Annotated in this window: 57 protein-coding genes and 1 tRNA gene (2 of these 58 cut by a window edge); 24 read left to right on the top strand and 34 right to left on the bottom strand. The window is 71.1% G+C overall.

Annotated features, from left to right (window positions below):
- Together ACFSC0_RS04430 and ACFSC0_RS04425 are read right to left on the bottom strand one after the other, a co-directional pair.
- A protein-coding gene (locus ACFSC0_RS04430) for a redoxin family protein (protein ID WP_377282305.1) crosses the window boundary here: on the bottom strand, positions 1-1,046 show its start. The gene continues 1,048 nt to the left of window position 1, outside the view; 1,046 of the gene's 2,094 nt are visible here — the first part of the coding sequence; it begins with the start codon at positions 1,044-1,046; its stop codon lies off the left edge, out of view.
- A gap of 225 nt (positions 1,047-1,271) precedes the next feature.
- Positions 1,272-2,105 (bottom strand): class I SAM-dependent methyltransferase, encoded by an 834-nt coding sequence (locus ACFSC0_RS04425; RefSeq protein WP_377282304.1) that lies wholly within the window; start codon positions 2,103-2,105, stop codon positions 1,272-1,274.
- A 78-nt stretch (positions 2,106-2,183) separates the two neighbouring features.
- Between ACFSC0_RS04425 and ACFSC0_RS04420 the strand changes: the two genes are divergently transcribed.
- On the top strand, positions 2,184-2,612 hold the full coding sequence (locus tag ACFSC0_RS04420) for a helix-turn-helix domain-containing protein (protein WP_377282303.1): 429 nt from the start codon (positions 2,184-2,186) through the stop codon (positions 2,610-2,612).
- Here the strand turns inward: ACFSC0_RS04420 and ACFSC0_RS04415 are convergent.
- Positions 2,609-3,550 (bottom strand): LysR family transcriptional regulator, encoded by a 942-nt coding sequence (locus tag ACFSC0_RS04415; RefSeq protein WP_377282302.1) that lies wholly within the window; start codon positions 3,548-3,550, stop codon positions 2,609-2,611. The genes ACFSC0_RS04420 and ACFSC0_RS04415 overlap by 4 nt on opposite strands.
- Positions 3,551-3,661: 111 nt before the next feature.
- Here ACFSC0_RS04415 and ACFSC0_RS04410 point away from each other — a divergent pair, with 111 nt between their 5' ends.
- The 3 genes from ACFSC0_RS04410 (at position 3,662) to ACFSC0_RS04400 (ending at position 6,325) form a co-directional block, all read left to right on the top strand.
- Positions 3,662-4,129, top strand: a complete 468-nt coding sequence (locus ACFSC0_RS04410; RefSeq protein ID WP_377282301.1) for a cupin domain-containing protein — start codon at positions 3,662-3,664, stop codon at positions 4,127-4,129.
- 121 nt (positions 4,130-4,250) lie between these two features.
- Complete coding sequence (locus tag ACFSC0_RS04405; protein ID WP_377282300.1) at positions 4,251-5,015, top strand: SDR family NAD(P)-dependent oxidoreductase; 765 nt, start codon at positions 4,251-4,253, stop codon at positions 5,013-5,015.
- A 92-nt stretch (positions 5,016-5,107) separates the two neighbouring features.
- Positions 5,108-6,325, top strand: coding sequence for an acyl-CoA dehydrogenase family protein (locus tag ACFSC0_RS04400; RefSeq protein WP_377282299.1), 1,218 nt, complete (start codon positions 5,108-5,110; stop codon positions 6,323-6,325).
- Here ACFSC0_RS04400 and ACFSC0_RS04395 read toward each other — a convergent pair.
- The gene (locus ACFSC0_RS04395) at positions 6,322-6,930 is read right to left on the bottom strand and encodes a sulfotransferase family protein (RefSeq protein ID WP_377282298.1); all 609 of its coding nucleotides are present in this window, start codon (positions 6,928-6,930) and stop codon (positions 6,322-6,324) included. The two genes, ACFSC0_RS04400 and ACFSC0_RS04395, sit on opposite strands and share 4 nt — an antisense overlap.
- A 139-nt stretch (positions 6,931-7,069) precedes the next feature.
- Here ACFSC0_RS04395 and ACFSC0_RS04390 point away from each other — a divergent pair, with 139 nt between their 5' ends.
- From ACFSC0_RS04390 to ACFSC0_RS04365, 6 genes are all read left to right on the top strand, one after another.
- Positions 7,070-7,696 carry a DUF4129 domain-containing protein gene (locus ACFSC0_RS04390; protein ID WP_377282297.1) on the top strand — a complete coding sequence of 209 codons (627 nt, stop codon included), beginning with the start codon at positions 7,070-7,072 and terminating at the stop codon, positions 7,694-7,696.
- Complete coding sequence (locus ACFSC0_RS04385; protein WP_377282296.1) at positions 7,693-8,952, top strand: hypothetical protein; 1,260 nt, start codon at positions 7,693-7,695, stop codon at positions 8,950-8,952. The genes ACFSC0_RS04390 and ACFSC0_RS04385 overlap by 4 nt, the downstream gene beginning before the upstream one ends.
- Complete coding sequence (locus ACFSC0_RS04380; protein ID WP_377282295.1) at positions 8,939-9,895, top strand: AAA family ATPase; 957 nt, start codon at positions 8,939-8,941, stop codon at positions 9,893-9,895. The genes ACFSC0_RS04385 and ACFSC0_RS04380 overlap by 14 nt, the downstream gene beginning before the upstream one ends.
- A gap of 259 nt (positions 9,896-10,154) precedes the next feature.
- Entirely contained in the window at positions 10,155-11,465 is a 1,311-nt protein-coding gene (locus ACFSC0_RS04375; RefSeq protein ID WP_377282294.1) for a DUF58 domain-containing protein, read from the top strand.
- Positions 11,466-11,475: 10 nt separating this feature from the next.
- Positions 11,476-12,459 carry a stage II sporulation protein M gene (locus tag ACFSC0_RS04370; RefSeq protein WP_377282293.1) on the top strand — a complete coding sequence of 328 codons (984 nt, stop codon included), beginning with the start codon at positions 11,476-11,478 and terminating at the stop codon, positions 12,457-12,459.
- Positions 12,456-13,346: an RDD family protein gene (locus ACFSC0_RS04365; protein ID WP_377282292.1), complete on the top strand. Its 891-nt coding sequence runs from the start codon at positions 12,456-12,458 to the stop codon at positions 13,344-13,346. The genes ACFSC0_RS04370 and ACFSC0_RS04365 overlap by 4 nt, the downstream gene beginning before the upstream one ends.
- Positions 13,347-13,572: 226 nt before the next feature.
- Here ACFSC0_RS04365 and ACFSC0_RS04360 read toward each other — a convergent pair whose 3' ends face one another.
- Together ACFSC0_RS04360 and ACFSC0_RS04355 are read right to left on the bottom strand one after the other, a co-directional pair.
- Positions 13,573-14,349: a hypothetical protein gene (locus ACFSC0_RS04360; protein WP_377282291.1), complete on the bottom strand. Its 777-nt coding sequence runs from the start codon at positions 14,347-14,349 to the stop codon at positions 13,573-13,575.
- A 31-nt stretch (positions 14,350-14,380) separates the two neighbouring features.
- Entirely contained in the window at positions 14,381-15,157 is a 777-nt protein-coding gene (locus ACFSC0_RS04355; protein WP_377282290.1) for a DUF7847 domain-containing protein, read from the bottom strand.
- A gap of 122 nt (positions 15,158-15,279) precedes the next feature.
- Here ACFSC0_RS04355 and ACFSC0_RS04350 point away from each other — a divergent pair, with 122 nt between their 5' ends.
- Complete coding sequence (locus ACFSC0_RS04350) at positions 15,280-15,735, top strand: PA2169 family four-helix-bundle protein (RefSeq protein ID WP_377282289.1); 456 nt, start codon at positions 15,280-15,282, stop codon at positions 15,733-15,735.
- A 205-nt stretch (positions 15,736-15,940) separates the two neighbouring features.
- Entirely contained in the window at positions 15,941-17,341 is a 1,401-nt protein-coding gene (locus tag ACFSC0_RS04345) for a malonate--CoA ligase (protein WP_377282288.1), read from the top strand.
- Here ACFSC0_RS04345 and ACFSC0_RS04340 read toward each other — a convergent pair.
- Together ACFSC0_RS04340 and ACFSC0_RS04335 are read right to left on the bottom strand one after the other, a co-directional pair.
- Positions 17,320-19,524 carry an ATP-binding protein gene (locus tag ACFSC0_RS04340; RefSeq protein WP_377355081.1) on the bottom strand — a complete coding sequence of 735 codons (2,205 nt, stop codon included), beginning with the start codon at positions 19,522-19,524 and terminating at the stop codon, positions 17,320-17,322. The two genes, ACFSC0_RS04345 and ACFSC0_RS04340, sit on opposite strands and share 22 nt — an antisense overlap.
- A gap of 176 nt (positions 19,525-19,700) precedes the next feature.
- Positions 19,701-20,519 (bottom strand): SDR family NAD(P)-dependent oxidoreductase, encoded by an 819-nt coding sequence (locus ACFSC0_RS04335; RefSeq protein WP_377282286.1) that lies wholly within the window; start codon positions 20,517-20,519, stop codon positions 19,701-19,703.
- 184 nt (positions 20,520-20,703) lie between these two features.
- Between ACFSC0_RS04335 and ACFSC0_RS04330 the strand changes: the two genes are divergently transcribed.
- Genes ACFSC0_RS04330 through ACFSC0_RS04320 form a run of 3 tightly spaced genes read left to right on the top strand, consistent with a single transcriptional unit; the run spans position 20,704 to position 25,322 of the window.
- The gene (locus ACFSC0_RS04330; protein WP_377282285.1) at positions 20,704-22,284 is read left to right on the top strand and encodes a S8 family peptidase; all 1,581 of its coding nucleotides are present in this window, start codon (positions 20,704-20,706) and stop codon (positions 22,282-22,284) included.
- 13 nt (positions 22,285-22,297) lie between these two features.
- Entirely contained in the window at positions 22,298-23,629 is a 1,332-nt protein-coding gene (locus ACFSC0_RS04325) for a hypothetical protein (RefSeq protein WP_377282284.1), read from the top strand.
- 7 nt (positions 23,630-23,636) lie between these two features.
- Entirely contained in the window at positions 23,637-25,322 is a 1,686-nt protein-coding gene (locus tag ACFSC0_RS04320) for an amylo-alpha-1,6-glucosidase (RefSeq protein ID WP_377355079.1), read from the top strand.
- 3 nt (positions 25,323-25,325) lie between these two features.
- Here the strand turns inward: ACFSC0_RS04320 and ACFSC0_RS04315 are convergent, their stop codons facing one another.
- The gene (locus ACFSC0_RS04315) at positions 25,326-25,802 is read right to left on the bottom strand and encodes an AAA family ATPase (protein ID WP_377280342.1); all 477 of its coding nucleotides are present in this window, start codon (positions 25,800-25,802) and stop codon (positions 25,326-25,328) included.
- A 119-nt stretch (positions 25,803-25,921) separates the two neighbouring features.
- On the opposite strand from ACFSC0_RS04315, the gene ACFSC0_RS04310 reads away from it, so the two are divergent.
- The 3 genes from ACFSC0_RS04310 (at position 25,922) to ACFSC0_RS04300 (ending at position 28,623) form a co-directional block, all read left to right on the top strand.
- Entirely contained in the window at positions 25,922-26,878 is a 957-nt protein-coding gene (locus tag ACFSC0_RS04310) for an NAD(P)H-dependent flavin oxidoreductase (RefSeq protein WP_377280343.1), read from the top strand.
- Positions 26,879-27,443: 565 nt separating this feature from the next.
- Complete coding sequence (locus tag ACFSC0_RS04305; RefSeq protein WP_377280344.1) at positions 27,444-27,776, top strand: helix-turn-helix transcriptional regulator; 333 nt, start codon at positions 27,444-27,446, stop codon at positions 27,774-27,776.
- Positions 27,715-28,623: a reverse transcriptase family protein gene (locus ACFSC0_RS04300; RefSeq protein ID WP_377280345.1), complete on the top strand. Its 909-nt coding sequence runs from the start codon at positions 27,715-27,717 to the stop codon at positions 28,621-28,623. Before ACFSC0_RS04305 ends, ACFSC0_RS04300 begins: the two co-directional genes overlap by 62 nt.
- A gap of 99 nt (positions 28,624-28,722) precedes the next feature.
- On the opposite strand, the gene ACFSC0_RS04295 is transcribed toward ACFSC0_RS04300, so the two are convergent.
- The 3 genes from ACFSC0_RS04295 to ACFSC0_RS04285 form a co-directional block, all read right to left on the bottom strand.
- A tRNA-Ser gene (locus tag ACFSC0_RS04295) sits at positions 28,723-28,812 on the bottom strand.
- Positions 28,813-28,870: 58 nt separating this feature from the next.
- On the bottom strand, positions 28,871-29,797 hold the full coding sequence (locus ACFSC0_RS04290) for a hypothetical protein (protein WP_377280346.1): 927 nt from the start codon (positions 29,795-29,797) through the stop codon (positions 28,871-28,873).
- A gap of 232 nt (positions 29,798-30,029) precedes the next feature.
- Positions 30,030-30,950, bottom strand: coding sequence for a tetratricopeptide repeat protein (locus tag ACFSC0_RS04285; protein WP_377280347.1), 921 nt, complete (start codon positions 30,948-30,950; stop codon positions 30,030-30,032).
- A gap of 146 nt (positions 30,951-31,096) precedes the next feature.
- On the opposite strand from ACFSC0_RS04285, the gene msrA reads away from it, so the two are divergent.
- Together msrA and ACFSC0_RS04275 are read left to right on the top strand one after the other, a co-directional pair.
- Complete coding sequence (msrA, locus tag ACFSC0_RS04280) at positions 31,097-31,750, top strand: peptide-methionine (S)-S-oxide reductase MsrA (RefSeq protein ID WP_377280348.1); 654 nt, start codon at positions 31,097-31,099, stop codon at positions 31,748-31,750.
- Entirely contained in the window at positions 31,747-32,091 is a 345-nt protein-coding gene (locus tag ACFSC0_RS04275; RefSeq protein ID WP_377280349.1) for an MmcQ/YjbR family DNA-binding protein, read from the top strand. Before msrA ends, ACFSC0_RS04275 begins: the two co-directional genes overlap by 4 nt.
- A gap of 39 nt (positions 32,092-32,130) precedes the next feature.
- On the opposite strand, the gene ACFSC0_RS04270 is transcribed toward ACFSC0_RS04275, so the two are convergent.
- From ACFSC0_RS04270 to lepA, 8 genes are all read right to left on the bottom strand, one after another.
- Positions 32,131-32,784, bottom strand: a complete 654-nt coding sequence (locus ACFSC0_RS04270; protein WP_377355172.1) for a DUF599 domain-containing protein — start codon at positions 32,782-32,784, stop codon at positions 32,131-32,133.
- Positions 32,785-32,815: 31 nt separating this feature from the next.
- Complete coding sequence (locus ACFSC0_RS04265; protein WP_377280350.1) at positions 32,816-34,150, bottom strand: MFS transporter; 1,335 nt, start codon at positions 34,148-34,150, stop codon at positions 32,816-32,818.
- An 82-nt stretch (positions 34,151-34,232) separates the two neighbouring features.
- Positions 34,233-34,391 carry a DUF3309 family protein gene (locus ACFSC0_RS04260; protein WP_377280351.1) on the bottom strand — a complete coding sequence of 53 codons (159 nt, stop codon included), beginning with the start codon at positions 34,389-34,391 and terminating at the stop codon, positions 34,233-34,235.
- A gap of 81 nt (positions 34,392-34,472) precedes the next feature.
- Positions 34,473-34,868 (bottom strand): DUF983 domain-containing protein, encoded by a 396-nt coding sequence (locus ACFSC0_RS04255; RefSeq protein ID WP_377280352.1) that lies wholly within the window; start codon positions 34,866-34,868, stop codon positions 34,473-34,475.
- 62 nt (positions 34,869-34,930) lie between these two features.
- Entirely contained in the window at positions 34,931-35,152 is a 222-nt protein-coding gene (locus tag ACFSC0_RS04250; RefSeq protein ID WP_377280353.1) for a hypothetical protein, read from the bottom strand.
- A 190-nt stretch (positions 35,153-35,342) separates the two neighbouring features.
- The gene (locus tag ACFSC0_RS04245; protein ID WP_377280354.1) at positions 35,343-35,474 is read right to left on the bottom strand and encodes an entericidin A/B family lipoprotein; all 132 of its coding nucleotides are present in this window, start codon (positions 35,472-35,474) and stop codon (positions 35,343-35,345) included.
- A gap of 53 nt (positions 35,475-35,527) precedes the next feature.
- Positions 35,528-36,001: a DUF5615 family PIN-like protein gene (locus tag ACFSC0_RS04240; protein ID WP_377280355.1), complete on the bottom strand. Its 474-nt coding sequence runs from the start codon at positions 35,999-36,001 to the stop codon at positions 35,528-35,530.
- Positions 36,002-36,143: 142 nt separating this feature from the next.
- Entirely contained in the window at positions 36,144-37,949 is a 1,806-nt protein-coding gene (lepA, locus tag ACFSC0_RS04235; RefSeq protein ID WP_377280356.1) for a translation elongation factor 4, read from the bottom strand.
- Between the two features lie 145 nt (positions 37,950-38,094).
- Between lepA and ACFSC0_RS04230 the strand changes: the two genes are divergently transcribed.
- A complete protein-coding gene (locus ACFSC0_RS04230; RefSeq protein WP_377280357.1) occupies positions 38,095-38,721 on the top strand; it encodes a DUF1134 domain-containing protein in 627 nt (208 codons plus the stop codon).
- 99 nt (positions 38,722-38,820) lie between these two features.
- On the opposite strand, the gene ACFSC0_RS04225 is transcribed toward ACFSC0_RS04230, so the two are convergent.
- The 8 genes from ACFSC0_RS04225 to ACFSC0_RS04190 all read right to left on the bottom strand — a co-directional run bounded on the left by ACFSC0_RS04225 (position 38,821) and on the right by ACFSC0_RS04190 (position 45,689).
- Positions 38,821-39,093, bottom strand: a complete 273-nt coding sequence (locus ACFSC0_RS04225; RefSeq protein WP_377280358.1) for a hypothetical protein — start codon at positions 39,091-39,093, stop codon at positions 38,821-38,823.
- Between the two features lie 37 nt (positions 39,094-39,130).
- The gene (locus ACFSC0_RS04220; RefSeq protein WP_377280359.1) at positions 39,131-39,640 is read right to left on the bottom strand and encodes a VOC family protein; all 510 of its coding nucleotides are present in this window, start codon (positions 39,638-39,640) and stop codon (positions 39,131-39,133) included.
- A gap of 141 nt (positions 39,641-39,781) precedes the next feature.
- Positions 39,782-42,154, bottom strand: coding sequence for a phenylalanine--tRNA ligase subunit beta (gene pheT, locus ACFSC0_RS04215; RefSeq protein ID WP_377280360.1), 2,373 nt, complete (start codon positions 42,152-42,154; stop codon positions 39,782-39,784).
- A complete protein-coding gene (locus ACFSC0_RS04210) occupies positions 42,151-42,558 on the bottom strand; it encodes an ASCH domain-containing protein (RefSeq protein WP_377280361.1) in 408 nt (135 codons plus the stop codon). Before ACFSC0_RS04210 ends, pheT begins: the two co-directional genes overlap by 4 nt.
- Positions 42,558-43,667 (bottom strand): phenylalanine--tRNA ligase subunit alpha, encoded by a 1,110-nt coding sequence (pheS, locus tag ACFSC0_RS04205; protein WP_377280362.1) that lies wholly within the window; start codon positions 43,665-43,667, stop codon positions 42,558-42,560. Before pheS ends, ACFSC0_RS04210 begins: the two co-directional genes overlap by 1 nt.
- 103 nt (positions 43,668-43,770) lie before the next feature.
- Positions 43,771-44,127: a 50S ribosomal protein L20 gene (gene rplT / locus ACFSC0_RS04200; protein WP_377280363.1), complete on the bottom strand. Its 357-nt coding sequence runs from the start codon at positions 44,125-44,127 to the stop codon at positions 43,771-43,773.
- Positions 44,128-44,146: 19 nt separating this feature from the next.
- The gene (gene rpmI / locus ACFSC0_RS04195) at positions 44,147-44,347 is read right to left on the bottom strand and encodes a 50S ribosomal protein L35 (RefSeq protein WP_377280364.1); all 201 of its coding nucleotides are present in this window, start codon (positions 44,345-44,347) and stop codon (positions 44,147-44,149) included.
- A gap of 127 nt (positions 44,348-44,474) precedes the next feature.
- Positions 44,475-45,689, bottom strand: a complete 1,215-nt coding sequence (locus tag ACFSC0_RS04190) for an MFS transporter (RefSeq protein WP_377280365.1) — start codon at positions 45,687-45,689, stop codon at positions 44,475-44,477.
- A gap of 130 nt (positions 45,690-45,819) precedes the next feature.
- Between ACFSC0_RS04190 and ACFSC0_RS04185 the strand changes: the two genes are divergently transcribed.
- Positions 45,820-46,920: a phytanoyl-CoA dioxygenase family protein gene (locus ACFSC0_RS04185; RefSeq protein ID WP_377280366.1), complete on the top strand. Its 1,101-nt coding sequence runs from the start codon at positions 45,820-45,822 to the stop codon at positions 46,918-46,920.
- Position 46,921: 1 nt separating this feature from the next.
- On the opposite strand, the gene ACFSC0_RS04180 is transcribed toward ACFSC0_RS04185, so the two are convergent.
- The 4 genes from ACFSC0_RS04180 to ACFSC0_RS04165 all read right to left on the bottom strand — a co-directional run bounded on the left by ACFSC0_RS04180 (position 46,922) and on the right by ACFSC0_RS04165 (position 50,340).
- Positions 46,922-47,404, bottom strand: coding sequence for an NUDIX domain-containing protein (locus ACFSC0_RS04180; protein WP_377280367.1), 483 nt, complete (start codon positions 47,402-47,404; stop codon positions 46,922-46,924).
- Positions 47,405-47,564: 160 nt separating this feature from the next.
- Positions 47,565-48,086 (bottom strand): translation initiation factor IF-3, encoded by a 522-nt coding sequence (gene infC, locus ACFSC0_RS04175; RefSeq protein ID WP_377280368.1) that lies wholly within the window; start codon positions 48,084-48,086, stop codon positions 47,565-47,567.
- Between the two features lie 107 nt (positions 48,087-48,193).
- Complete coding sequence (locus ACFSC0_RS04170; RefSeq protein ID WP_377280369.1) at positions 48,194-49,177, bottom strand: glycosyltransferase family 9 protein; 984 nt, start codon at positions 49,175-49,177, stop codon at positions 48,194-48,196.
- Positions 49,177-50,340 (bottom strand): glycosyltransferase family 4 protein, encoded by a 1,164-nt coding sequence (locus tag ACFSC0_RS04165; RefSeq protein WP_377280370.1) that lies wholly within the window; start codon positions 50,338-50,340, stop codon positions 49,177-49,179. Before ACFSC0_RS04165 ends, ACFSC0_RS04170 begins: the two co-directional genes overlap by 1 nt.
- A 70-nt stretch (positions 50,341-50,410) precedes the next feature.
- Between ACFSC0_RS04165 and ACFSC0_RS04160 the strand changes: the two genes are divergently transcribed.
- On the top strand, positions 50,411-51,184 hold the full coding sequence (locus tag ACFSC0_RS04160) for an alpha/beta fold hydrolase (RefSeq protein WP_377280371.1): 774 nt from the start codon (positions 50,411-50,413) through the stop codon (positions 51,182-51,184).
- 98 nt (positions 51,185-51,282) lie between these two features.
- Here the strand turns inward: ACFSC0_RS04160 and ACFSC0_RS04155 are convergent, their stop codons facing one another.
- Together ACFSC0_RS04155 and ACFSC0_RS04150 are read right to left on the bottom strand one after the other, a co-directional pair.
- A complete protein-coding gene (locus ACFSC0_RS04155; protein ID WP_377280701.1) occupies positions 51,283-52,143 on the bottom strand; it encodes an SDR family oxidoreductase in 861 nt (286 codons plus the stop codon).
- 3 nt (positions 52,144-52,146) lie between these two features.
- Positions 52,147-53,355: an NAD-dependent epimerase/dehydratase family protein gene (locus tag ACFSC0_RS04150; protein ID WP_377280372.1), complete on the bottom strand. Its 1,209-nt coding sequence runs from the start codon at positions 53,353-53,355 to the stop codon at positions 52,147-52,149.
- Between the two features lie 127 nt (positions 53,356-53,482).
- Here ACFSC0_RS04150 and ACFSC0_RS04145 point away from each other — a divergent pair, with 127 nt between their 5' ends.
- Positions 53,483-53,779: the beginning of an NAD-dependent epimerase/dehydratase family protein gene (locus ACFSC0_RS04145; RefSeq protein ID WP_377280373.1), read on the top strand. The gene runs 675 nt beyond the window's last position; 297 of the gene's 972 nt are visible here — the first part of the coding sequence; its start codon is at positions 53,483-53,485; the stop codon falls past the right edge of the window.

The raw sequence follows: 53,779 nt of genomic DNA, 5'->3' as shown, positions 1-53,779 counted from the left end.
AGGTCGGGCTTGCCGAGCGGCCACTCCGGGGCCTCGAACTTCACCTTGGCCAGCGGGTCCTCGCCCTCGCCGCGCGGCGCGCCGGCCTCGATCCAGTGGACCAGGGTCTTGATCTGCTGCGGGCTCAGGGACTTGTCGTCGTGGAACTTACCCACCGAAGGATCGGCGTGGTACGGCGGCATCCGGTCGGTGCGGATGACCTCGCGGATCATCGGCGAGAAGCCCTTGATCATCTCGTAGTTGGTCAGGGTCATCGGGCCGATGCCGCCCGGCTGGTGGCAGGCCACGCACTTCTCGCGGACGATCGGGGCGATGTCGTGCACGTAGCTGATCTTGGCGTGCTCGGCCCGCTTGGCCCGCTCGGGGAAGTCGATCAGGCAGCCGGCGGCCTGCACCTTGGCCTGGGCGACGGGCCGGCCGGCCATCAGGGCGTCCAACGCGTCGGCCGCGAAGTGCTTCTCGGCCTTGGCCTTCTGGCGCTCGTAGGTGACGCGGTCGTCGACCGGCCCGCGGTAGACCACCTTCCAGCTCTTCGGGTCGATGACGAAGACCTCGGCGGTGCGGGTCACGCCCAGCTGCTCGCCGACCAGCTGGTTGACGTCCATCAGGATCGGGATGTCGTAGCCATACTCCTTGGCCTCCTCGACGATCGCCTCGCGCTTATCCTGCAGGTTGGAGTTCAGGTAGAGGAACTCCACGCCCTGGGCCTTGTACTTGTCGCGCAGCGCCTTGATGGCGGGGTTGGTGTTGCGCATCACCGGGCAGCCGTTGCCGTGGGTGACGATCACCACCGCCTTGGCGTCGGCCAGCCGGTAGAGCTCGTGGCTGTCCAGGTTCTGGTCGGCCAGCATGAAGTTGTCGACGCTGGCCGGCAGCGGCGTCTCGGCGGTCTCAGCCGCCGCGCCATGGGCGGCGTGGCCGGCGTGGCCTTCGTGATGGCCGGCGTGCGGATCGGCGGCCTTGGCCGGGCTGGCGGCGTTCGACACGCCCCAGATCAGCGCCATCGAGGCCATCGCGGCGCCGGCGATCGCGAGCTTGAACTTCATTCGTCCCTCCCCAGGGACCGGCGGCCGCCTTCTGTCGGGCGTGACGCCGGCGTCACTTTTGTCCTGGCCTGCTATACCGCTGTTCCGAAAAACCGTCCACCGGCGAGGCTGGGCCTTGGGATCGGATCATACCAGATCAACGGCTCCGCGCCTCCGGTGACTGGTCAGGGCGTCCCGGCGCAGACCTGCGACCCGCTCAGCGGGACGCCTTTAGCTGTCACCGGCTCACGCCTTCGCCGTCACCAGCCAGCAGGCGGCGGTGACCTTCAGGCGGTCGCCGTCGCGGTAGGGCTCCAGGGCCTGGGTGACGGCCTCTGTGAGCTTCGGCTTCAGGGTCGGTTCGGCGCGCACGGCCGCACCGGCCGGGCCGACGCCCAGCAGCAGGTCCATGGCGTCCTGCCTCGTCACCGACACGGGCGCGTCGAGCGGCTCGACGGCGATGTCCGTCCATCCGGAGCGCTCGAGGACGCCGCGCACCTTTCCGGCGTCGGCGAAGGCGAACTGGCCGGGCGCGTCGGGGTCGGGCGCAGGCGCGGTCGGCAGCAGCGCCGCCGCCGCCATGGCCGGGGCGGCGAAGAAGGCGTTCTCCATCGGGCTGCGCCAGGCGACGAAGGCCAGCCGTCCGCCGGCGCGGATCGCCCGCCGGATGTTGGCGAAGGCCGCGTCCGGATCTTCGAAGAACATCACCCCGAACCGGGACATCGCGGCATCGAAGGCCTCGCGGCCGAGGTCCGCCGTCTGGGCGTCGGCCTGCAGGAAGTCGACGTTCGCGGTCTCCGCCGCGCGGCCCCTGGCCAGGCCCAGCATCGGGGCCGAGATGTCCACGCCGACGCAGCGGCCGTTCGGGCCGAGGCGGCGCGCCATCTCCAGGGTCGTGCTCCCGTAGCCGCAGCCGATGTCGAGCACCCGCCCGCCTTCGCCCGGAAAGGCCGCCGCCAGCAGCGGCGGGGTGACGTTGTCGAGGAAGCGGTCCAGGGGGCCGGAATGCTCCACCCAGACCTGGCCGGCCTCGCTCCAGTGGGCGGCCTGGTCGGTGTTGGCGATGGCGGCGTCGGTCATGATCGGGGGCTCCTCGAGCGGTTGCGTAACCCTGGGGGTCGAGCCACTGTGCAAGTTCAAGCCGACTTGAGGTCAAGCATGTCCTTGCTCGACATCTCCGAGGTCGCCCGCCGCACCGGCGTGCCGGCCTCGACGCTACGCTACTACGAAGAGCAGGGGCTGATCGCCTCCGTCGGCCGCCGCGGCCTGAAGCGGCTGTTCGAGCCGGGCGTCGTCGAGCGCCTGGCCCTGATCGCCCTCGGCCAGGCGGCGGGCTTCTCGCTGAAGGAAATCGACGAACTGATCGGGGGCGAGCGGATCGACAAGCGGCGGTTCGCCGCCAAGGCCGAGGAGATCGACAGGCTGATCCAGCGGCTCACCGCCATGCGCGAGGGCCTGCGCCACGCCGCCGCCTGCCCCGAGCCCGACATCACCCAGTGCCGCCACTTCCGGCTCATCCTGCGATCGGCCAGCGCCGGCCTGCTGCCGCCGGCGCCGCGGATCGCCTTCGAGGCGGTGGAGGTCTAGCGGGCGGCGGGCTCCAGCTCGGCGATCACCTCGACCACCCGGTCGCGCAGCCAGACATGGGCCGGGTTCTTCTGGTGGCGGCTGTGCCAGTACATGCGGATCTCCGGCGCGGGCGAGGGGACCGGCAGGGCGTAGACGGCCAGCCCAAGTTGCCCGGCGAAGGCGTCGGCGAACTGGCGGGGCAGGGCGGCGATCACGTGGCCGGCCGCCACCGCCCGGGCGACGGCGAAGAAGTGCGGCAGGGCCAGCACCACCTCGCGCCGGCGGCCCTCGGTCTCCAGCACTTCGTCCACCATGCCGGAGAGGCTGCCGTCCACCGAGCGGATCGCGTGCGGCAGGGCGCAGAACAGGTCCAGCGGCAGGACCTCGCCGGGCGCGATCCCGGCCGCGGCGATCTGCGGGTGATCCTTCGCCGCGACCATCACGAACGGGGAGACGAACAGCGCCTGCGTCGCCACCCACTCGGGCAGTTGCAGCGGGCGCTCCAGGGCCAGGTCCAGCACGTCGTCGGCCAGCAGCCGCTCGACGTCGCCGAAGGCGGTGTCGAGCAGCCGCAGGCGCACGCCCGGCGCCTCGGCCGCGATCCGCTCGTGCAGCCGGGGTATCACCAGGGTGGAGAAGAAGTCCGCGCCCAGCAGGGTGAAGGTGCGCTGGGCCTTGGCCGGATCGAAGCGGGCGTCGCCCGCCAGCGCCCGCTCCAGGCTCGTCAGCGCCTCGCGCACCGCCGGCGCCAGCGCCTCGGCCCGCGGCGTCGGGGCCATCTCCGCGCCCCGGCGGACGAACAGCTGGTCGTCGAGGATCGCCCGCAGCCGGTTCAGCGCCGAGGAGACCGCCGGCTGGGAGAGACCCACCTGCTCGCCGGCGCGCGTGACGCTTCGCTCGCGCGCCAGGGCGTCGAACACCCGCAACAGGTTGAGATCGAAGGCGGCGAAATTCATCGGCTCAATTCAGACCATAGCGAACGGCGATTTCCGTAGGGGCCCCGGCCCCGCTAGATGGGCGGGCATCCGCTGGCCCCGCCGGCGACCTTCAAACCAAAGGTCGGAAAGATGCAAACCCCGCAAGACAACGCGCTCTGGTTCCTCAACACCCGCGTGCGGTTCCTGAGATCCTCGGCGACCGGCGCCGACGGCCTCAGCGTGCAGGAGCACCGCCTGCCGTTCGGCGACTCCCCGCCGCTGCACGTCCATGAGCGCGAGGACGAGATCTTCCACATCCTGGAAGGGACCATCCGCTTCAAGGTCGGCGACGACGAGGTGACGGCCGGCCCCGGCCAGAGCCTCATCGGACCCAAGGGCGTGCCGCACAGCTTCCGCGTCGAGTCGCCCGAAGGCGCCCGCATGCTGGTGATGAGCGTCGGCCCCGACTTCGAGGGCCTGATCCGCGACGTCGGCCGCCCGGCCGAGACCGACGGCCTGCCCGAGCCGATGGAACCGACGCCCCAGATGCAGGCCGACCTCGCCCGCCTCGCCGCCGCCCGCCGCATCGCGCTGATCGGCCCGCCGATGGCGGCGTGAGGGGGCGCGCCGGTGACTGGTTGGCCGCGCAGCGGCCTACCTGTCACCTTGCTCGGCGCGGGGTGACAGGTAGCGCCGTTGCGGCGCAACCAGTCACCGGGAGGCGTGCTAGCCTCACCGCATGATCGAATTCCCCCTCTCCGGCCTCTCCGCCCTGGTCACCGGCGCGGCCAGCGGCATGGGCCGGGCGACGGCGGAGCTGCTGGCGCGGCAGGGGGCGAAGGTGGCGGTCACCGACCGCAACGAGGCGGGGGCGGCGCAGGTGGCCGAGGCGCTCGCGGCGGAGGGCTTCAGCGTTGCGGCCTGGGCGCTGGACGTCAGTGACGCCGCGCAGATCGCCAGCGTCGTCGTGGCGGCGGCCGAGCGGTTCGGCGGGCTGGACATCCTGGTCAACAACGCCGGCGTGTCCGGCTTCTCGCCGCTGGGGGCGGAGGGCTACGACGCCGTCTGGGAGCGGTCCCTCGCCGTCCTGCTGACCGCCCACCAGCGGACGGTCCGGGCCGCGTTGCCATACCTGAAGCGGTCGGCCGGCCCGCGGATCGTCAACGTCGCCTCGACGGAGGCGCTCGGCGCCACGGCATTCGACAGCCCCTATGCGGCGGCCAAGGCCGGCGTGGCGGGCCTGACCCGCGCCATGGCGGTGGAGCTCGGACGCGACGGGATCTGCGTCAACTGCGTCTGCCCCGGGCCGATCCTCACCGGCATGACGGCCGCCATCCCCGACGAGGACAAGGCGACCTTCGCCCGCCGGCGCACTGCGCTCGGCCGCTACGGCCGGCCGGAGGAGGTGGCGCACGTGATCGTGAGCCTGTGCGCGCCGGCCGCCTCGTACATTACCGGCGCCGTGATCCCCGTGGACGGCGGCCTCACGGCCCGCAACGCCTGACGCTGCGGCGGGCGCCCCGACGTCATCATTGTCGCCGTCCAAGGGCGCGGTAAGCTGCCGCCAACAAGAGACAATCAAGCGGAGGAACGGCCATGGCCGACTTCGGAGCCGACGTCGAGCTCGAGGAATTCCGCGCCGAGGCGCGCGCCTGGCTCGCGGAGAACTTCCCGCCCTCGCTGAAGGGCAAGGCCGGCCAGGCCGCGCTGTCCGACGAGGGCGGCGAGATCGATTCCGACCTGGCGCTCTGGAAGAAGCGCATCGGCGAGAAGGGTTGGGCCACGCCCACCTGGCCGAAGGAGTACGGCGCCGGCGGCCTGTCGCCCGCCCAGGCCCGCGTGCTGCAGCAGGAGATGAGCCGGGCCGGGGCCTTCAACCCGCTGACCTTCGGCATGGGCATCACCATGATCGGCCCGACCATCCTGGACTACGGCACCGAGGAGCAGAAGCGGAAGCACATCCCGCCCATCGTCCGCGGCGAGGTCCGCTGGTGCGTCGGCTATTCCGAGCCGGGCGCGGGCTCCGACCTGGCCAGCCTGCAGATGCGCTGCGAGGACGCGGGCGACCACTGGGTGATCAACGGCCAGAAGATCTGGACCAGCGGCGCGCAGTGGTCCGACTGGTGCGGCGCGCTGGTGCGCACCGACCCGACCGTCAAGAAGCACGACGGCATCAGCTTCATCCTGATCGACATGCACCAGCCGGGCATCGAGACCCGGCCGATCAAGCTGATCGCCGGCGCCTCGCCGTTCTGCGAGACCTTCTTCACCGACGCGACCGCCCCCAAGGACGCCATCCTGGGCGAGGTCAACCGCGGCTGGACGGTCGGCAAGCGGCTGCTGCAGCACGAGCGGGCCAGCCAGACCGGCGCGGGCCTGCCGGGCGCCGGCCGCTCTGCGCCGCTGGAGGACGTCGCCAAGCGCTACGTCGGCGTCGACGAGAAGGGCCGCATCGCCGACCCGGACCTGCGCACCCGCCTGGCCGCCCACGCGATGGACGCCCGCGCCCACGCCCTGACGCTGATGCGGGCCGCCGCCGAGGCCAAGGGCGCGAACGGGGCCACCAACGCCGCCTCGGTGCTGAAGAACTCGGCCACGTTCGTGTCCCAGACCCGGGCCGAGCTGACGCTGGAGATCATGGGCCACCAGGGCCTCGGCTGGGACGGCGAAGGCTTCTCCGAGGAGGAGATCGCCGCCGTCCGCGGCTGGCTGACCGGCAAGGCGATGTCGATCTACGGCGGCTCGGCCGAGATCCAGAACAACATCATCTCCAAGCGCATCCTCGGCCTGCCCGACACGACGCAGTCGACCTAAGGCGTGGTCCCCTGCCGGCGGTGCGCCTGGAACTCCTCGGTGGAGTTCACCTTGGGCATCGGCGCGTCGGGCTCGGGAACGCCCAGGAAGGCGCACAGCGGGCCCCAGCCCTGGGCCACCTCGTAGACCAGCAGCCGCTCGGCCGGGATGCGGCGGCGGACCTCGGCGTTGTGGCGCAGGTAGACGTCGATGACGTGGTCGTGGTCGTGCATGCGCCCGTCGAACAGCCGGGCGATGACCTTCTCGTACATCTCGCCGAAGACCGTGTCGGCCGGCGGCGCGCCGGCGAAGATGGTCGCCTGGGTCGAGCGGAACCAGGACTCCGGGTCGCGCTCGGTCAGGATCACCTTGGCGTCCGGATAGTGGTCGGCCAGCTCGGCGTAGAAGGTGGCGTTCGGCCAGTCGACGGTGGAGGCGTAGCCGTCGAAGATGCGCGGCCAGTCGGGCCGCCCGTCCGCGGCCTCGACCCACAGGCGCGGCGCCTCCGGGTTCTTGAACACCTCGACCATGTGATAGCAGGGGCCGAACCCGAGCTGCTCCAGGGCGAGCTTCAGCGACAGCGTCCCGGTGCGGCCGAAGCCCGCGCCGATCACCTTCAAGGCCATGGTCGCGCCCTCCTGGACGCAGCGTGCCCGTTCCGGCCCGGCGGCTCAAGGGCGGCGCGGCCTTGGCGGTTTCCTCTTAACCCGCCGCCCGTTAGGGTCGAGCGACGGGCCGCTTCGGCGGGGATGAGCGGCGGGGGCGATGGAGGAAGAGGCGGTTCCGCAGCAGATGAGCGAGCCCAGGCTCGCCGAGCTCCACGCCGAGCTCGTCGCCCGCGAGGACCTGCAGTTCGACTTCCCGCCCTATGTGGAACCGAAGCCGCCGGCCTGGGCCGACGCCCTGGTGCGCTTCTTCGAGGCGATCGGCCCGATCCTGAAGATCGTGTTCTGGGTCGGGCTGGCGATCGGCGTGCTGCTGATCGTCTACTTCGCCGCCCGCGAGGTGCAGGCCACCTGGACCCGTCGGCGCAAGGCGCGTGAAGCGGTCCAGCCGGCCGACTGGGCGCCGGAGCCGGAGAAGGCCAAGGCGCTGCTCGAGGACGCCGACCGGCTGGCCGCCGAGGGCCGCTTCGAGGAGGCGGTGCACCTGCTGCTGTTCCGCAGCATCGACGACCTGGCCGGCCGCAGGCCCGAGGCCGTGCGTCCCGCCCTCACCAGCCGCGACATCGCCCGCATCGAGGCCATGCCGGGCCCGGCCCGCAGCGCCTTCTCGCGCATCGCCGAGGCGGTGGAGAAGAGCTTCTTCGGCGGCCGGCCGCTGGGACAGAGCGAGTTCGTCGAATGCCGCCGGGCCTACGAGGCCTTCGCCTTCGCGGAGGGCTGGGCATGACCGCCGCCGAGGCCGCGGCCCCGGCCCGGGCGCAGCCCTTCTCGACCAAGGTGGTCGTCGCCCTACTGCTGGTCGGCCTCGTCGCGTTCGCCGGCTTCACCGTGCTGGCGGCCTACGCGCCCGAGATGCGCGGCGGCGGCGATCCGGGCGCCCATGCGCTGTCCAGGTCTGCGGTCGGCTACACAGGGGTGCGCTGGCTCCTGGAAGAGCAGCGGGTGGACGTGGCCGTCAGCCGCAGCTTCCCCCCGCACGACGCCGACTATTCGGAGGAGCCGGTCCCGCTCGTCGTCGTCACGCCCCCGCGGGGCGCCAAGGCCGAGGACCTGGAACCCTTCTTCGCCGTCACCCCGCTGCTGATCGTCTTGCCCAAATGGGTGACCGAACGCGACCCGGTCCGCCCCGAGCGCGTGCTGAAGCTCGGCGTCGGCCCCGCCGCGCCGTTCGCGCAGATGCTGAAGGGGCTGTCCGCTGAAACCACGCTCTCCGGCCGCAAGGGTTGGTCCAGCCCGGTGCTGACCGGCGCCTCCGCGCCCTTCGATGGCGCGCGGCTGCCGCTGGGACGGATCGACAGCCTGCAGACCATCTCCGGCCCCGGCTGGGAGCCGGCCCTGGTCGACGAGAGCGGCGCGGCGGTGCTGGCCTGCGCCAAGGCCCGGGCGGTGTGCGTGCTGGCCGATCCGGACGTGCTGAACACCCAGGGAATCCGCAGCCGCGAGACGGCGCGCGCGGGGCTGACGATCCTCAACACGCTGCGGGGCGACGGCGGGCCGGTCTACTTCGACGTCACGCTGAACGGCATCAGCGCCCGGCACAATCTGCTGAAGCTGCTGCTCACCCCGCCGCTGCTGAGCTTCACCCTCTGCGCGGTGGCCGCGGCCTTGCTGATGGGCTGGCACGCGATGGCCAGGTTCGGGCCGGCGGCGCGCGAGGACCGGGCCCTGGCGCTCGGCAAGCAGGCCCTGGTGGACAACTCGGCGGGCCTGTTCCGGATGGCCGGCAAGGAGCATGAGCTGGCCCCCGCCTACGTCCGCCTGACCGAACAGCTGGCGGCCAGGTCGGCCGGCGGCGAGCGGGCCCCGCACGGGACGGGCGAGCGCATCGCCTGGCTCGACCGCCTGGCGGCCCAGAGAGGGATCACCACTCGGCTGGCCGAGCTCGAGGAGGAGGCCGAGGACGCGCGCACGCGCCACGACCTCCTGGGGCTGGCGCGCCGGCTGCACCAATGGAGAGCGGAGATGATGCGTGAACGTCGATGAGGTGAAGGCCCTGGCCCAGGCCATCCGGGCGGAAGTCGGCAAGGCGGTGATCGGCCAGGAGGACACCATCGCCCTGATGCTGACCGCCCTCCTGGCCAAGGGACACATGCTGCTGGAGGGCCCGCCGGGCGTGGCCAAGACCTTCCTGGCCCAGTGCTTCGCCAGGACCCTGCACCTGGACTACGGCCGCATCCAGTTCACGCCGGACCTGATGCCCTCGGACATCACCGGGACGAACATCTTCAACTTCCAGACCTCCGCCTTCGTCCTGAACAAGGGCCCGGTGTTCTGCGAGCTGCTGCTGGCGGACGAGATCAACCGCACCCCGCCCAAGACCCAGGCGGCCCTGCTGGAGGCTATGCAGGAGCGGCAGGTCACCATCGACGGCAAGCCGCACGAGCTGGGCGATCGGTTCATGGTGGTGGCGACCCAGAACCCCCTGGAGCAGCAGGGCACCTATCCGCTGCCGGAGGCCCAGCTCGACCGCTTCCTGTTCAAGCAGGTGCTGGCCTATCCGAGCCTTGAAGAGGAACGCCGGATCGTCGCCACCCACGGCATGCGCTCGGGCCAGGCCGATCCGGCGGCGATGGGCGTGACGCCGGTGGCCGATGCGGCGGCGCTCGCCGCCGCCGCCGAGGCTGTGTCGCAGATCCGGCTGGCGGAGGACATCGTCGAGTACGTCCTGAAGCTGGTCCGCTCGACGCGCGAGACCGCCGAGCTGCAGAGCGGGGCCAGCCCGCGCAGCGCCGCCATGCTGGCGCTGGCCGCCCGCGCCCACGCGGCGCTCGACGGCCGCGACTACGTCATCCCGGACGACGTGAAGCGGCTCGCCCTGCCGGCCCTGCGCCACCGGGTGATCCTCTCCCCCGCCGCCGAGATCGAAGGCCGCCGGGCCGACGACGTGATCGCGGGGCTGATCGAGCAGGTCGAGGCGCCGCGCTAGTGCCCACCTGCGCCCCCTCCGTCTCCGGCGCGTCTCTACCTCCCCCGCGAAGCGGCGGGAGGGGGACCAGTCGCCGAGCGCAGCGAAGAGCGACTGGTGGAGGGGGCGGGCCGCAGACAAGGCCTCGCCACACGCACCCTTCTCGGCGTGTGGGGCCTGCCCCCTCCACCCCCCGCTCTTCAGCCGGCGTTCGCCGGCTTCGGCGGGCGGTCCCCCTCCCGCCGCTTCGCGGGGGAGGTAAGGGTGGGGGGCAGGGCAGATGATCTACCCCACCCCCCGAGCCATCCTGCTGGTCGCGCTGGGCGCTGCGCCCTCGCTGATCCTGTCCCTGCTGGCGCCCAGCTTCTGGGTGGCGGGGCTGGCCTGGCTGCTGGCGGCGGCGGGGCTGATCATCGTCGACGTGCTGCTCTCGCCGGCCGCCAACTCCGTCGAGCTCGAGCTGCAGGCGCCGCGGGCGCTGGGCGTCGGGCGCGACGGGCAGGCGATCCTCTCGGCGGTGTTCCCGGGAGCCGCGCCGCGGCAGGTGGAGCTGGCGCTGGCCGCGGGCGAGCGGCTGTCGCTCCAGCCCCGCCGGCAGACCGCCGTCGGCGTCGGCAGCCGCGCCCGCGCCTCGGTGAAGGTGAAGCCGCTGCGCCGTGGCGAGGGGCGGTTCGAGGAGGCCTGGGCCCGATGGCGGGGGCCGCTGGGACTGGCCTTCATCCAGCGCTCGAAGAAGCTGGACGAGGTCGCCGCCATCACTCCTGACGTGCAGTCGGTGAAGGACGAGGCGCTGCGCCTGTTCGCCCGCGACGCGCCGTTCGGCGCCAAGGTCCAGCTCGACACTGGCGAGGGCGCCGAGTTCCACGCCCTGAAGGAGTACCAGACCGGCATGGACCTGCGCTCCGTCGACTGGAAGCAGAGCGCCCGGCACGGCAAGCTGATCGGCCGCGAGTACCGCACCGAGCGCAACCACCACATCATCCTGGCGCTCGACACCGGCCGGCTGATGTGCGCCCCGCTGGCCGGCGCCCCGCGCATCGACCGGGCGATCAACGCGGCCCTGCTGCTGGCCTTCGTGTCGCTAAAGCTCGGCGACCGGGTCGGCCTCTACGCCTTCGACGCCAAGCCGCGGGTCGCGAGCGGGGTGACCGCGGGCGCGCAGTCCTTCCCGCTGCTGCAGCGGCTGGCCGCCTCCATCGACTACACGGCCGAGGAGACCAACTTCACCCTCGGCCTCTCCACCCTGCTCGGCCGGCTCGACCGCCGCTCCCTCGTGGTGGTGTTCACCGACTTCGCCGATCCGACCAGCGCCGAGCTGATGATCGAGAACGTCGGCCGGCTGATGCGCACCCATCACGTGCTGTTCGTGGCCTTCCGCGACGAGGAGCTGGAGAGCCTGGTCGCCGCCGAGCCGGAGAGCCCCGAGGACGTCTCCCGCGCCGTGGTCGCCGGGACCCTGCTGCAGCAGCGCGAACTGGTGTTCGGGCGGCTGACCCGCATGGGCGCCCAGATCGTCGACGCGCCCGCCGACCGTATGGGAACGGCCCTGGTCAACGCCTATCTCGACGCCAAGCGTCGAGACCTCCTGTAGGATCGGGGAGATGGCCGAGCTCGTCCTGAAGAGCCAAAGGTTCCGCGCCGAGCGGGAGGCGGACTGGCGTCGGCTGGAGCGCCTGCTCGCCAAGGCCGAGGGCGGCTCGGCCGCGCGGCTTTCGCGCCAGGAGCTGCTGGAGCTGCCGGTGCTGTACCGCTCGGCGTTGTCCTCGCTATCCGTCGCCCGCTCGATCTCCCTCGACCAGGGGCTGATCGACTATCTCGAGAGCCTCTGCACCCGGGCCTATTTCTTCGTCTACGGCGCCCGCTCGACGCTGCTGGCGCGGATCGGCCGGTTCTTCACCCACGACTGGCCGGCGTCCGTCCGGGGCCTGTGGCGCGAGACGCTGGTTTCGCTGCTGGTGACGGTGCTGGGCGTGGTCGTCGCCGCGGTGCTGGTCAGCGGCGATCCGGACTGGTTCTACGCCTTCGTGCCCGGCGAGATGGCCAGCGGACGCGACCCCTCGGCCTCCACCGCCTTCCTGCGCTCCACCCTGTACGACGACCACGACGGCAAGTCGGTGTTCGCCACCTTCCTGTTCACCCACAACGCCCAGGTGGCCCTGTTCGCCTTCGCGCTGGGCTTCGCCCTGTGCCTGCCGACCGCGGCGCTGATGATCTACAACGGCCTGATGCTGGGGGCCTTCCTGACCCTGTTCGCCTCGCACGGGCTGGGCGTCGAGGCCGGCGGCTGGCTGATGATCCACGGCGCGACCGAGCTGTTCGCCATCGTGCTGGCGGGCGCGGCGGGCTTCAGCATCGGCTGGGCGGTGGTCTTCCCCGGCGAACTGTCGCGGATGAGCGCGGCGGCCGCGGCCGGGCGCAAGGCGGCGACGGTGATGACCGGCGTCGTGGTCATGCTGTTCGTCGCCGGCCTGCTGGAGGGCATCGGGCGCCAGGCGATCCAGTCGGACGTCATCCGCTACGCCATCGCCGCCGCCAGCCTGGCGATCTGGCTGGCCTACTTCTACCTGCCCCGGAAGACGCGATGAGCGAGGCCGGCGTCCAGCGCGGCAAGCGCACGGCCGGGCGGCCGCCGCAGGATGCGAGCCGCGAGTTCGTCACGCCCGAGGGCGTCGACCTTCGCCTGCGGATCGGCGAGGCCGGCGAGCGCGCGGCGGCCTTCCTGGTCGACGTGATCATCCTGACCATCGCCCTGATCGGCGTCAGCATCGTGATGGTCGGCGTGCTGGCCGCTTCCCGCGCGCGCGGCGTGGAGGTGGCGGCGATCGTCTGGCTGCTGATCGCCTTCTTCCTGCGCACCTTCTACTTCATGGCCTTCGAGATGCACCCCAGCGCGGCCACGCCCGGCAAGCGGATGCTGGGCCTGCGCGTCATCGCCCGGGGCGGCGGGCGGCTGACCGCCGACGCGGTGTTCGCGCGCAACGCCATGCGCGAGCTGGAGGTGTTCCTGCCACTGTCGTTCCTGTTCTCGCAAGGGGACGGCGTCGACGCCTGGGTCGTCCTGCTGGGGCTGATCTGGAGCGGCGTGTTCCTGTTCTTCCCGCTGTTCAACCGCGACCGCCTGAGGGTCGGGGACCTGGTGGCCGGGACCATGGTCGTGAAGGCGCCGCGCCGGAAGCTGATGCCGGACCTGGCCGACGAGCGGCCGCCCGGGGCCGCCCGCGTGACCTTCACCCAGGCCCAGGTGGACGCCTATGGCGTCAAGGAGCTGCACGTCCTGGAGGATGTCCTGCGCCGACGCGACAAGGCGACGATGCGGGCCGTCGCCCAGCGGATCCAGGGCAAGATCGGCTGGGAGGGCGAGCCCGTCGCCGACGGCGAGTTCCTGGCCGCCTACTACGCGGCCCTGCGCGGCCGGCTCGAGAGCCGCATGCTGTTCGGCCACCGCCGCCGGGACAAGTTCGACCGGGGCTAGGGGCGCGATACTACCTCCCCCGCGAAGCGGCGGGAGGGGGACCGCCCGCCGAAGAGCGGGCGGTGGAGGGGGCAGGCTGCAAGCTCAGCGTCGAAGCTTCCAGGCCCGCCGCAGACGGGCGTGAGCCAGACCACCTGCGCGCGCGTGGCCCGCCCCCTCCACCACGCGCTCTTCGCTGCGCTCGGCCCGTGGTCCCCCTCCCGCCGCTGCGCGGGGGAGGTAGGAACTAGTCGAACACCGCGGCGGGATCCTCCGGCGGGGCGACCTCGCGCAGGCGGCGGATCTCGAAATAGGCGGCCGCGGCGATGGCGGCGAGGTAGACGTCGGACAGGGTCGAGGCGGCGGCGCAGGTCAGCAGGGCCGGGACGAGGCCGAAGGGCCGCTCGGACGTGTAGTAGGTGCCCAGGCCGACGCCTTCGGCCAGCCAGTCCGCGCCGAAGGCGAACAGGAAGTAGAGGGCGAACAGGGCCAGAAGCTTCAGCCGCGCGCCGCGGGCGATGCGGAACGCGCGGCCCAGCGCCGCGAACACGCCCGGCCGCTCCACCACCGCGATCACCACCGCCAGCCCGACGAACGGATAGAGGATCGACCCGGCGAGGTAGAGCAGGGGCGCCCCCGCCGCCGCTCCGACGATCGCCAGGGCGTAGAAGGCGGTCTTGATGATCAGGTTCATCAGCACCCCGGTCGCCAGCAGCGGGACCAGCACCTTCAGGCCCGGCGTCGCGAGCTCGCCCCAGGTGACCCGCCGCCCATCCAGCTCCTGCCAGAACAGGTAGGCGACGCCGCCGTGGAACAGGGTGGCGCGGAACGCCTCGATGACCATCGAGCTGACCGTATTCCCGTCGCCGGGAGGGTAGGGCGCGGTGAGCGTCGCGTAGTCGAACAGGAACTCGGGCAGCCCGACCAGCAGGACGCCGAGCCCAAGGACCATCGGGGCGTTGCGGACGATGAACTCCAGCGCCTCGGTGAGGACGTGGTCGAGTCGCAGGCGCGGGTGCTTCACAGCGTCATTCTGCCCGATCCGAGCGCCCGCGTCAGTCGAACAGGGCGGCCAGGGCGTCGGGCGCCAGGCCTTCCTTCAGCCGCTTGAGCTCGACGTAGATCACCGAGGCGCCGGTGGCCCCGATCAGGGCGTTGATCACGCCTGAGACGGTGCTGTTGATCATCTGGCTCAGCAGCATGCCCTGCGGACCGGCGGTCATGGCCGCCAGGCTCAGCGGCGTCAGCAGGGCGCCGACGACCCAGGTGAGCACGAGGAACAGCAACATCAGGCCGAAGATCCGCCAGCGGTTGCCGCGGGTCAGCTCGGCGCTGCGCCCGAAGGCCTCGATCAGGCCGGTCTGCTCGCTCACCCGGACCGGCACGGCGACGCACCAGGCGACCAGCAACATCACGCCGGGGACGATCAGCAGCAGGAAGCCGACCATCAGGCCAAGGCCCATGAGGATCGAGAGCAGGATCACCGGCAGGAAGTTGCGCAGACCCATCGCCAGGCACTCGGCGAACGTCGCCCGCGCACCGTTGAGGTCCCGCACGGTCCCGTAGACCAGGGCGCCCTGCAGCACCGCGCCGGTGATGACCGACACCAGGGCGCCGATCACGAACAGGCCGAAGTCCGCCAGGCCGAAGTCTATGTCGGCCGGATCGGCGACGAGCTGGAGCAGGCCGAGGCTGAGGATCCCCGTCGGCACGCCGACCATCAGCACGGTGAGGCCCGCGAACGAGACGAAGTTCCGGCCCAGCACGCCGAAGGTCGCCCCGATGACCTTGGCGATGTCGAGCTTGGGCGCCTCGGCGGCGATGGCGGTCATGGACGTCTCCCCCTCGCCGGGAGGAAATCACGAGCCCGCCGGGCTGTCGATGCGGGGCGGAACGCAAGGTCTGGGTTGTCGGTTGACCGCCCGATCCCCGTGACATGCCAGAGGAGACGATCATGCAAGGTGACCGCGAACACGCCGTGAAGGTGCTCAACAGCCTCATCGAGACGACCCTCGATTCGGCCAACGGCTACAAGGAGGCGGCCGAGAACGCCCAGTCCGCCCAGTACCGCACGCTGTTCGAGGAACGCTCCCGCCGGCGCATGGACCTGACGCGCCAGCTGCAGGACGAGGTGCGCAGCTTCGGCGGCGAGCCGGAGACCGACCAGTCGATGATGGGCAAGGCCCACAACAAGTTCGTGGATCTGAAGAACGCCCTGACCGGCGGCTCGAACGACAAGGCGGTGATCAACGAGGTCGAGCGCGGCGAGGACATGATCAAGGCCAAGTACGAGAAGGCCGTCAACGACACCGACCTGCCGGTCGACGTGCGCCAGCGCCTCACCGAGGTCTACCAGTCGATCCGCGCCGACCACGACGAGATCAGCCGGATCAAGCACCAGCTGCACTAGGCTCCCCGCGCCCCCTCCACCGCCTTCGGCGGTCCCCCTCCCCCGCAGTCTACGCTGCGGGGGAGGAGAGGTGCGCTTAAGGTCCTCCCCCGACGCGAAGACGACGGGGGAGGTGGATCGGCGCGCAGCGACGAGACGGAGGGGGCGCAGCCGAACCCCTTGATCCCGACCCTCCGCTGGGGCACGCAGCCCCGGCGGAGGGCCCATGTCGGACAATCTCTACGAGCTTCTGGCGAGCCGCTTTCCGGCCGATCCGGCCGCGCCCTGCTTCCTGCTGAGGGACGGCGGCCACGTCAGCTACGGCGCGCTGGCCGACGGCGCAGGCCGGGCCGCGGCGCTGATGGTCGCCCGCGGCGTGAAGCCCGGCGACCGGGTGGTGCTGAAGGCCGAGAAGAGCTGCCAGGCGGTGATGGCCTATCTGGCGACGCTGATGGCCGGGGCGGTGTTCGTGCCGCTCAACACCGCCTACACCGCCGCCGAGGTGGACTACTTCCTGCAGGACGCCGAGCCGGCGCTGGTGCTCACCGACCCGGCCTCGTTCCTGGCCGAGGCCGCCGACGTGCCGCCGCTGACCGAGCCGGTCCCGCGGGCCGCGGCGGACCTGGCCTCGATCATCTACACCAGCGGCACCACGGGCCGCTCCAAGGGGGCGATGCTCAGCCACGGAAACCTGGCGGCCAACGCCCTGGCGCTGCACCAGGCCTGGGGCTTCTCTGAGCGGGACGTCCTGCTGCACGCCCTGCCGATCTTCCACGTCCACGGCCTGTTCGTGGCCCTGCACTGCGCGTTCCTGAGCGGCGCGCCGATGATCTGGCTGGAGAAGTTCGACGATGCGGCGGTGGTCGAGGCCCTGCCGCGCGCCACGGTGATGATGGGCGTGCCGACCTTCTACACCCGGCTCCTGGCCAATCCGGCCTTCACCCGCGAGCGCGCCGAACACATGCGCCTCTTCATCTCCGGCTCGGCCCCGCTGCTGGAGGCCACATTCGCAGAGTTCGAGGCCCGCACCGGCCATCGCATCCTCGAGCGCTACGGGATGAGCGAGGCGGTGATCATCACCTCCAACCCGCTGGACGGCGACCGCATCCCCGGCAGCGTCGGCTTTCCCCTGCCGGGCGTCGAACTGCGGGTCGCCGGCGGCGAAACGGGCGTCATCGAGATCCGCGGCCCCTCGGTGTTCTCCGGCTACTGGCGCATGCCCGAGAAGACCGCCGAGGAATTCACCGCCGACGGCTACTTCATCACCGGCGACGTCGGCCGGCAGGACGCCGACGGGCGGGTGTGGATCTCCGGCCGGGCCAAGGACCTGGTCATCTCCGGCGGCTTCAACGTCTATCCGAAGGAGGTGGAGATGGTGCTGGACGAGCTGCCCGGCGTCGTCGAGAGCGCCGTGATCGGCGCGCCGCACCCGGACTTCGGCGAGGGGGTGGTGGCTGTGGTGATCGGCCAGGGCGAGGAGGCGGTGCTGATCGCCGCCGCCCGCGAGAAGCTCGCCGCCTTCAAGGCGCCCAAGCGGGTGTTCTTCGTGGACGAGCTGCCGCGCAACGCCATGGGCAAGGTGCAGAAGAACCTGCTGCGCGAGCGTTACGCCGACGCCTTCGCCTGATCACCGTCCGGCGCGCTGAGCAGCCGCACGATCTCGGCCAGCAGCTGGGCCGGCGAGAAGGGCTTGGGCACGACGCCGTCCATCCCGGCCGCGCCGTAGCGGCCGCGGTGGTGGGCCATCACGTCGGCGGTCATGGCGATGATCGGCAGGGCGCCCCCCGGCAGGGCCCGGATCGCCCGCGTCGCCTCCAGCCCGTCCATGCCGGGCATGTTGACGTCCATCAGCACCAGGTCGAAACCGCCCTCGCGCACCGCGGCGATCGCCGCCTCGCCGCCCTCCGCCGAGGCGGCCTCGGCGCCCAGGGCCTCCAGCGTCTTGCAGCCGACCAGCCGGTTCACGGCGTTGTCGTCGACGACCAGGATGCGCAGGCCGGCCAGCGGCGCAGCGCCGGCCTCGGCGGCGGGAGCGGCCTGCGGCGCTTCGGCCGGTTCGGCCGCGATCTCGAACCAGAAGGTCGAGCCTTGGCCCTCGGCGCTCTCAAAGCCCATGTCGCCGCCCATCAGCCGGGCGAGGGTGCGGGAGATGGCCAGGCCCAGGCCCGTGCCGCCGTAGCGCCGCGTCGTCGCGCCGGCCTCGGCCTGAGTGAAGCGGTCGAACAGCTTGTCCTGGGCGCTCGCCGGGATGCCGATGCCGGTGTCCTCGACCTCGCAGCGCAGGCGCCGCCCGCCCGGGGCGTCGACCACCGACATCCGCAGCTCGACATGGCCGGCCTCGGTGAACTTCACCGCATTGCCCAGCAGGTTGAACAGGCACTGGCGCAGGCGCACCGCGTCGACTGAGAGCCAGCCGATGTCCGGGGCGATCTGCGTCCGCAGCGCCAGGCCCTTGGCCTCGGCCTGCGGGCGGATGAGGCTGGCCACGCTCTGCGCGATCCGGACCGGGTCCGCCGGGGCCGGCGAGATCTCCAGCTTGCCGGCTTCGATCTTGGAGAAGTCGAGCACGTCGTTGATCAGCTGGCCCAGCATCTCGCTGCAGCCGAGCGCCTCGCCCAGGAGTTCCCGGGCCCCTTCGCTGAGCGGCTCGCGGGCCAGCAGGTTGAGCACGCCGACGATGCCGTTCATCGGCGTGCGGATCTCGTGGCTGACCGAGGCCAGGAAGGCCGACTTGGCGGCGGTCGCTTCCTCGGCGACCCTGCGGGCTTCGGCCAGCGCGATCGCCTGGCGCTTCTGCTCGTCGATGTCGAGCAGCAGGCCCACCGCCCGGCGGGGCGCGCCGTTGCGACGCTCCACCTCGAGATAGAACCGCATCCACCGCTCGCCGCGGGGGGCGGGCACGCGCACGTCCAGCGGCGCGGCGGCCTCTCCGCGGGCGGCCTGGCGGCGCATCTCGACGATCGCCGACCGGTCCTCCACATGGAACAGCGCCAGCGGTTCGCCGGCCGCCTGCGCGAGCAGCGCGGGGTCGACGAGCTCTGCCAGCTCCTGCGTCGCCCAGAACCGGCGCGTGGCGTAGTCGTACTCGAACACCGCCGCGCGGGCGCCGTGCAGCGCCAGCCTCAGCCGCTGGGCGGCGGCGCGCGCCTCGTCCCGGGCTCGGGCCTGGGGCGTCACGTTCTGCGACAGGCCGAACATCTCGTACCGGCCCGAGGGCGTCTTCCGGCCCGAACGGTAGCGCACGTTGAGGTGCACCCAAGAGCCGTCGGCATGTCGGTAGCGGATCTCCCGCTCGGCCTGGCCGCCCTTGCGGGTGATGGTCTCGCGCGCCTCGGCGTCGAGGGGCGCATCGTCCCGGTGCTGGATGCGGGTGACGGCGTCGAGGTCGGTCGCCGCGGAGATGCCCCAGCCGAGGTCGAGCGAAGTCTGGAAGTGGTAGAGCTGGGTGTCCGGGTCGTAGCGCCAGACCCCGATGGTGGCGTCGCGCAGCAGCTGCTCGCGCATGGCGTCGTCGTCGCGCAGCGCGCTGATCTCGGCGGTCTCGGCGGTGACGTCCACCAGCATGGCCAGGGCCGAAGCCCCGGACGGCTGGATGTCGAGCCGCAGCCGGCGGGTCTGGCCGTCCGCCGAGCGGATCTCGAACGGCCGGCGCCTGGCCGCCTCTTCCGGCAGCGCCTCGGCCAGGAACAGCCCGGCCAGCGCCTCGGGCCGCCGGCCGGTCAGCGCCGCCCAGGCCGCGTTCGCCGACTGGACCCGCCGCTCGGCGTCCAGCACGGCCATGGGCATGTCGGAGAGTTCGAAGAAGGCCATTCCGCCGAAAGCGACGGCGGACGGCTCAGTGCTGGGCATCGGCGTTCCCCGGCCACGATCAGGCCCAGGGAACGCCGAGTCTCCACAACGCAAGGTTACCAGGCCTGCGGCGCGCCGCCGCAGCCTGGACCCTGTCCCGCTGGGTTTGAATCAAGCCAGTCGGGACGCTTTGCCCGTCAGACCAGTTCGGCCGGCTCTCGGCCCAGCTCCTTCAGGAACGGCGCGGCGTAGTGGATGCCGCCGGTCTGGGTGGCCGGATCGCCCGAGGCCAGCTGGAACACCGCCTCGGCGATGTATTCGATCGGCTGCACCCGGTCCTTGGTCTGCTCGTTGATCAGCCCGTGCACCGCCACGCCCGGCGTCGCGACCAGGCCCGGCGAGACCACGTTCACCGCGATGTTGTGCTGGGCGACTTCGGAGGCCAGGCCCGTGGTGAACCGCTCCAGCGCGGCCTTGCACATGCCGTAGACCGTGCCGCCGCGGCCCGCGCCGGAATAGGGCGGCTTGGGGTGGATGCCGGCGCCGGAGGAGATGTTGACGATGTGGCCGCTGCGCCGCTCGATCATCGAGGGCAGCACCAGCTGCGAGAGGTGGAAGGGCGCGTAGACCTGCACCTCCATCATCAGCTTGAAGCGCTTCTCCGGGAAGTCGATCACCGGGATGAAGTAGGTGATGGCGGCGTTGTTCACGAGGATGTCCACGGGCCCGTAGGTCGCCACCGTCTCCTCGACGAGCCGCTCGCGTTCCTGGGCGTTCGACAGGTCGGCCTTGATGAAGGTGGCCTCGCCGCCGGCCTTTTTGATCCGGTCCACCGTGTCGTGCAGCGTGCCGGGCAGGCGGCTGTCGCCGGGCTCGGCGGTGCGGGCGCTGGCCACGACCTTGGCGCCCTCCTGGGCCAGGCGAGCGGAAATGGCCTCGCCGATGCCGCGGCTGGCGCCGGTGACGATGGCCACCTTGCCGGCCAGCTTGCCGTTTGGATTGACGCGCGCGCTCATGAAGTCCTCCCAAAAATATCGTGTTCTTGAATGGGGCCGACCCTGCGGATTTTCCGGCCAAGGTGCAAGCCTGAGCCGGCCTGCCGGCGCGCTCGTCGTGGGCAGGCGCCCGAGCCCGGCGATCACGACCGGCTTTGTCGCTTCCAGGTTGTAGTGCTTTACTGCCGGAGGCGGAGGTGGGCGGATGTCCGAGCACGACGAGGGAAAGCGCAAGAAGGCCGAGCTCAACAAGACCTACGCGCCCTATGTCATCTCGCCCGTGCTGGTGGAGCGGTTCGAGGCCGCCAGGGACGCGCTGGCGAAGGGGCAGGCCAAGGACGCCGCCCTGCGGGTGATCCTGGAGCTCAACCTCAATCACTCGAGAGGCGGCAAGGGCGCCAAGAGCAAGCTCAAGCGGCTGCTCGGCGACATCGACAAGGCGCTGGCGGCGCGGGCCGACTACGAGGCCAGCCGCTACCACGTGTTCGTCCGCCTGGATCTCGACCAGCTGCAGGCGCTGGTGGCCGCCGACCACGCCGGGCGCGGCAAGCCGCCGGCCATCTACAAGGTCTGGCTGGACCGGCCGCTGGAGCCCTTCCTCGACCGTTCGCTGCGGATCATCAAGGCTGACGTCTGCCACAAGTCCTTCGGGGCCGACGGCGAGGGGATCGTCTGGGCGGTGGCCGACAGCGGCATCGAGGGGGACCATCCCCACTTCTCCACCTTCGACACCCTGAAGCCGCCGGACTCCGGGCCCGCGCCGGCCGCCTCCACCCTGAAGGGCGAGTGGCGGCTGGAGCACAAGGACTTCACCGGGGGCAAGTCGCCGCTGACCGACGGCTACGGCCACGGCACCCATGTGGCCGGCATCATCGCCGGAGCGACGCCCTACGATATCGAGAACGGGACCGCGAAGCCCAGGGCGCCGGGTGCGGTGCGCATCCGCACCGAGCGCGACCAGCGGGACCTCATCCGGACCGGCGCCGAGGCGCTGAAGACGCCGCTGCAGGGGGTCGCGCCGCGGTGCAAGCTGATCAGCCTGAAGGTGCTGGACGACAACGGCGACGGCTACGAGAGCCAGCTGCTGGCCGCGCTCGACTACGTGGCCCGGATCAACGACGACGGCCGCTGGCCGCGCATCCACGGGGTCAACCTCAGCCTGGGCTACAGCTTCGAGGCCGAGTGGTTCGCCGCCGGCCAGAGCCCGATCTGCGTGGCCGTCGACCGGCTGGTGGCGATCGGCGTGGTGGTGGTCGCCGCGGCCGGCAACGACGGTTCGGCGATGCTGCTCCCGGAGAAGTCGCGCGGCCAGAAGCGGATCGGCCTCGACCAGTCGATCACCGACCCGGGCAACGCCGAGCGGGCGATCACCGTCGGCTCGACCCACCCGGTGTCGCCCCACACCTTCGGGATCTCCTTCTTCTCCTCCCGCGGACCCACGGCCGACGGCCGCCCCAAGCCGGACCTCGTGGCCCCGGGCGAGCGCATCCTCTCCTGCGCCGCCCGCGGCACGGTGGAGGCGCTGCTGGCGGCCAATCCCGAGCTGAAGGGCAAGTACGACCCGGCCTCGGGCCAGGCCTTCTACCGCGAGGAGAGCGGCACCAGCATGGCCGCGCCGCACGTCTCGGGCGCGGTGGCGGCCTTCCTGTCCATCCGCAGCGAGTTCCGCGGCAAGCCGGACCGGATCAAGGAGATCCTGCTGGCCAGCGCCACGGACCTGAAGCGCACGCGTGACTTCCAGGGCGCGGGCCTGCTCGACCTGTTCCGCGCCCTGCAATCGGTCTGAACGGGAGGCCAAGATGGCTGAGCTGGCGGGACTGCCCTACATCAAGCTCCGGTTCGACGCGGCCGGGAAGCGGCTGGACCCGCCCGGGCCCATCGCCCCGCCCGGCGTCACCGACCTGATCGTCATCTCCCACGGCTGGCACCAGGACGCCGACGACGCCGAGGGCATGTACGCCACCATCCTCGGCCACCTGCAGGATGCGGCCCGCGAGAGCCGGCTGATCGAGGGGCGGAAGCTGGGGGTGGCGGGCGTCTACTGGCCCTCCGACAAGTTCAAGCCCGACCTGACGCTCGAGAAGGCGCCGAACATTCCGCCGGGCGCCGGCGCCGGGACGGCGCTTTCGGGCGGCGGCCAGGACATCGGACCTGCCGAGCTGAGGGAGCTGGCCGCGGCCGTCGCCCGGCTGCTCGGCCTGCCGGAGGAGGAGTTCGGCGACCTCGCCATCCAGGCGCGCCACGGCGCCGGCAACGCGGACGCGCTCATCGCCACCATCCGCAGCCGCCTGCCCGAGCCGGAGGCGGTGGACGAGCTGACCCGCGACGAGCACGAGCGGCTGCTGCGGCGCGACCTGCCGGGGCGGGTGCTGTTCGAGGACGTGAAGTCGGGCGGGCCGTCGGGCGGCGGCACGTCGCTGCCGGGGGCGCAGGACGTCGGCGACGTCGCCGCCTCGCAGGCCCCGGCCGTGAACATCCTGGGCGGTCCCTTCGCCGTGGTCGCCAAGCTGCTCAACCAGGCGGCCTATTTCGAGCTGAAGCGGCGGGCCGGGACGGTGGGCGAGGCCCTCGGCGACCTGATCGACGCCGATGGGCTGCCCGGCGTTCAGCGGCTGCACCTGGCCGGGCACAGCTTCGGCGCCCGGCTGGTGACCGCCGCGACGTCGCGCATGCAGACGGCGCGCCCGCACAGCCTGACGCTGATCCAGGGCGCCTTCTCGCACAATGGCCTGGGCGTCCGCATCCCGAAGGGTCGCGACACCATCGACGGCACCTTCCGCAACGTGGTCGCCGAGAAGAAGGCGGGGCGGGTGGTGATCACCCACACGTGGAACGACCACGCCGTCGGGCTCGCCTACGCCCTGGCGTCTCGGGCCAGCAACACGGTGGCCTCTGGCCTGATGAGGGTCACCGACCGCTTCGGCGGGGCCAAGGACCTGCACGGCGGCATCGGCGCCAACGGGGCCCTGCGGCTGGAGGACGGAGAGTGGAAGGACTGGACCTACGACGGCGCGGCCGTTCCGGGCCTCGAGGCCGGGCTGGTGCACAATCTCAAGTGCGACTTCATCGCCGGCCACACCGAGATCGCGGTTCCCGGCGTCGGGCGGCTGCTGCTCGCGGCCATGGTCTAGCCGGGGCGTGGCGGCGGTCCTGACGCCGCGCCGCGACGGCCGGCTCGACGGCGCGGCGCCCGTCGACGTCCCGTTCATGGCGCCGCGGCTGCAGGGCGTGCTGCGCACCGACGGGCGGCTGGAGCTTTCACTGTGGGGCGCAGGCGCGCTGGGGACGGTGCGCGCGGGCCCGCTCGACGGCCCTTTCACGCACTTTCCGAACGGCGTGGCCGCGGCGGCGGGCGGCCTGTTCGTGGCCCAGAGCCGGCCGGCCCTGCTGGTCGCCGGCGCCCGGCTGCTGGGCCTGCGGCCGGCGCGGCGGGCCGCGCCCTGGGCCGGCGCGGCGCAGGCGGCCCTCACCGGCGCCGGCGTCGAGCTGCCCTGGGGCCGCCTCGTCGCGCGCCAGCACGAGGCCGGCGTGACGGTGGCCGCGGGCGCCGACGCGGCCGAGCTCGCCGGCGCGCTCGGTCTTTCCCCGGCGGCGATCCGGGCCGAGGCGGAGGCGCACGCCGCCGCCTGCGACCGCCTGCCGGAGGCCGACCCGGCGCTGCGCAGCCTGGTGCTGTTCGGGACCCACGCGGGCCTGGCCAGCGTCCGCAGCGAGGCCGGCGGCGCCTTCGCCGGCCTGGCCGCCGGCCTCGCCTACAGCGCTCCGGCGCGGAGCTACTTCCGCGACGCCTACTGGACCTGCCCGCTGCTGCTGCAGCTCGCGCCGGACCGGGTCCGGGCGCAGATCGACCTGCTGGCGACCGGCGTGCAGGCGGACGGCGAGGCGCCCAGCGGCGTGATCGTCGCCGGTTCGGCCCAGGCGCAGGCGTGGGAGGCCGTCCGGCGCGCCGATCCCGCCAAGGCGCGCGCCCACCTGCGGCCGGGCGAGTGGTGGAGCGACCACTTCGACAGCCCGCTCTTCTTCGTCCTGATGGTCGCCGACTATGTCCGAGCGACGGGCGACGCGCGCCCGGTGGACGCGCATTGGGACCGGCTCGCGGCCGTCTTTCGCCGCTACGCGGCCCTCGCGGCCGAGGGCGGCGGGCTGCCCCGCAAGCCGCGGCACGACCGGGACTGGGCCGACAACGTCTTCCGCTCCGGCCTGGTGGCCTACGACCTCGGCCTGTGGGTCGGCGCGGCCGAGGCGATGGCCGAGCTCGGCCGGGACCGCGGCCCGGCGTTGGCGCAGGAGGCCCGCGCGGCCGCCGCCCGCGCCCGCGCCGCGATCGCCGAGCGCCTCTGGCGGGGGCCGGGCTGGCCCGCGGACTACCTGGCCGAGGACGGCTTCGTCGAGGACCACCTGGCGCTGGACGCCCTCACCCTGGCCGCCTTCGGCGCCCTGCCGGATCGCCAGGCGCTGGGCCTGCTGGAGGCGGTGCGCCGCCGGCTGGCGCGGCCCTGGGGTCTGGCCTGCGTGGACCCGCCCTACCGCCGCCGCGCCGACCTGCGGGCCAAGAGCGCCTTCCCGGGCCGCTACCACAACGGCGGCGACTGGCCCTGGCTCGACGGCCTCTACGCCCGCGAGCGCCTGCGCCGGGGCCTCGCCGGCTGGCGCGCCCCGCTGACCCGCTGGTGGGAGACCTGCCTGGCCAACGGCTGGCCGGGCGCGGTGGAGCATTTCTCGCCCGCCTTCGGCCGCGGCTCGCTGATCCAGGCCTGGTCGTCGCTGCCCGCCGCCGTCGCCCTGGCGCACAGGGAGGCGGTGCTGGCCGGCGATCCCGGCTGAGCCTCAGGCGCGCGGCGGGGCCGGGAAGGCCAGCTCCGCCGCCCCCCGCAGTTCGGGGCCAAGCGGCTCGGCGCTGGCGAAGACGACGGGCCCCCGGTGCGTCTCCAGGGCCCGCAGCAAGGCGCCCGCCACGGCGTCCACGTTCCGCTCGCGGTCGTCGAGGCGCTCCGAACGGCGCCCAAACAGCGCGTCGGCCTCGTCGAAGAACAGCACCGCCCGTTCGGCGTCGGCGGCGTCGAACACCGCCGTCAGGTTCCGCTCGGTCTCGCCGACGTAGCGGCTCACCACCTCGGCGAGGTCGACCCGGTGCAGCTGCATCCCGAGCTGCCGCGCCAGGTCGGCGGCGGCCTCGGCCTTGCCGGGACCTGCCCCGGAGAAGACCAGCGGCCGCCCGCCCGCGCGCAGGTGGGGCGCAAGCTCCCGCAGCCGCGCCGTCACTGCGGCCGGCGGTCGTCCCTGAGCGCGGGTGTTGGGGAGCATGGCCGATCCCGGTGGGCGTTGGCGCCATCCTGCGTCGCGCCGCCGACAAAACTCAAGGCCGGCGTGGCGCCGGCGGGGCCGCCGGCTATGCTGGCCGCAGGTGAAGGCGGAGGCGGCCCATGAAGACCCGGATCACCGAGATGCTGGGGGTTCAGTATCCCATCGTCCAGGCGCCGATGGGCTGGATCGCCCGCGCGCAGCTGGCCTCGGCGGTCTCCAACGCCGGCGGCCTCGGCATCATCGAGACCTCTTCCGGCGAGCTCGACGCGGTGCGCGAAGAGGTGCGCAAGATGCGCTCCCTCACCGACAAACCGTTCGGGGTGAACATCGCCCAGGCCTTCGTGCGCGACCCGGACATCGTCCAGTTCGTGGTCGACCAGGGCGTCCAGTTCGTCACCACCTCGGCGGGGGATCCCAACAAGTACTGCGCCCAGCTGAAGGCCGCGGGGCTGACCGTCTTCCACGTGGTCCCCTCGCTGGCCGCCGCGCTGAAGGCGGTGGAGGCGGGCGTCGACGGGCTGGTGGTCGAGGGCGGGGAGGGCGGCGGCTTCAAGAACAGCCGCGAGGTCGCCTCCATGGTCCTGCTGCCGCTGGTCTGCTCCAAGGTCGGCGTCCCGGTCATCGCCGCCGGCGGGGTCACCTGCGGCCGGACCATGGCCGCGGCGTTCGCGTTGGGGGCCGAGGGCGTCCAGATGGGCACCCGCATGGTCTCCTCGGCCGAGAGCCCGGTTCACCAGAACTGGAAGGACGCCATCCTCGCCGCCAAGGAGACCGACACGGTCTTCCTCAACCGCTTCGGCCCCGGACCTGCGCTCCGCGCCCTGCGCACCGACAAGACCACCCAGTACGAGAAGGCCCCGCCCGACAACATCATGGGCGAATTCCGCAACGCCCTCGCCCTCTACTTCGGCGGCGACATGGAAGCCTCCATCGCCCTCTCCGGCCAGGTCGCCGGGCGGATCGACGAGGTGAAGCCCGTCGCCCAGATCATCCGCGAGGTGGTGGAGGAGTTCGAGGCGGTGACGGCGGAGCTGGGGGCGCGGTTTGGGCGCAGCCGGGAGCCGGCCCACGCCTGAGTACTCTCCTGCTCCCCTGGGATCAGACACCGCGAAGCAGGTGTGACAATGTGCCGCTTGTTCGCTAATGGCGAACGACCGTTGACGCTGGGCGAACGACACGTCTAGCTTGGCTACATCGTCAACGGAGGGAGGGAATCGCCAAACCTTGGGTCGCTCCAGTGACCCGTGGGAGGCCCGAAGGGCTTCCTGTCGTCTCGCAAGCGCACGGTGATCCTCGTGGTCCTCGGGCCTTCGGGCGCGGCGCGTCCCCGGCGACCGGGACGCGCCAGGTGCAAGCCGGGTTCAAACTGCCGTTCTCCGCTCCTCATCACGGCGACGGACACCCCTGCATGGTGCGGGGAGTCTGAGAAGAGGAGAACCATCCATGTCGGAAGGTCCTGTTGATGACCAACGGCAGGGACGGCGGTCTCGGAACCATGTGAAGGGGTGGCGTCGCCACCTGCGGAACATGGGAACGGTCCGGACGCTCATCTCGATAGGTCGATTGATCGTCGAGATTGTCCGGCTCTTTCAGTCCTAGTCCTACCCGTCACCCGGTCTTGTTACATCTGGAGACAGTGGTGTGCTCAACAAAGCTCTGAGACTGCTCCGCGTATTTGGAGGTCTATCTCAAACCGAGCTGGCAAGCCGGCTTGGAGTAACGAAATCTTGGATATCTGAGATAGAAAGTGGGCGGAAAGTGCCTACTCTGTCTTTGCTGAATGCGTACTCAAAAGAGCTTGATATACCGCTTTCGTCTATCATGTTCTTTTCGGAAAAATTGCAGGACGATGGTCAATCTGAGAAGACGCGGGCGTTCGTATCAAAGAAAATACTTGCGATACTAGATTACATTGCGGCTGACAGCGACGGGGGCGATCAAGGTGTTGAAGGAGAGGAGGACGTACCCGCTTAATCAGTCGCCGCTTTACAAGCTCTCCAACCACAAGAGGCTGGCGTCCCTTCTCAAGCTTGAACTCTCTACGCTACGCCGTCTCGCCCGCTCCGATGGGTCTGCGTATCGCGTCTGGACGGAGGTCAATGAGAAGGGCAAGGCGAGGCTCATCGAGAATCCCTATCCGCGTCTGAAACGCGCGCAAGCTCGTGTTGCGGCGCTCCTTCGCCTCATCACTCCCCCTGACTTTCTGACCTGCCCCGTTAAGGGCCGATCGTATGTCAGCAATGCGCGTTATCATCGGGGTGCAAGGGAGATCGTGACACTGGACGTGTCGGCCTATTTCCCGTCGACCACTTGGAACCGAGTGTTCTGGTTCTTCAACAAGCAACTGCTCATGAGCTCAGACGCAGCTTGGACGCTCGCGTCGCTGGCCACCCTCAATGGTCATTTGCCGACCGGCAGTCCGCTGAGCCCACTGTTGGCGTACTACGCACACCAAGACATGTGGCTGAGGATTCAAATGCTGGCGCGCGACGCTGGCTGCAAGCTGACTGTCTACATGGACGACATCACCGTGTCGGGAGATGTCGTTCCTGGAGCATTGGTGTGGGCCATAAAGCAGGAAGTCCGTCGGGTGGGCCTAAAGCTGAGTGACCACAAGGAGCGTCGATTTTCCGGAGGTGTGGGAGTCGTTACTGGCGTTGTCGTCACAGACTCCGGCACCCGCCTCACGAAGGGCGCTCATCTCAAGCTGAAGAGGCTGCGAGAAGCCATTGCCGCCGAGTCGGACCAAGCGGTCCGTAAACAGCTCGAACGCAGGCGAAGGGGGTTGGAAGCTCAGTTCCGACAAGTCTTAAGAGCATGATCATTAACGCCCGAGGGGCTGGCCTGGCGGCATCTTGGGCGGCCGCTCACTGCGTTCGAACTCCAGCCTGACAGGACTGAAGTCGTCCCGCTTGAATGCTGGCGGTGAGAGAGGGATTCGAACCCTCGATAGGCTTTCACCTATACACGCGTTCCAGGCGTGCGCCTTCAACCACTCGGCCACCTCACCCACCGGCGCGGGAGCGCTCGGCCCCCGTTTCGGAAGGCGCGCAATATAGCGATGGCGCCTAGCGCGGCAAGCGTCGCCCGTAGGCTGCGGCTAAGTGGCTGGGATCGAAGAGGGATTTGGGCTCGCGGGCGGCCAGGCGCCGCTCCAGGGCGTGGGAATCCGCGATCCAGCGGCGCAGATCGGTGGGCGCAGCGGGGTCGCGGGCGCGGAGGGCTTCGGCGATGGGGCCTAGGCGCCGGGCCGCGCCGGCGAGGCGGGCGCGCTCGCCGGGGAAGGCGGCGTAACGCTCGTCGATGAGGGCCAGGCGGCTGCGGGCGGCCAGGATGAGGAAGGCGGCGGTGTCGGGCTCGCCGCGGCCGGCCATGGCGTCGGCGGCGGCAAAGGCGCGGCGGGCGTCGTCCATGTACCCGGCGAGGCGGACGGGCGCCACGGCCTCGGTGGGGCAGGCAGCGGGGTCCAGGGCGCGGACGTAGGCGACGAGGCCGTCCATCACCGGCTGGGGCGGGGCGCGGCCGTCGAACTCCTCGACGACGAGGCCGTGGGTGAAGGTCTTCAGGGCTGAGGCGTCCGGCGTGCGGGCGACCTTCAGGTCGGCGGCGGGGCCGGAGAGGTCGGGGATGGGCCTGGGGTCGTGGACGCCGTTCCCGCGGCGGGTGCTGAACAGGGAGTGGGTGACGTCGGCCGTGCCGGGCGGGCCGGAGATCCCGGGGAAGGCGAAGTCCGGGTTGCCGCGGCCGGAGCGGTGGCAGGCCTCGCAGGAGAGGCCCGCACGGGCCGCCTGGCCGCCGAGCAGCAGGGGCGTGCGGAAGGCGGCGCGGCCGACTTCGACGGCGAGGGCGGCGTCGGGGTCGGTTGGGCGGGCGAGGCATTCGCTCGGCGCGTAGGCCAGGGCGCGGACCGGGTCGGCGCCGGGCGCGAGCCAGCGGGCGGCGAGGAGGGGCGGGGCCGTCTGGGCGAGGGCGGCGGCCGCTACGGCGAGCCACACGAGAGTGAAAAGACCGCCAAGACCGCCAAGGCGCCGGAGGCGCGCGGTCGCCGCGTCCCATCGGCGATGTGCGGGGAAGGACAGCTTCACGCGGCCTCTTGGCGGTCTTGGCGGTCTTGGCGTTCAAATCCCGGCGAGGGGCGGGGTTGAAGGCGCGGGCTGGCGCCCGCGAGGCCCCCTCCACCACGCTACGCGTGGTCCCCCTCCCCCAGAGGGGGAGGAGAGAGGCGCTTCAACCGTTCGGTTCCCCGCCGGCGGCGATCCAGCGGCGGAGCTCCTCGGCTTCGGGGCAGCCGTAGGCGCAGGCCGCATCGAGCCGGGCGAGGAGGGCCCTTGCGCCGGCCAGGTCGCCGGTCTCGACCTTCAGCTCGCCGTAGTATTCGGTCGCCCCGCGGTGGTCGGGGGCGACGGCGAGGGCCTGGCGGTAGTGGGCCTCGGCGCGGGCGAGGTCCCCCTTCTTGCGCCAGGCGTAGCCCTGATAGGTCAGGATGTCCGGGTGCGGCCCGAAGGCCTCGCGGGCGGCGGCGAGGGCGGCCAGCGCCTCGTCGTAGCGCTTCTCGTTGATCAGGCCGACGGCGGCGACGTAGGCCGCATCGCCCGCCTCCGGCCCGGCGAACAGCATCTGGGGCGCCAGGGCGGCGCTGGGGGCGGCGCCGGCGAGGGCGCCTTCCACCGCCTGGGTGGCGGCCTTCAGCTCGGCGGCCTCCGCGCAGGCGTCGGCGCAGGCGGCGGCCTTGGCCTTAAGCCAGGCGAGCTGTTCCTGGGCCTTGGCGTCCTTCAGGCTGGCCAGAGCGAGCCCCAGCCCCTGGCGGGCGGCGATGCTGTCGGGCTCCAGCCGCACGGCCCGCTCGTAGGCCCGCTTGGCGCCCTTGAAGTCGCCCTGCTGGACGTTGGCCAGGCCCAGCATCCGCCATCCCTCGGCGTTCTTCGGCACGGCGTCGACGACGCGGTCGAAGGCCCGCTCGGCGTCCTTGTACTTCTGGGCGTTGAGGGCCGCGACGCCCTTGGCGTACTCCTCGGCCGGGTCGTACTGCGGGCCCGACACGCTGGGCATGTCGCCGCCGCCCCCGCCGCCGCCGGCCGCCAGCGCCGCGGTCCCCGACAGCGCCGCCGCCGCAGCGCCTGCGATTATCCATGTGCGGAAAGCCACCATCTTGCGCCTCCTCATCCGACGCTTGGGTGAAGGGCGGAGCTTGCCAGAAGAACGCCGTTACGTCACCTGCGCCGGCCGGTGCAAAGCCGGCCTCGAGCGCCTATCTTGGCGGGCGAAATCCCCTCCAGCCGAAGAAGGCCTTCTAGATGCTGTTCGCCCGGAAGATGCTCGAGCTGCCGACGCCCGAAGAGGCCCTGCCGGGCCGCCAGGCCGAGATCCCCACCGCCGAGACCCACTACGTCAACGGCCGGCCGCTGAAGGGGCCCTATCCCGAGGGGCTGGAGCTCGCCCAGTTCGCCATGGGCTGCTTCTGGGGCGTGGAGCGCAAGTTCTGGCAGGTCCCGGGCGTCTGGGTGACGGCGGTCGGCTACGTGGCCGGGATCACGCCCAACCCGACCTACGAGGAGGTCTGCTCGGGCCGCACCGGCCACACCGAGGCGGTGCTGGTGGTCTATGACCCGAAGGTCGTCACCTACGAGGACCTGCTGAAGGTGTTCTGGGAAGGCCACGACCCGACGCAGGGGATGCGCCAGGGGAACGACATCGGCACCCAGTACCGCTCGGGGATCTACGTCTACAACGACGCCCAGGCGAGCGCGGCGGCGGCCAGCAAGGGCGCCTACCAGCAGGCGCTGTCGGCCCAGGGGTATGGTCCGGTCACCACCGAGATCGCCGAGGCGGGGACCTTCTACTTCGCCGAGGACTACCACCAGCAGTACCTGGCCAAGAACCCGAACGGCTACTGCGGCGTCGGCGGCACCGGCGTGACCTGCCCGATCGGCACGGGCGTCGGCGCATGAGCCCTGAGGCCCTGGAGGCCGCCGCCCTGGCGCTGCCCGGCGCCACGCTGTCGATCCAGTGGGGCGACGACAAGGTCTACAAGGTCGGCGGCAAGATGTTCGCCGCCACGGACGGGGCTGGGAGCAACCTCTCCTTCAAGGCCACCGACATCGCCTTCGAGGCCCTGACCGAGAGCGGCCGGGCCCGGCCGGCGCCCTACCTGGCCAAGTCCAAGTGGGTGCGGTTCGACGACGTCTCGGCCCTCGATGAGGCCGAGGTGCAGGACTGGCTCAAGACCGCCCACGCGCTGGTCAGCGCCAAGCTGACGAAGGCGGCGAAGAGGGAGCTGGGGCTGGCCTAGATCCCTTTCCTTTCCCGCAAGCGGGAAAGGAAGCGGAGCCTACTCCAGCAGCCTTCTCAGCTCCGCCACCGCGCGCGAGGCCGGCGACTTGCGCTGGCGCCAGATGAGCAGGGCGACGGCGCCGAGGGTGGCGACGATGAAGGCTTCGGCGCCGAACACCCAGGCTGCGGCCGCGAGGGCGAAGTAGTAGCCGCGCACGCCGGTGTTGAAGCTGGTCAGCGCCGGGTTGAGCAGGCGGGCGGCGGCCTGGCCGTAGGCCTTCTCCAGCGCCTTGTCCTCGGTGTCGGGCGCCGCCCCGATGGCGGCCAGGCAGTAGTTCATCTGCCGGATGGACCAGATGAAGTCGAGCAGCCCCCGGGCCAGCGAGACGATGACCAGCGCCAGCTGGATCTCCAGCATGGTCCGGGTCGAGGTCTCGATCAGCGTCAGGGACGAGACGGCGCGGAAGGTCGCCTCGCCGCCGAACAGCGCGCCGGCCGCCGCTGCGATCAGCAGCAGGTTGGACGAGGCGAAGAAGGAGGCCGAGTTCAGCGCGTTGCTGAGCAGCTGGCCGTCCATGAACCTGTTCTCGCGCCCGGCCATGTTGACCATCCAGGCGGCGCGCACCGCTTGCATGTCGGTGTTGATGGCCCCCTTGCCGCGCGACAGCGCCTTCAGCAGCGGCTCGTAGGCCAGCCAGCAGACGGCGAAGATCGCCAGCGCCGCGATGTCGAGCGCGTCCAGCCTAGTCCTCCAGGATCAGGCTGTGGGTGCGGGTCTCGCGCAGCCTGAAGACGATCAGGAAGGCGATGGCCATGACCACGGAGACGTAGACGAAGAAGCCGGTCTCCATCCCCTGGCGCTTGAACCACAGGGCCAGCATCTCGGCAGTGCCGCCGAAGGTGGCGGTGGCCATGCCGTAGGGCAGGGCGACGCCGAGCGCCCGGACGTTGGTCGGGAAGAGCTCGGCCTTCACCACCGCGCTGATGGAGTTGTAGCCGGAAAGGATCACCACCAGCGCCGAGACCATCAGGAAGGCGGCCACGGCGTCTCCGCTGTTCATGATGCCGGTCATCAGCGGATAGGTGACCAGCGCCCCTCCGCCGAACGCCAGCCCCAGCGTCGGCTTGCGGCCGATGTGGTCGGAGATCCAGCCGTAGATCGGCAGGCTGATCAGATAGAGCACCAGGGAGGCGGCGCTGATCGCCGTGGCGGTGGTGGGCGCAAAGCCCGCCGAGTTGGCCAGGAACTTCGGCATGTAGGTCGTGTAGGTGTAGAAGGCGACGGACCCACCGGCGGTGAAGCCGAAGATCGCCAGGGTCTCCTTCGGATACTTCAGGAACAGCATCATGGTGCGGGCGCGCTCGGCGCCGGCCGCCTTGGCGTTCTCGAACGAGGTGCTCTCGTCGAGCCGGCGGCGGATCCAGAACACCACCACCGCCATCGCGGCGCCGATGAAGAAGGGGATGCGCCAGCCCCAGGACTCCAGCTGGGGTGTGGTGAGGGTGTTCTGCAGGAGGGCCAGGATACCCAGCGCCAGCAGCTGGCCCATCACCATGGTCACGAACTGGAAGCTGGACCAGAAGCCGCGGCGCTGGCGGCCGGCCATCTCGGACAGATAGGTCGCGCTGGCCCCGTACTCGCCGCCGACCGACAGGCCCTGCAGCAGGCGCGCGACGACCAGCATCACCGGCGCGGCGACGCCGATGGTCGCATAGCCGGGCAGGACGGCGATGATGAACGAGCCCAGGCACATCATGCCGACGGCCACCGTCAGCGCGGTGCGCCGGCCCGCCCGGTCGGCGTAGAGGCCCATCAGCCAGGCCCCGACGGGCCGGGCGAAGAAGCCGACGGCGAACACCGCCATGGTCTGCAGCAGCTGGGCGAGCTCGTCGCCCTTGGGGAAGAAGTGCTTGGCGAAATAGACGGCGAAGGCCGAATAGACGAACCAGTCGTACCACTCGACGAGGTTGCCGGAGGACCCGCCCAGGATCGCCCTGAGCCGCTGGCCGGCGGTGATGTTCTTGGAAAATAGGCCCGCCGGCGCCTGGGCTTCGGCGCCCGTTTCGGTCGCTGTCATGGATCCTCCCCGAGGCGTCTCGCCCCAGGGAGGATGCTAGACCGCCTCTACGCCCCGGCGGAAGGGGTCTGGTCGAACCGGACTATATGTTGCCCATCAGGACCAGGATCAGGACGATGACCAGCACCAGTCCGAGCGCGCCCGAGGGGGCGTAGCCCCAGCTGCGCGAATAGCCCCAGCTCGGCAGGGCGCCGATCAGGGCCAGGACCAGCACGATGAGCAGGATCGTGCCCAATGACATGGCGTGTCGCCTCCGTTCGATGACCGCGGGTTCGCGGCCAGCCTGGCTTTGGAACGGGAGCCGACGGTGGAGGTTCCGGCGCTAGTCGGCGGCGTCGGCGGTGTGCAGTCTGGCCTCGCCCCGCCGCACGCCCACCGAATAGAGCACGCCGATGAAGGCGCCCTTGACGAACGGCAGCGCGACCAGGGTCGCCACCGCCAGCGGGATCAGGGTGGCCGGCACGACGATCCACGGCGAGCTCTCCCAGATGAACGGGAAGAGCAGCAGCGGGGCGACCAGCAGGTGGCCGACCAGCAGGATGGTCACGTAGGCCGGGCCGTCGTCGGCCGGATAGGCGTCCAGGTCATGCCCGCAGGCCTCGCAGTTCGGCGTCACCTTCAGGTAGCGCCAGAACAGCTTGCCGTCGCCGCACTTGGGGCAGCGGCCGCGGAAGCCCCGCAGCATCGCAGGGAAGAGGGGGCGAGGAGCGTCGGACATGAGCGCCATATGGCCCGGCGGGCCTGCGAAGGTAAGAGGGAAAAGGTGTCGCGGGCGCCCGCTCAGGGGTTGGTGCGGTGCCGCTCCTGCGGCGTCGGCGCGCCGGTGGCGTCGGTGTCGTTCTCGACGTCGCCCTCGTCGGTGTTCTCGCCCTGCAGGATGTGCGGGTCCTCGCCCGAGATGGTCGTGCCCTTGGACGAGCCGATGCCGGGATTGTCCTCGAGGTCGTCGCGCGGAAGCGTGGTCGGGGTGTGGCCGGACTGCGGGTGCTTGGAGGTGGACATGGGCGGCTCCGGATGGGTGGGGTTCGGTGATCGAACCTGCCCACGCGTCCGCGGTTCCCACACCCCCGCTAGTCGCGGGCGGGAGCACGGTGACAGGTAGCGCCGCCGGCGCAACCAGTCACCGGAGAGCGTCGGTGACTGGTTGGGCGGAAGCCCTACCTGTCACCCATCCCATTCGCGGGGATGAGGTTCAGTTCTTGGTGTCGCGGGCGGTGCCGGCCACCGCGCCGCCGGCGGCTTCGAGGTCGCGGCCGACGCCTTCGACGGTGTTGCAGGCCGCCAGGATCAGGGCGGCGACGGAGAGAAGGATGGCCTTCTTCATGGGTGTGGTCTCCAGAGCGTGTCGCGCCAGGGCAAGGCCCCGCTTGGGCGGATTTAGTCTGAGCCGCCACTTCGTTCAACGCCCGCCAGCCGCTCCAGGCGCTCTGCGATCCGCTTCACGTGGCTGCCCGGCCAGTAGAGCCGCCCGCAGCTCGGACAGGCCCGGAACGGCCCGGCCATGGCCTGGGATTCCGTGGGCATCTGCGCGATCTCGTCGGCCGTCGCGTCCCGCAGGACGGTGTTGTCCATCACGCAGCGGGAGAAGGGCGCCAGCGACCAGTCGATCGGCAGCGCGGCGCTCAGCGTCCGCGCCTCCGCCTCGACGCCAGGGGCGGTGATCAGCACCGAGCCCGGCGCCGTCAGCCGCGCCAGGTCCCGGTCCCGAGTGACCAGGATCCGCCCCTCTTCCCGCGCCAGGTCCCGCAGCGCCCGGTCCGACGCCCCGCCCTCGGCCAGCACCGTGTCGTACCCCGCCGCCCGCAGCAGCCGCGCCAGCCGCACCAGCATCTCGTCGCAGAGGAAGCGCATGAGGTGAGGAACGCGCGAGGGCGCTCTTTCCTCCCCCATTCATGGGGGGGGACCAGCCGAAGGCTGGTGGAGGGGGCAGGCCGCGAGCACGGTGGATGGGGCTTGCCCTCTCCACCACCCGCTCTCCGCTTCGCTCGGCGTGCTAGTCCGCATCCATCTTGAGGGCGGCGATGAAGGCTTCCTGCGGGATCTCCACCTTGCCGAACTGGCGCATCCGCTTCTTGCCCTCCTTCTGCTTGTCGAGGAGCTTGCGCTTGCGGCTGGCGTCGCCGCCGTAGCACTTGGCGGTCACGTCCTTGCGCAGCGCCCGGACGGTCTCGCGGGCGATGATCCGGCCGCCGATGGCCGCCTGGATGGGGATCTGGAACATGTGCGGCGGGATGAGGTCCTTCATCCGCTCGACCATGCCCCGCCCGCGGGTCTCCGCCCGGTCGCGGTGCACCAGCATCGAGAGGGCGTCCACCGGCTCGCCGTTGACCAGCATGGACATCTTCACGAGGTCGCCCTCGCGGTAGCCCTCGATGGCGTAGTCGAAGGAGGCGTAGCCCTTCGAGATCGACTTCAGCCGATCGTAGAAGTCGAACACCACCTCGTTCAGCGGCAGGTCGTAGACCACCATCGCCCGCGTGCCGACGTAGGACAGCTCGCGCTGCACGCCGCGGCGGTCCTGGCACAGCTTGATGATCGAGCCGAGGTATTCGTCCGGCGTGAAGATGGTCGCCTTGATCCAGGGTTCGGAGATGGACTCGATCCGCACCGGGTCCGGCAGGTCGGCCGGATTGTGCAGCTCGATCTCCTCGCCGTTGGTCAGCTTGACCTTGTAAACGACGCTGGGCGCCGTCGCGATCAGGTCGAGGTCGAACTCGCGGCTGAGCCGCTCCTGGATGATCTCCAGGTGGAGCAGGCCTAAGAACCCGCAGCGGAAGCCGAAGCCGAGGGCGGCGCTGGTCTCCATCTCGTAGGTGAAGGAGGCGTCGTTCAGGCGCAGCCGGCCGATGGCGGCGCGCAGGTCCTCGAAGTCGGCGGCGTCGACCGGGAAGAGGCCGCAGAACACCACCGGCTGGACCTCGCGGAAGCCGGGCAAGGCGGCCTCGGCCTGGCGCTTCTCGTCGGTGATGGTGTCGCCGACGGCGGCGTGGGCCACTTCCTTGATCTGGGCGGTGATGTAGCCGATCTCGCCCGGGCCGAGCTCGCCGGTCTCGGTCTGCTTGGGGCGGAAGACGCCGATCCGGTCGACCTGGTAGGTCGCGCCCTGCTGCATCATGCGGATGCGCTGGCCGGCCTTCATCACCCCGTCGATCACCCGCACCAGCACGACGACGCCCAGGTACGGGTCGTACCAGGCGTCCACCAGCAGGGCCTTCAGCGGGGCGTCCCGGTCGCCCTTGGGCGGGGGCAGGCGGGTGACCACCGCCTCCAGCACCTCGCGGATGCCGACGCCGGTCTTGGCCGAACACTCGACGGCGTCGGAGGCGTCCAGGCCGATCACGTCCTCGATCTGCTGGCGCACCCGGTCGGGCTCTGCGGCCGGCAGGTCGATCTTGTTCAGCACCGGCACGATCTCGTGGCCGTTGTCGATCGCCTGATAGACGTTGGCCAGGGTTTGGGCCTCGACCCCCTGGGAGGCGTCGACCACCAGGATCGAGCCCTCGCAGGCGGCCAGGCTGCGGGAGACCTCGTAGGCGAAGTCCACGTGGCCGGGGGTGTCCATCAGGTTGAGGACGTACTCCTCCCCGTCGGCGGCCTTGTAGTGCAGCCGCACGGTCTGGGCCTTGATGGTGATCCCCCGCTCGCGCTCGATGTCCATGTTGTCGAGCACCTGCTCGGTCATCTCGCGCTGGGTCAGCGCGCCGGTCTCCTGGATCAGCCGGTCGGACAGGGTCGATTTGCCGTGGTCGATGTGGGCCACGATGGAAAAGTTGCGGATGCGCGAGAGCGGCGTCGTCATGGGCGGGGGCTCTATCACATTCACGCCATCGAACCAGGGCGCGTGAAGCCGCGGCGTTATGCTTAATCGCGCATTAACGGGCCGGGCAGCAAACCTCTCCGCCTATAGGCAAGGGACGGCCGCAGTCGTTCAAGGAGAGGTTCTCATGGACCGTCGCACCCTCATCACCGCCGGTCTGGCCATGGTCGGGCTGTCCGCCTGCGCGACCCAGCCGGTGCAGCGCCCGGCGCCGGACTTCTCGCACCAGGAGCCGCCGCCTGCGCCGGGCCCGGAACCGCAGCAGCGGGCGCGCACCTACACCCAGGACGAGATCGTCACCGGCGTCTCCGACTTCCTGGGCGTCACGGCCGAGGCGGCCGGCGGGGCCATCGAGCGGATCTTCGGCCAGTATGGCCAGCCCACCGGCTACATCGCCGGCGAGGAGGCCTCGGGCGCGGTGACCGTGGGCGCCCGCTACGGGCGGGGCCTGCTGTACATGAAGGACAAGGAGCCGGTGGAGGTCTTCTGGCAGGGCCCCAGCGTCGGCTTCGACCTGGGCGGCAACGCCAGCCGCGTCTTCACCCTGGTCTACAACCTCCACTACCCGGACGCGATCTACCAGCGCTTCCCGGGCGTCGAGGGCTCGGCCTATTTCGTCGGCGGGTTGGGGGTGAACTACCAGCGGGCCAGCGACATCACCCTGGCGCCCATCCGCGCCGGCGTCGGCTTCCGCCTGGGCGCCAACGTCGGCTACCTGGCCTACACGCGACAACGGAACATCCTGCCGTTCTAGGGGGATGGGTGACAGGTAGGGCCGTTCCGGCCCAACCAGTCACCAAGGGCCGCCGGTGACTGGTTGGGCGCGAGCCCTACCTATCACCTCTCACGAGCCTCAGTCCTCCTCCGCCTCCTCCTCGTCGCCTTCCGGCTTGTCGAGCACCTGGAAGCTCTCGTGGAACCGCTTGAGAGCGGCGACGGAGGCGTGCACCCGCTGGGTGGCGGCCTGGGCGTCGCCCTGGCCGCCGGCGATCACGGCGAGGTTGGTGCTGGCGATGGCGTCGGCGAGCGCCCGCAGGCACGCCTTCAGCGCGACAAGGTCCTCGGCCTCGCCGCCGTCTTCCCCGTCGTCGCCGCCGTCTTCGATGAAGTCCGAAATGTCCACCACGGCGGGCCTCCTTGCGCTCTGGGCCCGCATATAACGCCTAGACCGGATAGGCGCGAACCTGCCGCTCGGGCGTGTCGAAGACGCCGCGGCCGGGCACGTGGTTGATCTCCAGGCGCACGCCGTCCGGGTCCTCGAACAGGATGGAATAGTAGCCCGGCGCATAGGCGTCGTCCTGCGGGCCATGGACGATCCGGGCGCCGATCTCCTGCAGGAAGGCGTGGGCCTCGTCGATGTGCGCGCGCTCCCGGGCGCGGAAACAGACGTGGTGCAGGCCCACCCGGTTCTGCACGAACCGCTCGCCCGCATGCTGCGGCGCCGGCCGCTGGACCGCAAAGCCGGTGCGCCCGCCGACGCAGTAGTAGACGTTGTCGTTGTCCAGCACCGGCGTCAGGCCGAGGAACGGCAGCAGCTTTTCGTAGAAGGCCTTGGACGCGGGAAAGTCGCCTGCCGTCACGAACAGGTGGGCGATGCCGTTGATCTCCATCGCGGGGGCTCCTTGCTGCTCGGACGAGAAGGCCAGCTTCACCGCGAGGGAAGTCAAGGACACCAGACCTCTCCCCGCCATGCGGGGAGAGGGTAGGGTGAGGGGGCCCGGAGCGCAGCGCAGGGCCTCAGGCGGCGGGGCGGCGCAGGCGCCAGCGCCCCCCTCACCCAACCCTCTCCCCCCGCATTGCGGGGGGAGAGGCCTTCAGGTGCGCAGCTTCGCCCCGACCGCCTTCTCCGCTGCGGCCACGATCCGGGCGGACAGGGCCTCGATCTCGGCGTCGGTGAGGGTCTTCTCGCGCGGGGCGAGGACGACCTCGACGGCGAGGGACTTGGCGCCTTCGGCCACGCCCTTGCCCTGGTAGACGTCGAACACCCGGGCCTCGGCGATCAGCGCCTTGTCGGCGCCGGCCACGGCCTTGACGAGGTCGCCGGCGGGGGTGGCCGCATCGACCACGAAGGCGAAGTCGCGGCGGACCGGCATCAGCGGGCTGAGCGCCAGGGCGGGCCTGGTCTTGGTCGGCTTCTTCTTCGGCTCGGGGATGGCTTCGACATTCACCTCGAAGCCGTAGAGCGGCCCCTCCACGTCCAGCGCCTTGAGGATGCGCGGGTGGATCTCGCCGAACTCGGCGATCACGGTCTTGGGGCCGAGCTGCAGGCGGGCCGAGCGGCCGGGGTGGAACCAGTCCGAGGCCTGGCCCTGGGCGATCTGCAGCGGCGGGGCGCCGGCCTCGTCCAGCAGCTTCGTCAGGTCGGCCTTCAGCGCGAACAGCGGGTCCTCGGGCGCGCCCGCCCAGTGCTTCGGCGGGTTGGGCGCGAGCAGGGCCGCCACGGCCGTCGACTGGTCGGCCGGCTGGTCCCCCCGATAGATCGGCCCCACCTCGAACAGCGCCGCGTCCGGATAGCCGCGCCGGGCGTTGCGGCCCGCCGCCTCGATCAGGTTCGGCAGGATGGAGGGGCGCATGCAGTCCAGGTCCGAGGCGATCGGGTTGGTGATCACCAGCTCCGGCTGGCCGCCGCCGAACATCGCCGCCCACTCCTTGCGCATGAAGCTCCAGGTGATGGTCTCGGCGTAGCCCAGGGCCGCCATGGCCCGGCGGGCGGCGCGGATGCGGGCCTGGCGCGGGGTGAGCGCGCCGCCGATCGGCGGGGAGACCTCGGGCAGCGGCTCTACCGGCAGGGCGGCGAAGCCCTCGATGCGGGCCACCTCCTCGACGAGGTCGGCCTTGCCCTCCACGTCGCGCCGCCAGCTGGGCGGCGTAACCTCGGTCGCGGCGACCTTGAAGCCGAGCCTGGTCAGGATCTCGTCCACCCGGGCCGGCGGCACATCGAGGCCGGAGAGCTTCTTCACGTACGACCGGTCGAACGGGATCGGGCCCGGGGCGGCCGGCGCCTCGCCGGCGACGACCACCTCCGAGGGCTCGCCCCCGCAGAGCTCCAGCACCAGCTTCGTCGCCAGCTCCAGGGCCGGGAGGGTCGAGTGCGGGTCGATGCCGCGGGCGAAGCGGTACTGGGCGTCGGAGTTGATGCCGAGGCTCCGGCCGGTCTGGGCCGTACGGATCGGGTCGAACCAGGCGCTCTCGATGAAGACGTCGGTGGTGGTCTCGGAGACGCCGGTGGCCTCGCCGCCCATGACCCCGCCCAGGCCCACCGGCCCCGAGGCGTCGGCGATCACGCAGACGTCGGGGGTGACCGCATAGGTCTTGCCGTCCAGCGCCTCGACGCTTTCGCCCTCGCGGCCAAGGCGGGCCTCCAGGAAGCCGCCGGAGAGCTTGGCCGCATCGTAGACGTGCAGCGGCTTGGCCCGGTCGAAGGAGATCAGGTTGGTGATGTCCACCAGGGCGCTGATCGGCCGAAGGCCGATGCTGGTCAGCCGCTGCTGCAGCCAGGCCGGCGAAGGCCCGTTCTTCACGCCGCGGATCAGCCGGCCGGCGAACACCGGGCAGGCGCCAGAGCCGTCCACCTTCACGTCGATGGGCGAGGGGAACTTGCCGGGGACCGGCGCCACCTTCTGGTCCTTGAAGGTCCCCACGCCGGCGGCGGCGAGGTCGCGGGCGATGCCCTGGACGCCCAGCCAGTCGGGCCGGTTGGGGGTGACCTCGAAGTCGATCACGGCCTCCAGGCCGAGCGCCTCGGTCGCCGGCGCGCCGACGGCCAGGTCGTCCGGCAGCTCCATGATGCCGTTGGACTCCTCGGCGACCTCCAGTTCGGCGGCCGAGCAGAGCATGCCGTTGGAGACGACGCCGCGGACGGGACGCGCCTCCAACGTGATGCCGGAGCCGGGCACATAGGCGCCGAGCGGGGCGTAGATGGTGGTCAGGCCCGGCCGGGCGTTGGGCGCGCCGCAGACGATCTCCTTGCGGCCGTCCTTGGTGTCCACCTGGCAGACGCGCAGGCGGTCGGCGTTGGGGTGCTGCACGGCCTCGACGATCTTGGCGACCGAGAAGGCGGCGAGCTTGGAGGCGGGATCCTCCACGTGCTCGACCTCCAGGCCGGCCATGGTCATCGCCTCGACGACCTCGGCGGCGCTGGCGTTCGTCTCCAGGTGGTCCCGGAGCCAGGAGAGGGTGAACTTCATCGGGCGTCTCCGCCGTCGAGGATTTGAACCAGCCGGAAGCGCTCGCAGTAGAGCAGCATGTCCGGCGCGAATTGATCGTTGCGGCGGAAGTAGAGCTCGTGCTCGCGCCGCCAGGAGGCGAGGCTGCGATCGTCCTCCCCCTCCTCGAAGGCGAACGCGGCGTCCACTTCACCGAACCGGCGCTGGGTGAGCTCCACGGTTTCCGTCACACAGCGCGGGCGGCCGGCGCCGTCCTTCACGAGCCAGCGCTTGCCGACCTCAGTGCCCTTCGGGCCCTCGACCGCAGCCCAGCAGGTGGCGGTCTTCTTCCCCGAAAGCACCAGCGCCAGCAGTTCGTCCGCCAGCTCGGGGCCGTCGCCGAAGGCGAAGCTGTCGAGGCCCTCGACGTCGATCGCCGCCGCCATCAGCTCAGCCCCGTCGCCGGGCTCGGAGCCGCGAAGGCCGAGAAGCCGTAGTGGGCGAGCCAGCGGACGTCCGAGGCGAACATGTCGCGCAGGTCCGGCATGCCGTACTTCAGCGCGCCCAGGCGGTCGACGCCGAGGCCGAAGGCGAAGCCCTGCCATTCGTCGGGATCGAGGCCGCAGTTCCGCAGGACGTTGGGATGCACCATCCCGCAGCCGAGGATCTCCAGCCAGTCCGTCCCCTGGCCGATCTTGATCTCGGCGCCCGAGCGGTCGCAGCGCACGTCCATCTCCGCGGAGGGCTCGGTGAAGGGGAAGTGGTGCGGCCGGAAGCGGGTCTCGACCACCGGCGTCTCGAAGTAGCGCGCGATGAAGGTGTCGAGCGTCCACTTCAGGTGGCCCATGTGGATGCCCCGGTCGATCACCAGGCCTTCCAGCTGGTGGAACATGGGCGTGTGGGTCTGGTCGGAGTCCTTGCGGAAGGTGCGGCCCGGCACGATGACGCGGATCGGCGGCTCCTGGCCGACGGCGATCCAGGAGGGCGGCTTCTCATTCGTCTTCTGCATCACCCGCACCTGCACGGGGCTGGTGTGGGTGCGCAGCACCTTGCGGGTCCCATCGGGGCCTTCGGGCAGGAAGAAGGTGTCGTGCATCTCCCGCGCCGGGTGCTTGGGCGGGAAGTTGAGGGCCGTGAAGTTGTGGAAGTCGTCCTCGATGTCCGGCCCCTCGGCCAGGGCGAAGCCCATGTCGGCGAAGATGGCGATCATCTCGTCCATCACCTGCATGGTGGGGTGGACGGAGCCCTTGCGCCTGGGCGGGGCGGGCAGGGTCAGGTCCACGCGCTCGGAGGCGAGGCGGGCGTCGAGCTCGGCGGCCTCGAGGGCGGCCTTGCGCTCGGCGATCAGGGCGGCGATCCGGTCGCGCAGGCCGTTGATCTTCGGTCCCTGCTCGCGGCGCTCGTCGGGGCTCATCTTGCCGAGCGTCTTGAGGAGTTCGGAGATCTGCCCGGACTTGCCGAGCGCCTCGATGCGCACGGCCTCCAGGGCGGCGCCGTCGGACGCCTCGTCGATGCGGGCCGAGATGTCGGCTTCCAGTTGGGTCAGGTCGGTCATGGGTTGGCTCGTTTAGCGGAAAGCGGGCCATGAAAAAGCCCTCCGACGCGCCGCCGGAGGGCCCTTTCAAAACCGGGGGGAGCTGGGAAGCTCCCACGATCTCTTAGGCCAGCGCGGCGCGCACCTTGTCGGCGATGGCCTTGAAACCGACGGGGTCGTTGCCCGCGATGTCCGCGAGGACCTTGCGGTCGATCTCGATCCCGGCCCGTTCCAGGCCGTGGATAAATCGGGCGTAGGTCATGCCCTCGAGACGGGCCGCGGCGTTGATGCGCTGGATCCAGAGCGAGCGGAAGTTGCGCTTGCGGACCTTACGGTCGCGGTAGGCGTACTGGCCGGCCCGGTCCACCGCGGCCTTGGCGGCGCGGATGGTGTTCTTGCGGCGGCCGTAGAAGCCCTTGGCTTGCTCCAGGACCTTCTTGTGCTTGGCGTGGGCGACAACGCCCCTTTTCACGCGTGCCATGTGCGATCAGCTCCCGCTCTTAAAGGCCGTACGGCAGGTAGGTCTTGATGATCTTGGCGTCGGCCTCGGTCATCACCTTGGTGCCGCGTTGCTGGCGGATGTACTTGCCGTTGTGGCTGATCAGCCGGTGGCGCTTGCCCGCGACGCCGGCCTTCAGCTTGCCGGTCGCAGTCATCTTGAAGCGCTTTTTGGCGCCTGACTTCGTCTTCAGTTTCGGCATTTCTCTGCGAGGCCGAAGCCCCGTCCTCTGGCGTATTGACGAGCCGCCCTGGCATGCCTTTGGCCAGGCGGCTCCGAAGGGGCGGGCTCTTACGTGAAAGCCGGAGCAAAGGCAAGGGTTTGGGCGCTCATTCCTGCTCCAGGGCCCTGGCGCGCCGCGCGGCCTCGACGGCCAACAGGATCGCCGGGGCGACGACGATGGCCCCCAGCCAGAACGGCCCGTTGATCGAGACGCCGGCGAAGGCCAGCCCTGCGCAGAACGGGCCGACGACGCGGGCCAGCGCGCCCATGGCGTTGTTAATGCCCAGGATCGCGCCCTGGCGCGAAGGATCGGCCGTGCGCGAGATCAGCGCCGAGACGTTCGGCCAGGCGACCGACTGGCCGATGGCGGTCAGGCTCATCAGGGCGATGGTCATGGCCCCGCCGGTGGAGAACGGCTGCAGGGCCGAGCAGACGCAGGTCACGCCCATGCCGATCGCCAGCATGCGCCCGGCCCCGTAGCGCTCGGACAGGGGGCCGGTGATGAACATCTGGGTCGTCGCCGCCGCGATGCCGACGAAGAAGAAGCAGACGCCGATGTCCCGCGGGCCCCACTCGAACCTGGCCTGGGCCCACAGGCCGAAGGTCGATTCGATGCCGGTGAAGGCGAAGCCCACCAGGAAGGTCAGCAGCATTAGCCGGCTGATCACCGGGCTGCCGACCGCCGCGCCCAGGGCGCCCCAGCGGCTCGGCCGCTCGCTGAGCATCTCGCGCTCGCGGCTCTCGCGGATGAAGATCGCGATGGAGATCACCGACAGGGCCGCCAGGCCCGAGGCCAGGAACAGCGGCGTGCGGAAGCCGGCCGGCCCGCTCTCCGGATGGGCGAAGATGCCGCCGACCATCGGCCCGAAGATCAGGCCCACGTTCCAGGCCGCGCCGATCCAGGCCATCTTGCCGGCCCGCTTCTCCGGCGGCGTCACGTCGGCCAGGTAGCCCTGCACCACCGCCCCGTTGCCGGCGGCCAGGCCGCCCACCAGGCGGATGGCGATGGCGGCCCAGACGTTCGGCGCGAAGGCCAGGGCGAAGTAGCAGAGGCAGTTGGCGGCGATGGTCGAGATCAGCAGCGGCTTGCGCCCGAACCGGTCCGACAGCCGCCCCCAGAACGGCTCGCCGAAGAAGGAGCCGGCCGAATAGGCCGAGAACACCAGGGCGATCTGCCAGGCCTCGGCGTTGAAGCTCTTGGCGTAGAAGGGCAGCAGCGGGACGATGATCCCGAAGCCGAGCATGTTGATGAAGATAACGGCGATCAGCGACGGCGCCGCCATCGCCGGCGCGGTCGCCCTCGGCTGCGCGGCGTCGGACATGTGATCGCTGTTAAGTGAGCCCGCGGGCGCCTGCAAGGCGGTTCGTCGAGCGATGTTGCGGCATCGCGCCGGGATTGACCCGGCGGCCGGCTCCCCCCCACCTTGCGCCCGCACGAGAGAGGGAACTGCGATGGATGGATCCGCCGCACTGCGAGGGTCGGCCGACGAGGCCTTTCAGGCCGACTGGTACGCCCGCGCCTACCCGCAGGTCCGCGACGACATCCGGCGGGGCCTGGCGAAGGATCCCGCCGACCACTACGCCCGCTACGGCCGGTTCCGCGGCTACCTGCCCAACCCGAACGCCGAGCGGCCGCGCAATCCGGCCGGCGTGCGGTCGGCGTTCGGCGGCCTGTGGACCGACCAGGGCAACGCGCTCGACATCGTCGAAGGGCGGCTCGAACTGGGGCTGATCGACCGCAAGCTCGCCGAGGCCCTGCGCGCCTACATCCGGGACGGCTACGTCGTCTTCCGCAACGCCATTCCCCGGCGCGAGCTGATCCGCGCCCGCCGCGCCCTCGAAGACGCCTACGACGGCAGGATCCGCGGCCAGCAGTTCAACTGCCCCGAACTCGGCGTCGAGGTGGGGCCCTGGGACGAGCGGATGAAGGCCCTGCCGGCCAAGGCGCTGGAGATCCACGCCCATTCGTCGGCCATCCGCGATGCGATCTTCTCGCCGGTGATCAGCCGGTTCCTGGCGGTGATCTTCGATCGGCGCGCGCTGGCCACCCAATCGCTGGGCTTCTACCGGGGCTCGGGCCAGAACGGCCACCAGGACTCGGCCTACGTCACCTACACCCTGCCGCTGCAGTTCGCCGCCTCGTGGATCGCGCTGGAGGACGTCAAGGCCGGCGCCGGCGAGCTGTTCTACCGCGTCGGCAGCCAGAACCTCGGCGACTTCCTCTATGCCGGCGAGTTCAAGAGCGTGCGCGAGGCCCAGCGGCTTCGGCCCGACTGGGACGCGGCCGAGATGGATGCGCACGTCAACTCGCTGCGCGAGCGCTCGGACCAGATCGGCTATCCGGAGAAGACCTTCCTGGCCAAGGCCGGCGACGTGCTGATCTGGGCCTCCGACCTCGTCCATGGCGGCAAGCCGATCTCCCTCGACCGGACCCGCAAATCGGTGGTCACCCACTATTGCCCCAGGGACGTGGCCCCGCTCTACATGGAGGAAGGCGCGCGCCGGGAGCTCCACCGGCACAAGAGCGGCAACGCCTGGACGACCTTCCTCTAGCTCACCAGCTTTGCGCCCGGGGCGCGCCCAGGAGCGCTTCGGCCAGGCGCCGGCCGGTGGCCGGGCTGAGGTCGGCCGGCAGGGCGGCAGGGTCGCAGCGGACGACCTCGACGATCTCCGGGCTCTCCGAACGCTGCAGCCGCGCGCCGCGCACGATGAACAGGTGGACCGTGTCGCGCTTGCCTTCCCGCTCGGAGCGGTAGACGCCGAAGGGCTCGATGGAGGCGTGGGCGGCGACGCCCACCTCCTCGGCCAGTTCGCGCAGGACCGCCGCTTCGGGCGGCTCGCCGCGCTTGACCCCGCCGCCGGGAAGATAGAGGCCGGGCTCGTAGCCGTGGCGGACCAGGACCAGCCGGCCGTCCTCGTCGAAGACCACCGCCCGGGCGCCGACGGTCTGCGGGCGGGTGAGGCGCCACCAGGCCTTTCGCGCGACATGGAGGAAGGGCAGGGCGCGGGCGAGGAGGCGGCGCGCCGCCGGCCTCATCGACCGGCCGCGGCGTCGGGCCCGCCGAAAAAATAAAGCCCCTCGCCGATGGCGAAGGGCTCGACAGCTTCATCCCCGTTTGCGGGGCGCCGGGCCTCGGCGGCGGTCGCGAGGACCGCCGCCAGGGCCGCAGCGAAGGGGCCTGCGATCCGGCTCCGCGTCAACGCGGGGCCAGGATCATGATCATCTGGCGCCCTTCCATCCGAGGCTCGTACTCGACCTTGGCGATGGGCTCGAACTCGGCCTTCACCTTCTGGAGCAGCTTCATGCCCAGTTCCGGGTGGGCCAGTTCACGACCGCGGAAGCGCAGGGTCACCTTGACCTTGTCGCCTTCCTCGAAGAAGCGATGCATCGAGCGCGCTTTGACTTCGTAGTCGTGGATGTCGATGTTCGGGCGGAGCTTGATCTCTTTGATCTCCACCACCTTCTGCCGCTTCCGCGCCTCGTTCTTCTTCTTCTGTTCCTGGAACTTGAACTTGCCGTAGTCCAGGATCTTGCAGACGGGCGGATCCGCGTTGGGGACGATCTCGACAAGGTCGAGGCCGGCCTCTTCAGCAGCTTCGATAGCGGCCGAGGTGGGCATGACCCCCTGTTTCTCGCCGTTCTGGTCGATGAGCAGAACGCGGGGGACGCGGATATCTTCGTTCATGCGCGGACCGTCTTTGACGGGCGGCGCTTGCATGGGGCGGCGAATAGGCGGTGCTCCTTGGCAGTTTCAACGCAAGAACGTCCGGAGGCGCGAAGCGGTCCGGTCGCTCTTCTAGTATATGACCAACGGACTGTTGTTCTTCAAGCGCGGTTAAGGGCCGGTTGAGGGGTCATGTTGTCGACCGCCGACAGCACCGCCGACGCCGGCAGCTCCCCGAGGTCGGCGGCCTGCAGCACCGCCACATGGCCCCGCGGCGCCGACAGGGCCGGGTCGGACGCCTTCGAGAACAACACGATGGTCGGCGCGCCGGCCGCCGCGGCCAGATGCAGCGGACCGGTGTCGTTGCCGATCACCACCGCGGCTCGGGCGCCCAGCGCCGCGACCCGCGCGAAATCCGTCCGCCCGGTCAGGTCGCGGGCCTGAGGCAGGATCCGCTGGATCTTGTGGGCCAGCTCGCCCTCCTGCGGCCCGCCGACGATCACGATGTCGTATCCGCGGTCGTAGAGCGCCCGGGCGAGCTCGCCGTAGCGCTCGGCCGGCCAGCGCTTCTCCGGCCGGTGCGCCGAGCCGCCGGGGATCAGCAGCACGGTCGGGCGGACCTGGCCGGGGCCGGGCCGCGGCATCGACACCTTGTCGACGATCCAGGACAGGTCCGGCGGCGGCGCGCTCATCGGCTCTGTGGGCGCCTCGGGCCAGATGCCGGCGTGCTTCAGCTGGTCGGCCTGGCGCTCCAGGGTGTGCATGTGGTCCCGCCGCGGATTGCGGTGCGGGTGCGAACAGCCCCAGGCGATGCCCGACCACTGCGGCGGGAACGGCAGCAGGCCATAGAACATCAGGCTGGAGCGGGACGAGGTCTGCAGGTCGTAGACCCGCTCGTACTTCGCCGCCCGCAGGCGGAAGATCAGGCTCAGCCATTCGCCGGGGCCCTGCGGTCTTCCGCCGATGTCCACCTCGTCCACATAGGGGCTGGCCTTGGCCAGGGCCTCGAAGGGCGGGGTGGTCAGCAGGGTTATCCGGGCGCCCGGGTGGGCCTCGCGGATTTTGCGCATCGCCGCCAGCGCCAGAACGAAGTCGCCCAGCGCCGACAGCTTGATGATCAGGATCCTGCTCGGCTCGCCGGCCATCAGCTCCGCGCCTCCAGGACGCGAGCATAAGCGGAAAGGTAGGCCGCGCACATGGCGTCCACCGAATAGAGCCGGGTCGCGCGGTTGGCCGCCGCCTGGCCCATGGCCTGGCGCTTGCCGGGGCTGAGGTCGAGGGCGTGGGCGAGGCACTGGGCCCAGGCGTCCGGATCGCCCGGCCGCACCAGCCAGCCGGTCTCGCCCGGCAGGATGGTTTCGGTCATGCCGCCCAGGTCCGAAGCCAGCACCGGCTTGCCCATAGCCTGAGGCTCCACGGCCGTGCGGCCGAACGATTCCGGAATGGTCGAGGGCAGGATGGCGATGTCGCAGAGCAGGTAGGCGGCCGGCATGTCGTCGCAGTGGCCGACCAGCCGGACGACGCCCGTCAGGTCGCGCTCGGCGATGGCGCTCTCCAGCTCCTCCCGGTAGCCGGTGCGGCCCTGGTCGTCGCCCGCGAAGTAGATGACGAAGTCCCGCCGCCCCGCGGCCGCAAGCCGGGCCGCCGCCTCGATGACCGTCAGGTGGCCCTTGATGCGGGTGAGGCGGGCGGCGAGCAGGATGCGGGTGCGGCCGTCGTTGGGCGCGATGTTCCAGGCGCTGCGCAGCGCATCGAGGCGGTCCGGCGTCACCCAGCTGGGCGAGAACCGCGACAGGTCCACGCCGCGGGGGATGCTGACCACCTTCTCCGCATCGATCCGGTGTTCGGCCAGGATGTGGTCGCGTGTGAAATTGGAGTTGGCGATCACCAGGTCGCCGCGGGTCATCACCGCGTTGTACCAGCGCTTCAGCCGGGTCTTGGCGTGGTAGACGCCGTGGTAGGTGGCCACGAAGGCGGTGTGGGTCGCCTGCGCCGCCCACAGGGCCGAAAAGGCCGGCGCGCGGCTGCGGGCGTGGACGACGCTGACCTTCTCGCGGCGGATCAGGTCCACCAGCCGGGCGGCGTTGCCCAGCATGACCAGCGGGTTCTTGGACTGCACCGGCATCTGCGCCATGCGCGCGCCGTCGCTCTCCAGCCGCGCCGCCATCCGACCCCCGCGGGTGGCGACCAGCGCCTTGCCGCCGGCCCGCACGACGGCCTGGGCGACGTCGATCGTCGTCTGCTCGGCCCCGCCGGTCTCGAGCTCCGGCACGACCTGCAACAGGGTGAAGTCCGGCGGAAGAGTCACCGCCCCTCGTTTAACGGCTGGCTCGGTTTGGTAAAGGCGGCTTAGGCGCGCGGGTGAAGGAGCGTTGTGGATGGCGGAGACGGCGGGTGTTCTCAAGCGGCCGGACGGCGAGACGCTGGCCTGGCGGCGCGTGGCGGGCGAGGGGCCGACGATCGTCTGGCTGGGCGGCTACCGGTCGGACATGGCCGGGACGAAGGCGCAGGCGCTGGCGGACTGGGCGATGCAGACGGGGCGAGCCTTCCTGCGCTTCGATTACTTCGGTCACGGGGAGTCCTCGGGCGCCTTCGAGAAGGGGACCATCACCCGCTGGCGCGAGGACGCGCTGGCGGTGATGGACGAGCTGACCGAGGGGCCGCTGGTGCTGGTCGGCTCGTCGATGGGCGGCTGGATCGCCTGCCTGGCGGCCATGGCCTGGCCGGAGCGGGTGCGCTCCATGGTGCTGATCGCGCCGGCGCCCGACTTCACCGAGAAGCTGATCGGCCCCTCGCTGGACGAGGCCGCCCGCGCCGACATCGCCGAGACCGGCGTCTGGTACCGCCCTTCGCCGTACGGCGATCCGGACCCGATCACCCGCGAACTGATGGAGGACGGCGCGCGGTGGTCGATCCTCCCCGGACCGGTGAACATCGAAGCGCCCGTGCGCATCCTGCAGGGCGGCGCCGACGATGCGGTGCCCTGGCCGCACGCCCTGGAGCTGGCGAACGCGATGAAGAGCCAGGACGTGGTCTTCACCCTGATCAAGGACGGGGATCACCGCCTGTCGCGTGAGAGCGACATCGTTCGGCTCATCCAGGCGCTGGAAGAGCTTCTGACCTCTCCCTCCGCGAGCGGAGGGAGAGGGTAGGGTGAGGGAGGCGCGGCGGCGGGTCGGCCCCGGCGCCGGTGACCGCGGCGAGGCCCCCCTCACCCAACCCTCTCCCCCCCGAGCGGGGGGGGAGAGGTCTAGGACCCGGTCGCGAGAATAGCCCGCAACCCCTCCCGGTACGTCGGATAGGCCGGCCGCCAGCCGAGTTCGGCCTTGGCCCTGGCGTTCGAGACGCGCTTGCTCTCGGCATAGAAGCGGCGGCCGGGGCCGGAGATCTCGGCCTCCGAGAGAGGGATCTCGGGCGGGGGCGCCATCCCCAACAGTTGCGCGGCGTAGGCGATGACGTCGCTGTTGGGGGCCGGCTCGTCGTCGCAGAGGTTGTAGATCCCGCCGGCGCGCGGCCTTGCGATCGAGGCGGCCAGGCCCGACGCCAGGTCGTCCACATGGATGCGCGAGAACACCTGGCCGGGCGCGGCGATGCGGCGCGCGCGGCCGGCCCGGAGCCGGTCGAAGGCCGAGCGGCCGGGGCCGTAGATGCCGGGCAGACGGAAGATGGTCAGCGTCAGGCCCATGCCGCGGGCCACATCCAGCCAGTCGCGCTCGGCGCCGACCCGCCGCGCCCCCTCCAGCGAGGCGGCGGCCAGGCGGCTGTCCTCGAACACCCAGCCGCCGCCGCGGTCGCCGTACACCCCGGTGGTGGAGAGATAGCCGACCCAGTCGGGGAAGGCGCCGCTGCGGGCGATGGCCCGCGGCAGGACCGGCAGCGACGGGCAGCCCTCGGCGGTGGGCGGGGCGGTGATGAGGACGGCCTTGGCCTCGCCGGCGGCGCGGGCCATCGCCTCAGGATCGTCCAGCGGCGCCGGGTCGACCCCTTCCGCGGCGAGTTCGGCGGCCGCTTCCGGCGTGCGGGCGGTGGCCGCGATTGTCCAGCCGTCGGGGCGCAGGCGCCGGGCGAGCGCGCGGGCCGAATAGCCGTAGCCGAAGACGAAGAGCTTCAGGACCTACTCCGCCGCCACGGCCTTGGGCTCGGCCCTGGCGGCCGCCGCCCGCTCGGCGTTCCAGTGGGAGACGCAGGGGATCTTGGCCAGGTCCGCCCGGTCCGCGTAGCGGCGGGCGATCTCTGCGGCTTCCAGCAGCAGCCCCTCCTCCAGGGTGATCGGGTCGAGGCCCAGCGCCAGCAGCCGGCTGTTCTCGACCATCAGGTCGTTCTCCTCGGCCTCCTGGCGCGGGTTGGGCAGGTGGGCGACCTGCGCGCCCGTGAGGCCGGCCACCAGCGCGGCCAGGTCCCGCACCCGCCAGCACTCGGTCATCTGGTTCATCACCCGCACCCGCTCGCCGCGGGCCGGCGGGCTGGCCAGCGCCAACTCCACGCAGCGGACGGTGTCCTGGATGTTGATGAAGGCCCGGGTCTGGCCGCCGGCCCCGTGCACGGTCAGCGGATAGCCGAGGGCGGCCTGCATCAGGAACCGGTTCAGCACCGTCCCGTAGTCGCCGTCGTAGTCGAAGCGGTTGACCAGCCGCTCGTCCAGCCGGGTCTCGGCGGTCTGGGTGCCCCAGACGATGCCCTGGTGCAGGTCGGTGATCCGCAGCCCGTCGTTCTTGGCGTAGAACTGGAAGAGCAGGGCGTCCTGGGTCTTGGTCAGGTGGTAGATGGACCCCGGATTGGCCGGATAGAGGATCTCCGTCTCGGTCCAGCCCTTCGGCGTTTCCACCTTCACCGTGAGGTAGCCCTCGGGGATCGGCATGCCGGCCGTGCCGTAGCCGTAGACCCCCATGGTGCCGAGGTGGACCAGATGCAGGTCGAGGCCGCTGTCGACGATGGCCGCCAGCACGTCGTTGGTGGCGTTGAGGTTGTTGTCGACCGTGTAGCGCTTGTGGGCCGCCGACTTCATCGAATAGGGCGCCGCGCGCTGCTCGGCGAAGTGGACCACCGCGTCGGGGCGGAAGGCCCGCAGCAGGTCGACCAGCGGCTCGTAGCTCTTGCCCAGCGTGATCTCGTGATGGGCGATGTCGCGGCCGGTGAGTTCGCGCCAGGCGGCGAGCCGCTCGGCCAGCGGGCGAATCGGCGTCAGCGACTGGACGCCCAGTTCCTCGTCGATGCGCCGGCGCGACAGGTTGTCGACGATGGCGACCTCCCAGCCGCGCGCCGACAGGTGGAGCGCCGTGGGCCAGCCGCAGAATCCGTCGCCGCCCAGAACGAGTACGCGCATGCAAGCTCCCGCAACTTGAAGCGATCCTGAAACGGCTAACGCACCCTTGGGCGGTGCGGAAGCCGCTAAGTCGACGTCGCAGCCGATCGACAATAGAACAGGCGCCGCTGGAGGATCTGTCCACCCCATGGCCATCATCGTTACCGGAGCCGCCGGATTCATCGGGATGCACGTCGCCGAGCGCCTGCTGGCGCGCGGCGAGACGGTGGTCGGCGTCGACGTCTTCAACGACTACTACGACCCGGCGCTGAAGGACGCCCGCGCCGCCCGGCTGGCTGCGGATGCGCGTTTCCGGATGGTCCGGATGGACGTCGCCGACGCCGAGGCGTTCGCCGGCCTGGTGCGCGAGACGGGGGCGAGGCGCATCGTCCACCTCGCCGCCCAGGCGGGCGTGCGCTACTCGCTCGACAACCCCTTCGCCTAC

The organism is Phenylobacterium terrae (assembly GCF_042681205.1).
GTDB classification, from domain to species: domain Bacteria; phylum Pseudomonadota; class Alphaproteobacteria; order Caulobacterales; family Caulobacteraceae; genus Phenylobacterium; species Phenylobacterium terrae.
This window is presented reverse-complemented; position numbering and strand designations above follow the sequence as displayed.

Excerpts from the sequence above, each read along its gene's own strand:
- ACFSC0_RS04425 (WP_377282304.1), bottom strand. The coding sequence starts at position 2,105 with ATGACCGACGCCGCCATCGCCAACACCGACCAGGCCGCCCACTGGAGC.
- ACFSC0_RS04420 (WP_377282303.1), top strand. The coding sequence starts at position 2,184 with ATGTCCTTGCTCGACATCTCCGAGGTCGCCCGCCGCACCGGCGTGCCG.
- ACFSC0_RS04415 (WP_377282302.1), bottom strand. The coding sequence starts at position 3,550 with ATGAATTTCGCCGCCTTCGATCTCAACCTGTTGCGGGTGTTCGACGCC.
- ACFSC0_RS04410 (WP_377282301.1), top strand. The coding sequence starts at position 3,662 with ATGCAAACCCCGCAAGACAACGCGCTCTGGTTCCTCAACACCCGCGTG.
- ACFSC0_RS04405 (WP_377282300.1), top strand. The coding sequence starts at position 4,251 with ATGATCGAATTCCCCCTCTCCGGCCTCTCCGCCCTGGTCACCGGCGCG.
- ACFSC0_RS04400 (WP_377282299.1), top strand. The coding sequence starts at position 5,108 with ATGGCCGACTTCGGAGCCGACGTCGAGCTCGAGGAATTCCGCGCCGAG.
- ACFSC0_RS04395 (WP_377282298.1), bottom strand. The coding sequence starts at position 6,930 with ATGGCCTTGAAGGTGATCGGCGCGGGCTTCGGCCGCACCGGGACGCTG.
- ACFSC0_RS04390 (WP_377282297.1), top strand. The coding sequence starts at position 7,070 with ATGGAGGAAGAGGCGGTTCCGCAGCAGATGAGCGAGCCCAGGCTCGCC.
- ACFSC0_RS04385 (WP_377282296.1), top strand. The coding sequence starts at position 7,693 with ATGACCGCCGCCGAGGCCGCGGCCCCGGCCCGGGCGCAGCCCTTCTCG.
- ACFSC0_RS04375 (WP_377282294.1), top strand. The coding sequence starts at position 10,155 with ATGATCTACCCCACCCCCCGAGCCATCCTGCTGGTCGCGCTGGGCGCT.
- ACFSC0_RS04370 (WP_377282293.1), top strand. The coding sequence starts at position 11,476 with ATGGCCGAGCTCGTCCTGAAGAGCCAAAGGTTCCGCGCCGAGCGGGAG.
- ACFSC0_RS04365 (WP_377282292.1), top strand. The coding sequence starts at position 12,456 with ATGAGCGAGGCCGGCGTCCAGCGCGGCAAGCGCACGGCCGGGCGGCCG.
- ACFSC0_RS04355 (WP_377282290.1), bottom strand. The coding sequence starts at position 15,157 with ATGACCGCCATCGCCGCCGAGGCGCCCAAGCTCGACATCGCCAAGGTC.
- ACFSC0_RS04350 (WP_377282289.1), top strand. The coding sequence starts at position 15,280 with ATGCAAGGTGACCGCGAACACGCCGTGAAGGTGCTCAACAGCCTCATC.
- ACFSC0_RS04345 (WP_377282288.1), top strand. The coding sequence starts at position 15,941 with ATGTCGGACAATCTCTACGAGCTTCTGGCGAGCCGCTTTCCGGCCGAT.
- ACFSC0_RS04340 (WP_377355081.1), bottom strand. The coding sequence starts at position 19,524 with ATGGCCTTCTTCGAACTCTCCGACATGCCCATGGCCGTGCTGGACGCC.
- ACFSC0_RS04335 (WP_377282286.1), bottom strand. The coding sequence starts at position 20,519 with ATGAGCGCGCGCGTCAATCCAAACGGCAAGCTGGCCGGCAAGGTGGCC.
- ACFSC0_RS04330 (WP_377282285.1), top strand. The coding sequence starts at position 20,704 with ATGTCCGAGCACGACGAGGGAAAGCGCAAGAAGGCCGAGCTCAACAAG.
- ACFSC0_RS04325 (WP_377282284.1), top strand. The coding sequence starts at position 22,298 with ATGGCTGAGCTGGCGGGACTGCCCTACATCAAGCTCCGGTTCGACGCG.
- ACFSC0_RS04315 (WP_377280342.1), bottom strand. The coding sequence starts at position 25,802 with ATGCTCCCCAACACCCGCGCTCAGGGACGACCGCCGGCCGCAGTGACG.
- ACFSC0_RS04310 (WP_377280343.1), top strand. The coding sequence starts at position 25,922 with ATGAAGACCCGGATCACCGAGATGCTGGGGGTTCAGTATCCCATCGTC.
- ACFSC0_RS04285 (WP_377280347.1), bottom strand. The coding sequence starts at position 30,950 with ATGGTGGCTTTCCGCACATGGATAATCGCAGGCGCTGCGGCGGCGGCG.
- msrA (WP_377280348.1), top strand. The coding sequence starts at position 31,097 with ATGCTGTTCGCCCGGAAGATGCTCGAGCTGCCGACGCCCGAAGAGGCC.
- ACFSC0_RS04275 (WP_377280349.1), top strand. The coding sequence starts at position 31,747 with ATGAGCCCTGAGGCCCTGGAGGCCGCCGCCCTGGCGCTGCCCGGCGCC.
- ACFSC0_RS04265 (WP_377280350.1), bottom strand. The coding sequence starts at position 34,150 with ATGACAGCGACCGAAACGGGCGCCGAAGCCCAGGCGCCGGCGGGCCTA.
- ACFSC0_RS04260 (WP_377280351.1), bottom strand. The coding sequence starts at position 34,391 with ATGTCATTGGGCACGATCCTGCTCATCGTGCTGGTCCTGGCCCTGATC.
- ACFSC0_RS04255 (WP_377280352.1), bottom strand. The coding sequence starts at position 34,868 with ATGTCCGACGCTCCTCGCCCCCTCTTCCCTGCGATGCTGCGGGGCTTC.
- ACFSC0_RS04250 (WP_377280353.1), bottom strand. The coding sequence starts at position 35,152 with ATGTCCACCTCCAAGCACCCGCAGTCCGGCCACACCCCGACCACGCTT.
- ACFSC0_RS04245 (WP_377280354.1), bottom strand. The coding sequence starts at position 35,474 with ATGAAGAAGGCCATCCTTCTCTCCGTCGCCGCCCTGATCCTGGCGGCC.
- ACFSC0_RS04240 (WP_377280355.1), bottom strand. The coding sequence starts at position 36,001 with ATGCGCTTCCTCTGCGACGAGATGCTGGTGCGGCTGGCGCGGCTGCTG.
- lepA (WP_377280356.1), bottom strand. The coding sequence starts at position 37,949 with ATGACGACGCCGCTCTCGCGCATCCGCAACTTTTCCATCGTGGCCCAC.
- ACFSC0_RS04230 (WP_377280357.1), top strand. The coding sequence starts at position 38,095 with ATGGACCGTCGCACCCTCATCACCGCCGGTCTGGCCATGGTCGGGCTG.
- pheT (WP_377280360.1), bottom strand. The coding sequence starts at position 42,154 with ATGAAGTTCACCCTCTCCTGGCTCCGGGACCACCTGGAGACGAACGCC.
- ACFSC0_RS04210 (WP_377280361.1), bottom strand. The coding sequence starts at position 42,558 with ATGGCGGCGGCGATCGACGTCGAGGGCCTCGACAGCTTCGCCTTCGGC.
- pheS (WP_377280362.1), bottom strand. The coding sequence starts at position 43,667 with ATGACCGACCTGACCCAACTGGAAGCCGACATCTCGGCCCGCATCGAC.
- rplT (WP_377280363.1), bottom strand. The coding sequence starts at position 44,127 with ATGGCACGCGTGAAAAGGGGCGTTGTCGCCCACGCCAAGCACAAGAAG.
- rpmI (WP_377280364.1), bottom strand. The coding sequence starts at position 44,347 with ATGCCGAAACTGAAGACGAAGTCAGGCGCCAAAAAGCGCTTCAAGATG.
- ACFSC0_RS04190 (WP_377280365.1), bottom strand. The coding sequence starts at position 45,689 with ATGTCCGACGCCGCGCAGCCGAGGGCGACCGCGCCGGCGATGGCGGCG.
- ACFSC0_RS04185 (WP_377280366.1), top strand. The coding sequence starts at position 45,820 with ATGGATGGATCCGCCGCACTGCGAGGGTCGGCCGACGAGGCCTTTCAG.
- ACFSC0_RS04180 (WP_377280367.1), bottom strand. The coding sequence starts at position 47,404 with ATGAGGCCGGCGGCGCGCCGCCTCCTCGCCCGCGCCCTGCCCTTCCTC.
- infC (WP_377280368.1), bottom strand. The coding sequence starts at position 48,086 with ATGCAAGCGCCGCCCGTCAAAGACGGTCCGCGCATGAACGAAGATATC.
- ACFSC0_RS04170 (WP_377280369.1), bottom strand. The coding sequence starts at position 49,177 with ATGGCCGGCGAGCCGAGCAGGATCCTGATCATCAAGCTGTCGGCGCTG.
- ACFSC0_RS04160 (WP_377280371.1), top strand. The coding sequence starts at position 50,411 with ATGGCGGAGACGGCGGGTGTTCTCAAGCGGCCGGACGGCGAGACGCTG.
- ACFSC0_RS04150 (WP_377280372.1), bottom strand. The coding sequence starts at position 53,355 with ATGCGCGTACTCGTTCTGGGCGGCGACGGATTCTGCGGCTGGCCCACG.